The 56395-nt window shown below is 71.2% G+C and carries 52 protein-coding genes and 2 pseudogenes (2 of these 54 only partly in view); 31 read left to right on the top strand and 23 right to left on the bottom strand.

What is annotated here, in order from left to right; translation table 11 throughout:
* Positions 1-1515, top strand: a pseudogene (locus ACIBEI_RS24245) (tetratricopeptide repeat protein) (its annotated part extends 831 nt beyond the left edge of the window); the annotation flags it as partial.
* Between the two features lie 113 nt (positions 1516-1628).
* Here ACIBEI_RS24245 and ACIBEI_RS24240 read toward each other — a convergent pair.
* Together ACIBEI_RS24240 and ACIBEI_RS24235 are read right to left on the bottom strand one after the other, a co-directional pair.
* The gene (locus ACIBEI_RS24240; RefSeq protein WP_398892121.1) at positions 1629-3338 is read right to left on the bottom strand and encodes a bifunctional 3'-5' exonuclease/DNA polymerase; all 1710 of its coding nucleotides are present in this window, start codon (positions 3336-3338) and stop codon (positions 1629-1631) included.
* A 134-nt stretch (positions 3339-3472) separates the two neighbouring features.
* Entirely contained in the window at positions 3473-4204 is a 732-nt protein-coding gene (locus ACIBEI_RS24235) for a Clp protease N-terminal domain-containing protein (protein ID WP_398892119.1), read from the bottom strand.
* Positions 4205-4295: 91 nt separating this feature from the next.
* Between ACIBEI_RS24235 and ACIBEI_RS24230 the strand changes: the two genes are divergently transcribed.
* The gene (locus ACIBEI_RS24230; protein WP_398892117.1) at positions 4296-5495 is read left to right on the top strand and encodes a DUF2786 domain-containing protein; all 1200 of its coding nucleotides are present in this window, start codon (positions 4296-4298) and stop codon (positions 5493-5495) included.
* Positions 5496-5519: 24 nt separating this feature from the next.
* Here ACIBEI_RS24230 and ACIBEI_RS24225 read toward each other — a convergent pair whose 3' ends face one another.
* On the bottom strand, positions 5520-6083 hold the full coding sequence (locus tag ACIBEI_RS24225; RefSeq protein ID WP_398892115.1) for a DUF4232 domain-containing protein: 564 nt from the start codon (positions 6081-6083) through the stop codon (positions 5520-5522).
* A 190-nt stretch (positions 6084-6273) separates the two neighbouring features.
* Between ACIBEI_RS24225 and ACIBEI_RS24220 the strand changes: the two genes are divergently transcribed.
* Complete coding sequence (locus tag ACIBEI_RS24220) at positions 6274-8493, top strand: FUSC family protein (RefSeq protein WP_398892113.1); 2220 nt, start codon at positions 6274-6276, stop codon at positions 8491-8493.
* Between the two features lie 111 nt (positions 8494-8604).
* Here ACIBEI_RS24220 and ACIBEI_RS24215 read toward each other — a convergent pair whose 3' ends face one another.
* The 3 genes from ACIBEI_RS24215 to rpmB all read right to left on the bottom strand — a co-directional run bounded on the left by ACIBEI_RS24215 (position 8605) and on the right by rpmB (position 9857).
* Complete coding sequence (locus ACIBEI_RS24215; RefSeq protein ID WP_398892111.1) at positions 8605-9132, bottom strand: hypothetical protein; 528 nt, start codon at positions 9130-9132, stop codon at positions 8605-8607.
* Positions 9133-9315: 183 nt separating this feature from the next.
* Positions 9316-9621 (bottom strand): 30S ribosomal protein S14, encoded by a 306-nt coding sequence (gene rpsN, locus ACIBEI_RS24210; RefSeq protein WP_398892109.1) that lies wholly within the window; start codon positions 9619-9621, stop codon positions 9316-9318.
* Entirely contained in the window at positions 9621-9857 is a 237-nt protein-coding gene (gene rpmB, locus ACIBEI_RS24205; protein WP_398892107.1) for a 50S ribosomal protein L28, read from the bottom strand. Before rpmB ends, rpsN begins: the two co-directional genes overlap by 1 nt.
* A gap of 65 nt (positions 9858-9922) precedes the next feature.
* On the opposite strand from rpmB, the gene rpmG reads away from it, so the two are divergent.
* The 5 genes from rpmG (at position 9923) to ACIBEI_RS24180 (ending at position 12501) form a co-directional block, all read left to right on the top strand.
* Complete coding sequence (rpmG, locus tag ACIBEI_RS24200) at positions 9923-10087, top strand: 50S ribosomal protein L33 (RefSeq protein ID WP_055610751.1); 165 nt, start codon at positions 9923-9925, stop codon at positions 10085-10087.
* 5 nt (positions 10088-10092) lie between these two features.
* Positions 10093-10416: a type B 50S ribosomal protein L31 gene (locus tag ACIBEI_RS24195; protein ID WP_398892105.1), complete on the top strand. Its 324-nt coding sequence runs from the start codon at positions 10093-10095 to the stop codon at positions 10414-10416.
* Positions 10416-11678, top strand: coding sequence for a GTP-binding protein (locus ACIBEI_RS24190; protein ID WP_398892103.1), 1263 nt, complete (start codon positions 10416-10418; stop codon positions 11676-11678). Before ACIBEI_RS24195 ends, ACIBEI_RS24190 begins: the two co-directional genes overlap by 1 nt.
* 2 nt (positions 11679-11680) lie before the next feature.
* Entirely contained in the window at positions 11681-11911 is a 231-nt protein-coding gene (gene rpsR, locus ACIBEI_RS24185) for a 30S ribosomal protein S18 (RefSeq protein ID WP_189843181.1), read from the top strand.
* A gap of 371 nt (positions 11912-12282) precedes the next feature.
* Complete coding sequence (locus ACIBEI_RS24180; RefSeq protein WP_398892414.1) at positions 12283-12501, top strand: DUF397 domain-containing protein; 219 nt, start codon at positions 12283-12285, stop codon at positions 12499-12501.
* Positions 12502-12633: 132 nt separating this feature from the next.
* On the opposite strand, the gene ACIBEI_RS24175 is transcribed toward ACIBEI_RS24180, so the two are convergent.
* Positions 12634-13110 (bottom strand): ATP-binding protein, encoded by a 477-nt coding sequence (locus tag ACIBEI_RS24175; RefSeq protein ID WP_398892101.1) that lies wholly within the window; start codon positions 13108-13110, stop codon positions 12634-12636.
* A gap of 365 nt (positions 13111-13475) precedes the next feature.
* Here ACIBEI_RS24175 and ACIBEI_RS24170 point away from each other — a divergent pair, with 365 nt between their 5' ends.
* Both ACIBEI_RS24170 and ACIBEI_RS24165 read left to right on the top strand, forming a co-directional pair.
* A complete protein-coding gene (locus ACIBEI_RS24170) occupies positions 13476-14300 on the top strand; it encodes a helix-turn-helix domain-containing protein (RefSeq protein WP_398892412.1) in 825 nt (274 codons plus the stop codon).
* 106 nt (positions 14301-14406) lie between these two features.
* On the top strand, positions 14407-15867 hold the full coding sequence (locus ACIBEI_RS24165) for an aldehyde dehydrogenase family protein (protein ID WP_398892099.1): 1461 nt from the start codon (positions 14407-14409) through the stop codon (positions 15865-15867).
* 100 nt (positions 15868-15967) lie between these two features.
* On the opposite strand, the gene ACIBEI_RS24160 is transcribed toward ACIBEI_RS24165, so the two are convergent.
* The gene (locus ACIBEI_RS24160) at positions 15968-17200 is read right to left on the bottom strand and encodes an FAD-dependent oxidoreductase (protein ID WP_398892097.1); all 1233 of its coding nucleotides are present in this window, start codon (positions 17198-17200) and stop codon (positions 15968-15970) included.
* Between the two features lie 346 nt (positions 17201-17546).
* On the opposite strand from ACIBEI_RS24160, the gene uppS reads away from it, so the two are divergent.
* The 6 genes from uppS to ACIBEI_RS24130 all read left to right on the top strand — a co-directional run bounded on the left by uppS (position 17547) and on the right by ACIBEI_RS24130 (position 24218).
* The gene (gene uppS / locus ACIBEI_RS24155) at positions 17547-19427 is read left to right on the top strand and encodes a polyprenyl diphosphate synthase (protein ID WP_398892095.1); all 1881 of its coding nucleotides are present in this window, start codon (positions 17547-17549) and stop codon (positions 19425-19427) included.
* 163 nt (positions 19428-19590) lie between these two features.
* A complete protein-coding gene (locus ACIBEI_RS24150) occupies positions 19591-20139 on the top strand; it encodes a DinB family protein (RefSeq protein WP_362079887.1) in 549 nt (182 codons plus the stop codon).
* 87 nt (positions 20140-20226) lie between these two features.
* On the top strand, positions 20227-20868 hold the full coding sequence (locus ACIBEI_RS24145) for a PadR family transcriptional regulator (RefSeq protein ID WP_398892092.1): 642 nt from the start codon (positions 20227-20229) through the stop codon (positions 20866-20868).
* Positions 20869-21050: 182 nt separating this feature from the next.
* Positions 21051-21995 carry an ATP-binding cassette domain-containing protein gene (locus ACIBEI_RS24140; protein WP_398892090.1) on the top strand — a complete coding sequence of 315 codons (945 nt, stop codon included), beginning with the start codon at positions 21051-21053 and terminating at the stop codon, positions 21993-21995.
* A 38-nt stretch (positions 21996-22033) separates the two neighbouring features.
* The gene (locus ACIBEI_RS24135; RefSeq protein WP_398892410.1) at positions 22034-22783 is read left to right on the top strand and encodes an ABC transporter permease; all 750 of its coding nucleotides are present in this window, start codon (positions 22034-22036) and stop codon (positions 22781-22783) included.
* A gap of 211 nt (positions 22784-22994) precedes the next feature.
* Positions 22995-24218: a WD40/YVTN/BNR-like repeat-containing protein gene (locus ACIBEI_RS24130; RefSeq protein WP_398892088.1), complete on the top strand. Its 1224-nt coding sequence runs from the start codon at positions 22995-22997 to the stop codon at positions 24216-24218.
* A gap of 80 nt (positions 24219-24298) precedes the next feature.
* On the opposite strand, the gene ACIBEI_RS24125 is transcribed toward ACIBEI_RS24130, so the two are convergent.
* Positions 24299-25705, bottom strand: a complete 1407-nt coding sequence (locus tag ACIBEI_RS24125; protein WP_398892086.1) for a glutamate decarboxylase — start codon at positions 25703-25705, stop codon at positions 24299-24301.
* A gap of 183 nt (positions 25706-25888) precedes the next feature.
* Between ACIBEI_RS24125 and ACIBEI_RS24120 the strand changes: the two genes are divergently transcribed.
* Entirely contained in the window at positions 25889-26650 is a 762-nt protein-coding gene (locus tag ACIBEI_RS24120) for a MerR family transcriptional regulator (RefSeq protein WP_398892084.1), read from the top strand.
* Positions 26651-26737: 87 nt separating this feature from the next.
* On the opposite strand, the gene ACIBEI_RS24115 is transcribed toward ACIBEI_RS24120, so the two are convergent.
* Complete coding sequence (locus tag ACIBEI_RS24115) at positions 26738-27103, bottom strand: YbjQ family protein (RefSeq protein ID WP_269653260.1); 366 nt, start codon at positions 27101-27103, stop codon at positions 26738-26740.
* 139 nt (positions 27104-27242) lie between these two features.
* Here ACIBEI_RS24115 and ACIBEI_RS24110 point away from each other — a divergent pair, with 139 nt between their 5' ends.
* Positions 27243-28235, top strand: a complete 993-nt coding sequence (locus tag ACIBEI_RS24110) for a DedA family protein (RefSeq protein ID WP_398892082.1) — start codon at positions 27243-27245, stop codon at positions 28233-28235.
* A gap of 126 nt (positions 28236-28361) precedes the next feature.
* Here ACIBEI_RS24110 and ACIBEI_RS24105 read toward each other — a convergent pair whose 3' ends face one another.
* Together ACIBEI_RS24105 and ACIBEI_RS24100 are read right to left on the bottom strand one after the other, a co-directional pair.
* Positions 28362-30020, bottom strand: coding sequence for a threonine/serine exporter ThrE family protein (locus ACIBEI_RS24105; RefSeq protein WP_398892080.1), 1659 nt, complete (start codon positions 30018-30020; stop codon positions 28362-28364).
* Positions 30021-30125: 105 nt separating this feature from the next.
* Positions 30126-30617, bottom strand: coding sequence for an inorganic diphosphatase (locus tag ACIBEI_RS24100; protein WP_033321679.1), 492 nt, complete (start codon positions 30615-30617; stop codon positions 30126-30128).
* A gap of 79 nt (positions 30618-30696) precedes the next feature.
* Between ACIBEI_RS24100 and dacB the strand changes: the two genes are divergently transcribed.
* The 6 genes from dacB (at position 30697) to folE (ending at position 38452) form a co-directional block, all read left to right on the top strand.
* Positions 30697-32283 (top strand): D-alanyl-D-alanine carboxypeptidase/D-alanyl-D-alanine-endopeptidase, encoded by a 1587-nt coding sequence (dacB, locus tag ACIBEI_RS24095; RefSeq protein ID WP_398892078.1) that lies wholly within the window; start codon positions 30697-30699, stop codon positions 32281-32283.
* Between the two features lie 138 nt (positions 32284-32421).
* Complete coding sequence (locus ACIBEI_RS24090; RefSeq protein WP_398892076.1) at positions 32422-33546, top strand: zinc-dependent metalloprotease; 1125 nt, start codon at positions 32422-32424, stop codon at positions 33544-33546.
* 172 nt (positions 33547-33718) lie between these two features.
* Positions 33719-34780 (top strand): tRNA lysidine(34) synthetase TilS, encoded by a 1062-nt coding sequence (gene tilS, locus ACIBEI_RS24085; protein ID WP_398892073.1) that lies wholly within the window; start codon positions 33719-33721, stop codon positions 34778-34780.
* Between the two features lie 107 nt (positions 34781-34887).
* The gene (gene hpt, locus ACIBEI_RS24080; RefSeq protein WP_143640508.1) at positions 34888-35448 is read left to right on the top strand and encodes a hypoxanthine phosphoribosyltransferase; all 561 of its coding nucleotides are present in this window, start codon (positions 34888-34890) and stop codon (positions 35446-35448) included.
* Positions 35449-35660: 212 nt separating this feature from the next.
* The gene (ftsH, locus tag ACIBEI_RS24075) at positions 35661-37700 is read left to right on the top strand and encodes an ATP-dependent zinc metalloprotease FtsH (RefSeq protein WP_398892407.1); all 2040 of its coding nucleotides are present in this window, start codon (positions 35661-35663) and stop codon (positions 37698-37700) included.
* 146 nt (positions 37701-37846) lie between these two features.
* Positions 37847-38452 (top strand): GTP cyclohydrolase I FolE, encoded by a 606-nt coding sequence (gene folE / locus ACIBEI_RS24070; protein WP_398892071.1) that lies wholly within the window; start codon positions 37847-37849, stop codon positions 38450-38452.
* 99 nt (positions 38453-38551) lie between these two features.
* Here the strand turns inward: folE and ACIBEI_RS24065 are convergent, their stop codons facing one another.
* From ACIBEI_RS24065 to ACIBEI_RS24040, 6 genes are all read right to left on the bottom strand, one after another.
* Positions 38552-39037: a DUF3180 domain-containing protein gene (locus tag ACIBEI_RS24065; RefSeq protein ID WP_398892069.1), complete on the bottom strand. Its 486-nt coding sequence runs from the start codon at positions 39035-39037 to the stop codon at positions 38552-38554.
* 46 nt (positions 39038-39083) lie between these two features.
* Positions 39084-39692 (bottom strand): 2-amino-4-hydroxy-6-hydroxymethyldihydropteridine diphosphokinase, encoded by a 609-nt coding sequence (gene folK, locus ACIBEI_RS24060; RefSeq protein ID WP_398892067.1) that lies wholly within the window; start codon positions 39690-39692, stop codon positions 39084-39086.
* Entirely contained in the window at positions 39689-40048 is a 360-nt protein-coding gene (folB, locus tag ACIBEI_RS24055) for a dihydroneopterin aldolase (RefSeq protein ID WP_398892065.1), read from the bottom strand. The genes folK and folB overlap by 4 nt, the downstream gene beginning before the upstream one ends.
* Before the next feature lie 248 nt (positions 40049-40296).
* Positions 40297-40800: a nuclear transport factor 2 family protein gene (locus ACIBEI_RS24050; protein WP_398892063.1), complete on the bottom strand. Its 504-nt coding sequence runs from the start codon at positions 40798-40800 to the stop codon at positions 40297-40299.
* Positions 40797-41675, bottom strand: coding sequence for a dihydropteroate synthase (folP, locus tag ACIBEI_RS24045; protein WP_398892061.1), 879 nt, complete (start codon positions 41673-41675; stop codon positions 40797-40799). Before folP ends, ACIBEI_RS24050 begins: the two co-directional genes overlap by 4 nt.
* A 272-nt stretch (positions 41676-41947) precedes the next feature.
* Entirely contained in the window at positions 41948-43753 is a 1806-nt protein-coding gene (locus ACIBEI_RS24040) for a phosphatidylglycerol lysyltransferase domain-containing protein (protein ID WP_398892405.1), read from the bottom strand.
* Between the two features lie 227 nt (positions 43754-43980).
* Here ACIBEI_RS24040 and ACIBEI_RS24035 point away from each other — a divergent pair, with 227 nt between their 5' ends.
* Positions 43981-45105, top strand: coding sequence for an alpha/beta hydrolase (locus tag ACIBEI_RS24035; RefSeq protein ID WP_398892059.1), 1125 nt, complete (start codon positions 43981-43983; stop codon positions 45103-45105).
* A 339-nt stretch (positions 45106-45444) separates the two neighbouring features.
* Positions 45445-47283 (top strand): hypothetical protein, encoded by a 1839-nt coding sequence (locus ACIBEI_RS24030; RefSeq protein ID WP_398892057.1) that lies wholly within the window; start codon positions 45445-45447, stop codon positions 47281-47283.
* A 117-nt stretch (positions 47284-47400) separates the two neighbouring features.
* On the opposite strand, the gene ACIBEI_RS24025 is transcribed toward ACIBEI_RS24030, so the two are convergent.
* Together ACIBEI_RS24025 and ACIBEI_RS24020 are read right to left on the bottom strand one after the other, a co-directional pair.
* Positions 47401-48822: a PH domain-containing protein gene (locus ACIBEI_RS24025; protein ID WP_398892055.1), complete on the bottom strand. Its 1422-nt coding sequence runs from the start codon at positions 48820-48822 to the stop codon at positions 47401-47403.
* Positions 48819-49334 carry a PH domain-containing protein gene (locus tag ACIBEI_RS24020; protein WP_398892053.1) on the bottom strand — a complete coding sequence of 172 codons (516 nt, stop codon included), beginning with the start codon at positions 49332-49334 and terminating at the stop codon, positions 48819-48821. Before ACIBEI_RS24020 ends, ACIBEI_RS24025 begins: the two co-directional genes overlap by 4 nt.
* Before the next feature lie 31 nt (positions 49335-49365).
* Here ACIBEI_RS24020 and ACIBEI_RS24015 point away from each other — a divergent pair, with 31 nt between their 5' ends.
* Positions 49366-50526, top strand: coding sequence for an NADH-quinone oxidoreductase subunit D (locus ACIBEI_RS24015; protein ID WP_398892051.1), 1161 nt, complete (start codon positions 49366-49368; stop codon positions 50524-50526).
* Between the two features lie 12 nt (positions 50527-50538).
* Here the strand turns inward: ACIBEI_RS24015 and ACIBEI_RS24010 are convergent, their stop codons facing one another.
* Positions 50539-51705 carry an SAM-dependent methyltransferase gene (locus ACIBEI_RS24010; protein WP_398892049.1) on the bottom strand — a complete coding sequence of 389 codons (1167 nt, stop codon included), beginning with the start codon at positions 51703-51705 and terminating at the stop codon, positions 50539-50541.
* 140 nt (positions 51706-51845) lie between these two features.
* Here ACIBEI_RS24010 and ACIBEI_RS24005 point away from each other — a divergent pair, with 140 nt between their 5' ends.
* From ACIBEI_RS24005 to ACIBEI_RS23995, 3 genes and pseudogenes are all read left to right on the top strand, one after another.
* Positions 51846-53048, top strand: a complete 1203-nt coding sequence (locus ACIBEI_RS24005) for a sensor histidine kinase (protein WP_398892047.1) — start codon at positions 51846-51848, stop codon at positions 53046-53048.
* A gap of 44 nt (positions 53049-53092) precedes the next feature.
* Positions 53093-53776 (top strand): response regulator, encoded by a 684-nt coding sequence (locus ACIBEI_RS24000; protein WP_398892045.1) that lies wholly within the window; start codon positions 53093-53095, stop codon positions 53774-53776.
* Positions 53777-53862: 86 nt separating this feature from the next.
* Positions 53863-54185 (top strand): annotated as a pseudogene (locus ACIBEI_RS23995) (ATP-binding protein); the annotation flags it as partial.
* A 111-nt stretch (positions 54186-54296) separates the two neighbouring features.
* On the opposite strand, the gene ACIBEI_RS23990 reads toward ACIBEI_RS23995, so the two are convergent.
* Positions 54297-55403 carry a DUF5937 family protein gene (locus ACIBEI_RS23990; RefSeq protein WP_398892043.1) on the bottom strand — a complete coding sequence of 369 codons (1107 nt, stop codon included), beginning with the start codon at positions 55401-55403 and terminating at the stop codon, positions 54297-54299.
* Positions 55404-55569: 166 nt separating this feature from the next.
* On the opposite strand from ACIBEI_RS23990, the gene ACIBEI_RS23985 reads away from it, so the two are divergent.
* A complete protein-coding gene (locus ACIBEI_RS23985) occupies positions 55570-55767 on the top strand; it encodes a hypothetical protein (RefSeq protein WP_398892041.1) in 198 nt (65 codons plus the stop codon).
* Between the two features lie 100 nt (positions 55768-55867).
* Here ACIBEI_RS23985 and ACIBEI_RS23980 read toward each other — a convergent pair whose 3' ends face one another.
* Positions 55868-56395, bottom strand: partial view of a threonine aldolase family protein gene (locus ACIBEI_RS23980; RefSeq protein ID WP_398892039.1) — the 3' end only. Its footprint extends 720 nt past the window's final position; only the last 528 of its 1248 coding nucleotides appear in the window; its start codon lies off the right edge, out of view; it ends in the stop codon at positions 55868-55870.

The following is a 56395-nucleotide window of genomic DNA, read 5'->3' as shown; positions in this document are numbered from 1 at the left end:
CAACTGGCCGCCAGCGACGGACGGTTGCACCACCTCGAATACGACGACCTCAGCGTGCGCCGCTCGCTCGCGGTGGCCCTCGACGCGCTGCGGGCCTCGGACCGCGAGGCCGACCGGGACGCCGCCCTCGCCCTGCGCCGGATCGGTGCGCTCGACCTGCCGACGTACGGGATCCCGCTCCTCGCCCGGCTCCTGGGCACCGGCGAACGCCGCACCGAGGCCGCCCTCGACCGCCTCGTCGACGTGGCCCTCCTCGACGAGACGGCGTACGGCCGCTACACCCCGCACGACCTCGTACGCGACTTCGCCCGCGAGGTCGCCCGGGAGGCGGCGGAGGAGGACCACAGCCCCACCAATCCGGATCCCACCAATCCGGACCCCACCGACCTCGCCCTCCACTGGTACATCGCCTCCGCCCGCCGGTGCGTACCGGCCCTGATCCCCTCCGGTGTCGACCGCGACAACCGGCTGGGTACGACACCGGCAGAGTCGGAGCGTGCGGGCGCCACCAGCAGCGAGACCGTGCCATTCGCGACGGCCGCCGAGGCCGTCGCCTGGGGGGACCGCGAGGTGGCGAACGTCGTCACGCTCGTCGAGGGCCACGCCGCCGCCTCCCCGCTGGTCCCCGTCCTCGTACGCGCCCTCTTCCCGTATCTGCAGCGGCGCGGTCGGCTGCGCGAGCTGTCGGTGCTCGGGCGGCGGGCGCTGAAGGTGGCGCGGCTGCTCGGGGACGACGCCGCCGAGGCGATCGCGCTGTCCGATCTGGCGGGCCTCTACTTCATGCAGGGACAGGCGGGCAAGGCGCTAGTCCTGACCGACCAGGCTCTGGCGCGCTGGCGCGGCCTCGGCGTCGTCTCGCGCATCCAGCGCTGCCTGAACAACCGCGGGCTGCTGCTGGAAAGCCTGGGCCGGTACGTGGAATGCGAACTCGCCCTGCGGGAAAGCCTGGAGCTGGCGCGGGAGCTGGGCGACCTGGACGGCGAGGCCGTCGCCTACAGTAATCTCGGCAACCTCTACGAGCACTCCGACCCGCGCGCCGCCATCGAGTGGCACGAGCGGAGCCTCGCACTCGGCGAGACCATGGGCGACTCCCGGGTCCGCGAGTCGGGGCACTGCAACATCGGGTACGCCCACCTCACGCTCGGCGAACCGGCCCGTGCGCTGGAGCACTTCGACCGTGCCCTGAGCGTCTCGGACGGTGTCGACTGGCAGAGCGGCTCCCAGACCCGCCTCGGTCTCGTCCGTGCGCTGCGCGGCCTCGGCCGCACCGAGCGGGCCGCCCGCGAGTGCGCCCTGCTGCTGGCCCGCGCCGAACTGCGCGCCGACCGTTACACCGCCGGTCTCGCCCGGCACCAGCAGGGCCTGCTGCACCGGTCGGCGGGCCGCACCGACGAGGCGTACGAGCAGTGGGAACTGGCCCTCGACGACCTGGACGGCACCGACAGCACGGTGACCGACGAACTGCGGGAGCTGTTGCTGATCCGGCTCAACGGGCCTTCCGCGCGCGGGAGTTGACCCGGGCTCATCACAAACAAGCCGGGAGCGCTCCCACTTGAACCCCTGTTCCCGCTCGGGCCCACGACCTGGCTCGGGCCCACACCCCGGCTCAAGCCCCCCTCCCCCTCACTTCACTTCGCGTCCGCGTAGCACTCCACCACCGCCGTCGTGAACGGAAACCGCACCGGCGTCTCCCCGAACGTCAGCCGCCCCGCCAGCTCCGCGGCCTCCCGGATGGCCTCGACGACCGTGTCGGCCTCCGCCGCCGGGCAGTGCACCATCACCTCGTCGTGCTGGAAGAAGACCAGCTCGGCCGCCATGTCCCGGCAGGTGCGGCGGAGCGCGGCGAGCACGAGGAGGGTCCAGTCGGCGGCGCTGCCCTGGACGACGAAGTTGCGCGCGAAGCGGCCCCGGGCACGGGAGTTGGTGGAGGCGTACCCCGGCACCCAGTCCTGGGCGTCCCCGGGCTCGGCGCCCTCGCCCGGCACGCCGACCTGCTCGCTCTCCGGAATCCCGGCCTCCTCCCCGGAGGAGTCCGACCCCGCCGCCGGCGGGCACGTCCGCCCGAGCCAGGTCCGCACGAGCCGCCCTTCCTCGCCCTCCCGCGCCGCGTCGTCCACGTACGCCACCGCCCTGGGGAAGCGGCGGCGCAGCAGTGCGAGGTTCTTGAGGCCGTCGCCGGAGGTCTGGCCGTAGACCGCGCCGAGCACGGCGAGCTTGGCCTGTGCGCGGTCGCCGGAGAAGGCGCGGTCGGACACGGACTGGTAGAGGTCGGTCTCCCGCCCGGCGACCTCCATCAGGCCGGGGTCGCGGGAGATCGCGGCCAGCACCCGCGGCTCCATCTGGTCGGCGTCCGCGACGACGAGCCGCCAGCCGGGGTCGGCGACCGCGGCGCGACGGATGACCTTGGGGATCTGCAGCGCGCCCCCGCCGTTGGTCACCCAGCGCCCGGTGACCGTACCGCCCGGCAGGTACTCCGGTCTGAACCGCCCGTCCCGCACCCAGTCCTGGAGCCACGACCAGCCGTGCGCGACCCAGATGCGGTACAGCTTCTTGTACTCGACGAGCGGCTTCACGGCCGGGTGGTCGATCGTCTCGATCTCCCATCGCCGAGTGGATTTGATCTTGATCCCGGCCTGCGCGAAGGCCTTGATGACATCGGCGGGCAGATCGGGCCGCACCCGTCTCCCGAACGCGGCCGACACCTCGTCCGTCAGCTCGGCGAGGCGGCGCGGTTCGCCCCCTCCCGCGTACCGCTCGCCGAGCAGTTCGTGCAGCACGTCACGGTGGACGTCCGCGCTCCACGGCATCCCGCCCGCGTTCATCTCGGTCGCCACGAGCATGCCCGCCGACTCGGCGGCCGTCAGCAGCCGCATCCGCCCGGGGTGCTCGGCCGCGTCGTGTCTTCGCTGCTGGTCCCCGTACACCTCGATGAGCTGTTCCAGCGGTACGTGGACCGGGCGGGGCTCGAAGAGGGAGGACTGCGAGCCGGGCTCGGCGGAGCGCTGCGGGGGATCGGGCGGTACGGGGCCGCCGCGCAGTCTCGCCAGGGCGGCGGCCGCCGAGCGGGGCTCGCCGAGCCGTCCCTCGTGGCCCAGGAGGAGGGTCTCGGCGGCCTCCATGTCGTAACACCGCTCCACGCGGACGCCCGCCTCACGCAGCCGCGGATAGACCTCGGCCGTCGCCCGCCACACCCAGCGGATGACGTCCGGCCGGGACCGTACGGACTCGGCGAGATCCGGTTCCCGCAGGACCGGTCCGGCGGGCAGCCCGCCGGGGCCGAGGGGAGCGAGCTCTGCGCCGCCGTCCTCGGCCGGCGCGAGAGCCCACCGGTCGGTCATGACTGCGAGTCTCGCAGGAGGGTCTGACAACGGCCCTGAACTGGGGGTTCAGGGCCGTGTCCGGCACCGGGCACAAGCTGTGCCCGGTCGTCGCCCGGCCATTCGGCCAGTCGTTCGGCCCGTCGTTCGGCCGGTCAGTCCTCCTGGAGGGACTCCCGCACCTTCTCCAGCGCCTCGGCGATGCTCGCCTCGGCCGCCGCCTTGTCGACGCCGAGCCCGCTGAGGAGGCCCGCGCCTGCCTCGTGCTCCAGCATCGCGAGCAGGATGTGCTCCGTGCCGATGTAGTTGTGGCCGAGCCGGAGCGCCTCGCGGAAGGTGAGTTCGAGGGTTTTCTTGGCGTTGCTGTCGAAGGGGATGAGCGCGGGTACGTCCTCGGCGCTCGGTGGGAGGGCGGCGGTCGCGGCCTCGCGCACGGCGTCCAGGGTGACGCCCTGCGCGGTGATCGCCTTCGCCCCGAGGCCGTCCGGCTCGGCGACCAGGCCGAGGACCAGGTGCTCGGTGCGGATCAGGTCGTTGCCCGCGTTCTTGGCCTCGTTCTGGGAGACGATCACCACGTTCCTGGCCCGTGACGTGTAGCGGCTGAAGCCCTGGCTGGGGTCGAGGTCCGACTCCGCCTTCGGCACGAACCGCTTCTGGGCCGCCTGCCGGGTGACCCCCATGCTCTTGCCGATGTCCGTCCAGGACGCACCCGAACGCCGGGCCTGGTCCACGAAGTGACCGATCAGGTGGTCGGCCACATCGCCGAGGTGGTCCGCCGCGATCACCGCGTCCTGGAGCTGGTCGAGAGCGTCTTCGTGAACCTTCTTGATGGCCTCGATCAGATCGTCGAGGCGTACGGAGGTGGTGGCACGTGGATTCGTGGTCATGTGTCAACCGTAGGTTGACAGTGAGGGAGTGTCAACCCGGAGTTGACAACGGTCGGTCCGCCCCCACCCCGACGCGTGACACGATCGAGGGATGAGCAGTACGCCCAGCACCGTGGAGCGCGCCTTCGAGGCCGCCCTCTACGCCGATTCCGACGCGGCCCTCGACACCGGCGCCTCGCTCCTCGCCTCCGACCCCGCGTCCGACACCGAACTGGCCCGCCGCGGCGAGGAGTTCGTCGAGGGGGCCTGGCGGCGCGGCTGGCAGCCCGCCGATGTCGTACGGATCGTGCGCCGCGAACTGGACGACACGCACGTACGCCTGGTGTCGGCGCTGATCCTCGACGAGAGCCGCCGCAGCGAGCAGCCCCGCGGCCCGCGCTGGACGGCACAGCTCGAAGAGCTGACCGCCGGGGCCGCCGGGGCCGCCGGGGCCGCCGGGGCCGCCGATGCCGCCGGGGCCTCTGGGACGAAGGCCAGGCCCCGCACCGAACCCCGCACCGACCGCTTCTCGTACGCCACCGCCGTACTGGGGCTGTACCGGCTGCTGCTCCGCCTGCCCTCCATCGAGCCGCTGGAGGTGGACGCGCCCAGGGCGGCGGCCGGCGGCCCGAAGGACTTCCGCATGCTCACCCGTATCCGCGCGCTGCTCGCCAAGGCCGAGGCGACCGGGTTCCCCGAGGAGGCGGAGGCCCTCAGCGCCAAGGCGCAGGAGCTGATGGCGCGGCACAGCATCGACGAGGCGCTGCTCGCGGCCCGTACGCACGCCAAGGACGCGCCCGGCGCCTGCCGCATCGGCGTCGACCCGCCCTACGAGACGGCCAAGGCGGTACTCCTCGACGCGGTGTCCGGCGCCAACCGCTGCCGGGCGGTCTGGAACGAGGCCCTCGGCTTCTCGACCGTCGTCGGCTTCGAACCAGACCTGGAGGCCGTCGAACTCCTCTACACCTCGCTCCTCGTGCAGGCCACCGCCGCGATGACGAAGGCGGAGGCGGCACAGCGGGCCGGCGGCAGGAAGCGTACGAAGTCCTTCCGGCAGTCCTTCCTCGCCGCGTACGCCCATCGCATCGGCGATCGGCTGGCGGAGGCGGCGGAGGGGCAGGTGACGGCCGGCGAGGGGGAGTTGCTGCCGGTTCTGGCCGCCCGGGACGTGGCGGTCGCGGACGAGACGGAGCGGATGTTCCCGGCGACCGTCACGACCAGGCTGCGCGGGGTCAACGACGCGGCCGGCTGGGAGGAAGGAGCCGCCGCGGCGGACCGGGCCCAGGTGAGGGCACGGCCGCCGCTGCGGTGACGCCGGCGATCCCGGGTCGGCGGCTCAGTCGCCGGCGCGCTGGAGCGGGCCCACCGAGGCGTCCGGCTCGCTCTCGCTCACCAGCGCGACCTCGCCGTACTTCCAGGGGAAGGAGAGGTCGGTGCCCTCGCCGGGCAGGCCGAACTTCACGGTCGTCACGGCGGCACCCTTCGTCGCGTCGCCCGCGGGCCCCCGTACGTACGTGATCGTGAAGGCGGTGGTCTCGTCCGGCTTGAGGGTCAGCTTCTCCGGCTTCGCGGACTCCTCCGGGGTGAGGGACCAGGTGGTGCCGCCCGCGTCCAGGTCGACGCGGGGGAAGCCCTCCAGGGTGCAGTCGCCGCCGGAACGGTTGGTGAGGGTGACGGAGACGCTCCCGGTGTCGCCGGCGGCCGGGGCCTCACTCGCGGCGACCTCCTGCCCGACCTGGTCCGCCTTGCACGCGGTGGAGCGGGCGGCGGATGCCGAACTGTCGGCCTTCTTGGTCCCCTTGTTCCCCTTGTCACCGCTGCCCTCGTCGTCGCAGGCGGTCAGGGCGAGGGCCGCCACGAGGGCGGTGAGTACGGAGACGGCTATCGGTCGGGCGCGCATGGCTTACCTCTGACTTCCGGGACCTGCTTCTGGGTCCGGCTTGCGGGGACTTCCGGTGCGTGGCGGTGCCCGTAGATCATCCGTCATCGGTCACTGTCACTGTCACTGTCACTGTCACCGTCATCGGTATCGGTCACCGTCACCGGTATCGGTCACCGGTATCAGTCATCCCGCGGCGTACGCTGGCGCGGTGAGCTGGCGACGGGCGCTGAAGGACACCGCGCGCTCCGGCATCGCTGTTGAGAAGAAGCGGCTCGAACCGCTCATCGCGGTGCGCGGAGCGGCAGGACTCGCGATCGTCATCGCGCTCAGCCTGTGGCTCTTCGGCCCGGCGGCCGCCGCGAGTTCGGCCTTCGGCGCGTTCCAGGCGGCGATCGCGACCTTCCAGCGAAGCTGGCGCCCCCGCCCCGAACTGGCCATCGCCTCCGGTACGAGCCTCGCCGTGTCCACGTTCCTCGGCTACCTCACCATCTCCAAGGAGCCGCTCTTCCTCGCGCTGCTCGTGGTGTGGACCTTCGCCGCCGGGATGAGCTGGGCCGCGGGCCCGACCATCGGCCTGATCGCCTCCTCGAACGTGGCGATCATGCTGGTGACGGTCACCCTGCCGACCTCCGTGGCCCAGGCGGCGGGCCACGCCGCGATGATGATCGTGGGCGGCCTGGTGCAGGCCGCGCTGATCATCCTCTTCCCCGTACGACGCTGGGGTGCCCACCGCGACGCGCTCGCCGACGCCCTGGCCGCCGAGGCCGACTACGCGCGCCGGCTGCGCCACGAGCCGGTCGCGTCCTTCGACCCGCAGCCCCTGATGGAGGCGCGCAACGCGGCCGCCGTCACCCCGCGCCAGGCCCGCCGCCGCCCCGCCGAACTCCACGGCGCGCGAGGCATCGCCGAACGCATCCGCCCGGTCCTCGCCTCCCTCGCCGACCCCGCGATGGGCGTCCCGGCCGAGGGCCCCGCCCGCGACCGTGTCCGCGAACTCCTCGCCTCCGCCGCCGCCCTCCTCGACGCCGCCGCCCACGCCATCCGCCACGGCGAGCCCGTCGCCGCCCCACCCGCGGCCCTCGCCACCTTCCGCACCCCGGACACCGGCAGCATCCTCACCGGAGCCCCCTACCGAGCGATGACCCGTCTCAACACCCTCCTCCAGGACGTGGTGGAAACGGCAGGCGGCACCCCACAGGAGGACACCCCACAGGAGGACACCCCGCAGGAAGGCGCCCCAAAGGGGCGCGGGGAACTGCGCGACCAGCCACAACAGACCCGCACCCGCCCGGAAACAGCCCCCCACCACCCCCTGAGGCGCCGCCCCACATTCCTCGCCCTCATCCCCAAAGCCCTCAAAGCCATGCGCACCGAACTCCACCGCGGCTCCCCCATCACCCGCCACGCCACCCGCGTGTCCGCGGTGGCCGCCACCGGCTACATCCTCGGTACCCTGCTCCCCCTCGGCCACGGCTACTGGGCCCCGCTGACCTCGGTCATGGTCATGCGCCCGGACTTCTCCCAGACCTACAGCCGGGCCGTGGCCCGCCTGGCCGGCACGGTCATCGGCGTGGCCGTGGCCACAGGCGTCGTACAGGCGGCGACCCCCGGCACCCTCCAGTCCGGCACACTCGCCGTGGCGAGCGCCGCCCTCATGTACCTCCTCATGCGCACGGGCCAGTTCGCGACCCAGGCCTGCATCGCCGCGTATGTCGTGTTCCTGCTCGGCATGGGCGGCGAGGAGTGGACCCAGACCGTGCCCGAACGCGTCCTGCTCACCCTCCTCGGCGGATTCCTCGCGATGCTGGCGTACGCCGTCTACCCGGCCTGGGAGACCCCGCGCCTGCGCACCCGCCTCGCGGACTGGCTGGCCGCGCAGGGCCCGTACGTGGCAGCCGTCTTCGGCTCCTACGCGGACCCGTCCGCGAGCAACGCCCCGGACGTCCGCGGGTCCCTGCTCACCGCCCGCACCGCCCGCGCGGCCTGGCACGCGGCGGTGGCCCGCGCCACCGCCGAACCGGTCCGCCACCGTGGCCTCTCCCGCACCGCGGCCGACGACGCCGAGGACGCGCTCGCCCAGCTGGGCCGCGTGGCCATGCTCCTGGAGGCCCACCTCCCGGAACGCGGCGCGACCCCCGTACCGCCCGCCGCCCGCTTCGCCGACGCCCTGCGCGAGTCCACCCACAAGGGCGCGAAGGCCATCCGCGAGCGCCGGGTGCCCACCTGGGACGCGGTACGCGAGGCCCTGGACGCCTGGGAGACCGAGGACACCGACCAGGTCGTACGCAACACCGCGACCCTCGTCCTCGACACCCTCACCGAACTCTCCGAGGCCCTCGACACGGCCGTACCACCCATGACGCTTGACGGAACCGCCCCCGAAAACCCGGACGGGCCGCGAAACCCGAAGGATTCCGCGACCCGCTGACGTATGCCGAGGTGACGTGTGCCGACGTGACGTGAACCGTCGTGACGTGAGGCGACGCGAGGTGAACCCGCGCCATGCGAACCGGCCCTCTAGAACCGCGGACCCGGCCCTTCAGGAGCCCAGACTCGCCGTGGGCAGCCCGGTCGGGAGTGTCCCGCCCTCCGCCTTCGTATACGTTTCCTCGCCGAAGCCCTCCCACGTGACCTTCAGGGTCGTGGAGCCGACCGAGTCGACCGTGCCCTCGGCCCGGTCCTTGTTCCCGTCGGAGCACTTCAGCTTGATCATGCGCATGCCCGAGGTCTCACCGGCCGTGCCGCTGCACACGGACCCGCCCGTCGAGAACAGCCCGGCCTCCTCGCCGGTGACCACCAGTGCCACGGCCTTGCCGCCCTTGGTGGCCAGCCAGCTGCCCTCCAGCGCCCCGACCTTGCCCGTGCTCCCGCCGGAACCGCCGGAACCGCCCGTACCGCCGCCGGTGTCGGCCGACGCGGTCGGTGCCGAGCCGGTGGAGGAGGGGGAGTCGTCGCTCCCGCCACCGTCGTCGCTGCTGCAACCGGTCGTCAGGACGAGCGCGGCCGCCAGCCCCGCCGCCGCGGCCGTGATCCGCGCCTGCCCGCGCGAGATGGTCGCCGAAGTCACTGAAGCCCCCAAGGGTCTGGCCGGACGAGTCGCCGGTACCCGCCGGGTACCGCCGGTGGCGCCGATGCAACCGGGAACGACCGCCAGCAAGCTACCAGGCCCCTCTTCCGGCACACCGGGAAGCACGCCCGCCCGACATCGGGGGAGCGCCGACCCCTCCGCCGGAGTCCGCTACCGGGTCCGCTACCAGGAGGACTTCCGGACCCCCGGCAGGAACCCCTTGTGCGCCTGGTCCCGCAGGTTCACCCGCGAGAGCCCGAACGTCCGCAGGTAGCCGCGCGGCCGCCCGTCCACACTGTCCCGGTTGCGTACGCGCGTGGCGCTCGCGTCACGCGGCTGCCGCTCCAACTCGCGCCGGGCGGCGGCCCGTTCGGCGTCCGTCGAGGACGGCCTGCGGACGATCTCCTTCAGCTCGGCCCGCCGCCGGGCGTACCGGGCGACGATCTCCCGCCGCTTCTCGTTCTTCGCGATCTTGCTCTTCTTGGCCATCAGACCCTCACCCCACGGGCCCGGATCCGGGCCACGGCGGCCTCGACACCGATGACGTCGACCGTCCTGATGCCCTTCGTGCTCAGCCTCAGCCGTACGTACCGGCCCTCGCCCGGCAGCCAGTAGCGCTTGCTCTGGATGTTGGGGTCGAAGCGGCGTGACGTGCGCCGGTGCGAGTGGGAGATGGAGTTGCCGAAGCGTGGCTGGGCCCCGGTCAGCATGCAGTGCGCGGACATATGAGTGACGCACCTCTCTGTTTTCTCGTTATCGATAATGGGATCCGTTTTCATATACTAGCCACATGGCACGCAACGAACTCCGTCCGGTCGTCAAGCTCCGGTCCACGGCCGGGACCGGCTACACGTACGTCACCCGCAAGAACCGCCGTAACGACCCCGACCGGATGACCCTGCGCAAGTACGACCCCGTCGCCGGCCGGCACGTCGACTTCCGAGAGGAGCGCTGAGCCTCATGCGCGAGGAGATCCATCCGGCGTACGGTCCCGTCGTCTTCCGGGACCGGGCCGCGAACCACGCCTTCCTGACCCGCTCGACCCTCGTCGCCGGGGGGAGCGGGAAGACGATCGAGTGGGAGGACGGCAACACCTACCCGGTCGTCGACGTCGAGATCTCGAACGTGAGCCACCCCTTCTACACGGGGACGGCCCGCGTCATGGACACGGCCGGCCGTGTGGAGCGCTTCGAGCGCCGGTTCGGCAGCCGCGACGGCCGGCGTACCGGCGAGCGCGACGGCCGGCCCGGCGACCAGCGCGACGACCGGCGCGAGGAGCGGTGATGCTGTCCGTCGCCATCGTGGGCGGGCTGCACGCCGATGCCCGACGGGCGGCCGTGGACCGGCTGCTCGCCGAGGTGCCCGGGTCGGTCGCGCTCCACCACGACCTGGCAACGGCCGTACAGGGCACGGTGGTTCGTACGGTTCGCGACCGCACCGGGATCGTCTCCGCCGGTGAGGCGCCCCTCGTCAACGACTGCGCGTGCTGCGCCCTGCGCGAGGACCTGGTCCCCGAGCTGGAGCGGCTCGCGGCGGACGGGCTGACCCGGCTCGCGGTCGTCGAGCTCTGGGACTCGGTCGAACCGAAGGCGATGGCGGAGGTCGTGGCGAGCGCGGATCTCCGCCTGACCGGCGTCATCACGGCGGTGGACCCCGCCCTGGTGCTGCCCTACCTCGGCAACGGCGACGACCTCGCTGACGTGGGCCTCGCCGCAGCCGCCACCGACCAGCGCACGATCGCCGACACCTTCGCCCGCCAACTGGAGTACGCGCCCGTCCTGGCCCTCGCCACCTCGGAGGACGCCGACGACGAGGACCGCGCCCTCCTGGCCCAGCTCCACCCGACTGCCCGCCAAGTCCCGATAGGTGACGGTGACTTGTCGGGCCGAGGGAGCGGCGACCGGGAGTCGTGGTTCGAGAGGCGACCGGCCGAGGGACCCGGCTCCTCGGACCAGGCGGGACTCGTCTCGGCGGACTCGGCGGACTCGGCGGACCCGGAGCCCGGGCGGCACCCGCTCGCGGAGGCCGCGTTCGGCGGTTTCGACGTGGAGGCGGCCGCCGCAGCCCAACATCCGGCCTGCGCGCTGCTGCCGGCCGAGGCCGACGAGTGCGGGGTCTCCACGCTCGTCTGGCACCGGCGACGGCCGTTCCACCCGGAGCGGCTGTATGCCGCGCTGGAGGATCTGTGCTGCGCGGCGGCGCGCAGCCGGGGGCGGTTCTGGCTCGCGGACCGGCCCGACACGCTGCTGCACTGGGACGCCGCGGGAGGTGCCCTGTGTGTGGAGAACGCCGGGCCCTGGCTGGCCTCCCTGCCCGACGCGGCCTGGGAGCTGGTGCCTCCGGTACGCCGTGCCGCGGCCGCGCTCGACTGGCACCCGGAGCACGGCGACTGCTGCCAGCACCTCGTCTTCACGTCACCGGGCCTGGACCGCGACGGACTCGAACTGCTCCTGGAGTCCTGCCTGTTGACGGACGCGGAGTACGCCGCCGGCCGCACCGCCTGGAAACAGCTCCCGCCCGCCTTCGACTCCCTCCTGGAGGTCTGACCATGCCCCGCAAGCCCGACCGCAAGCCGGCGCCCCGCCCCAATCCGCTGGGCACGGCGAAGATCACGTACATCGACTACAAGGACACGGATCTGCTGCGGAGGTTCATCTCCGACCGGGGCAAGATCCGCAGCCGTCGGGTCACGCGTGTGAGCGCCCAGCAACAGCGGCTGCTGGCCCGGGCGATCAAGAACGCCCGGGAGATGGCTTTGCTTCCGTACTCTTCGCGATAGCGCTCCGCGGGGAGCTGAGTACTTCGACTGCGGGTCGGCTGTGGCTGGTCGCGCAGTTCCTCGCGCCCCTGGCGGGGCGGGGGTTGCGGCCCGTTCCACCCATTCAATCCGTGGGTGGGGCGGGCCGTTTCGGAACACAAAGGGGCCGGTACGCGTCTCTTGTCCATGTGGGGGCAGGCGTTGGAACGATTCGGCCCGCGAGACCGTCAAACGTGTAACCGCAGGACCACCCCCCGTGCACGTGCATCTGCTCATGCAACTGCATGTGAAGAGCGGCTATGATCCGGGCAGTTGACCAACACTGCCTCACTGGCAACAGACGCCAATGCACCACCGGGGAGCGACCTGTGGACCACGACGTGTACAACGGCATGGCTGCCACGGAGCTGCGCGGAGCGGCCTGGCAGAAGAGCAGGCACAGCAACTCGCAGGGCTCGTGCGTGGAGTTCGCCCGGCTGCCGGGCGGCGAGGTGGCGGTGCGCAACTCGCGCTTCCCGGACGGCCCGGCCCTCATCTACACGCCCGCCGAGATCGAGGCCATGCTCCTGGGCATCAAGGACGGCGAGTTCGACCACCTGATCGCGGGCTGACGGCGGGCAGGCAGGTCGGCCGGTCCGGGCAGGCGGCCGGTACGGGCAACTCGCCCTATTCAGGGGTGTTCACGGACCGTAGGCGGTCGGTAACGCGCGTAGAACCGCGGCGCGAAAAAGCGCCGCGGTTCCTCATGCCGGAGGACCCAGCCGGAACAGTGCCCAGACGACCTTGCCGTTGAGCGTGCCGGCGAGCGGGTGCCAGCCCCAGCCGTCGGCGAACGAGTCGACCAGGAACAGCCCGCGGCCCGACTCCGCCGAGAAGTCCTCGGAGTCGCCCGCGACCGGGCTGTCGTGACTGGGGTCGCGCACCGCGCACACGAGTCTCTCGGTCCACCGCATCAGATGCAGCCGCACGGGAGCGCCATGGTCGCCGGGGCGTGGAGTGTCCGCGGGCAGGGCGTGCCGCAGCGCGTTGGTGACGAGTTCCGAGACCACCAGGCAGACGTCGTCGAAGCGGTTGCCGATGTCCCACTGGTCCAGCGTGCGGCGGGTGAACTGCCGCGCGTCGCGCACCGCTTCGTAGCGGGGCGGCAGGGCGCAGGAGGCGGCGTTGGACACGGACGCGGGGTCCAGTGGCGGAAGCCCCTGCCGTAACGGCTCGAGCATGGTCGATCCATTCGTCCCCATGCGAGGCACTCCCGGGGTTCGCGGTCGTTGCGATGCAGCGGTGGCGCGACACCATCGTTCCGAATGCGTTCGGCAGATGCAAGGGCAGATGCACGTGCACGCGCCCGAATTGGACCTTCCCATACCGCTTCTTGGTCATTTTTTCCGTGACCTTCTTGCCTCTTTTTCGTGTCTGGCTTGTCTTCACCTTGCCGATTCCTGTGTGTCCCCGCTGAAACCTTGCCGTTTCTGTAATCGAACGAGTACTGCTTGGAGTGAATTAGTGGCAGACTGCGGCCCTTGAAGACGGGTTGGGGAGGCGGACGAACGTGAGCGCGCAGGAGTCGGGATCGGTGGTACGGCGCATGCTGCTGGGCTCGCATCTGAGGCGGCTGCGCGAGTCGCGCGGCATCACGAGGGAAAAGGCCGGCTACTCGATCCGCGCCTCCGAATCGAAGATCAGCCGTATGGAGTTGGGCCGGGTGAGCTTCAAGACGAGAGACGTCGAGGATCTGCTGACGCTCTACGGGATCGCCGACGAGGCCGAGCGCACCTCCCTGCTCTCCCTCGCCAAGGAGGCCAACGTCGCGGGCTGGTGGCACAGTTACTCGGACGTCCTGCCCAGCTGGTTCCCGACGTACGTCGGTCTGGAGGGCGCCGCCTCCCTGATCCGCTCGTACGAGGTCCAGTTCGTGCACGGTCTGCTGCAGACCGAGGCGTACGCGCACGCGGTCGTGGCGCGGGGCATGAAGGGCGCGAGCGAGGCGGACATCGAGCGGCGCGTGGCGCTGCGCCTGGAGCGCCAGAAGTACCTGGTGTCGGAGAACGCCCCGGACTTCCACGTCGTACTCGACGAGGCCGCCCTGCGACGCCCGTACGGCGACCGGGAGGTGATGCGGGGTCAGCTCCAGCACCTCATCGACATCTCCCAGCGTCCCAACGTGCGGCTGCAGGTCATGCCGTTCAGCTTCGGCGGGCACGCGGGTGAGAGCGGGGCCTTCACGGTGCTCAGCTTCCCCGAGTCCGACCTGTCCGACGTCGTGTACCTGGAGCAGCTCACCAGTGCGCTGTATCTGGACAAGCGCGAGGACGTCACCCAGTACGAGAAGGCGATGAAGGAACTCCAGCAGGACAGCCCCGGTCCCGACGAGAGCCGCGACTTGCTCAGGGGTCTGCTGCAACTCTCCTGAAGTCCGCCCTCCAACTCCCTTGAGACACCAGTACGATGACGTGTGATCAGACCGTGAAGATGATCGATCGGGTGTCTGCTGCGGCAGCAAGGGATTGAGGGATCACATGTCGTCCTACTTCACCGACCTGGCTCAGCAGTACATCGACGGCGAGTGGCGTCCCGGTACCGGCTCCTGGGACATCATCGACTTCAACCCGTACGACGGTGAGAAGCTCGCGTCGATCACGATAGCCACGGTCGAAGAGGTGGATCAGGCCTACCGGGCCGCCGCCCGCGCCCAGAAGGAATGGGCCGCGACGAACCCGTACGCGCGTCGTGCCGTGTTCGAGAAGGCCCTGCGGATCATCGAGGAGCGCGAGCAGGAGATCGCCGAGGTGATCATCGCGGAGCTGGGCGGCACGCATCTGAAGGCCGGCTTCGAACTGCACCTCGCCAAGGAGTTCCTGCGCGAGTCGATCAACCTGGCGCTGCGGCCCGAGGGCAGGATCATCCCCTCGCCGGTCGACGGCAAGGAGAACCGCCTCTACCTCGTCCCGGTCGGCGTCGTCGGTGTGATCAGCCCCTTCAACTTCCCGTTCCTGCTGTCGCTGAAGTCCGTCGCGCCCGCCCTGGCCCTCGGCAACGGCGTGGTCCTCAAGCCGCACCAGAACACCCCGATCGTGGGCGGTTCCCTGGTCGCGAAGATCTTCGAGGACGCGGGCCTGCCGGCCGGTCTGCTGAACGTCGTGATCACCGATATAGCGGAGATAGGCGACGCCTTCATCGAGCACCCCATACCGAAGGTCATCTCCTTCACCGGCTCCGACAAGGTCGGCCGCCACGTCGCCACGGTCTGCGCCGCGAACTTCAAGCGCTCCGTCCTCGAACTCGGCGGCAACAGCGCGCTGGTGGTCCTGGACGACGCGGACATCGACTACGCCGTGGACGCCGCGGTCTTCAGCCGGTACGTGCACCAGGGCCAGGTCTGCATGGCCGCGAACCGCGTCCTCGTGGACCGCTCGATCGAGGCCGAGTTCACCGAGAAGTTCGTCGCCAAGGTGAAGACCCTCAAGGTCGGCGACCCGAGCGACCCGCAGACCGTCATCGGCCCGCTCATCAACTCCTCGCAGGCGGACGCCGTTTCGGGCGTCGTGGACCAGGCGATCGCCGAGGGCGCCACCGCCCTCGTGCACGGCACCGCCACCGACAACCTCGTCGAGCCGTCCGTCCTGACCGGCCTGCCGGCCGACTCGGACATCCTCCGCCAGGAGATCTTCGGCCCCGTGGTGCTCCTCGTCCCGTTCGAGGGCGAGGAGGAGGCCGTGCGGATCGTCAACGACACCCCGTACGGGCTGAGCGGCGCCGTGCACACCGCCGACGTCGAGCGCGGTGTCTCCTTCGCCCGGCAGATCGACACGGGCATGTTCCACGTGAACGACGGCACCGTGCACGACGAGCCGCTGGTCGACTTCGGCGGCGAGAAGTCCTCGGGCGTCGGCCGGCTGAACGGCGAGTCGACGGTCGGCGCCTTCACCACCCAGAAGTGGATCTCGGTGCAGCACGGGCGCAGCTTCTTCCCGTTCTGACCTGCCAACTCCTTTACGGGGCGCCCCTGCCGGCTTCGGCTGGGGCGCCCCGTCCCGCGTTCCGGAGATACGGGGCGTGCAGGGCGCGCGCGGTGTGGCTTCAGCGGCGGCTGAGCAGATACGCGTCCGGCCCGTACGCGGCGGCGATGTCCTGCGCCGGGATGCCGAGCATCGTGGAGAACGCCGTCACGACCGGCAGATGGGCCGCGCCGGGCTCGTCGCCGGTGATGAGGTCCCCGACCGCGTCGCGGAGTACGAGGCTGCGGCGCAGCTGGTCGACGGCCAGCCTGGCCGTCTGCGCGGTGCCCGGCTCCTGACGGCTCAGCAGGCGGTAGAGCGCCATCGCCACCCGCCCGGTCGCCGCTCCCGCTCCCGCGTGCTCCCGGGCGTACGCCTCGGCCGAGCCGTGCGCGGCGAGGCTCAGGGCGTCCTGAATGCCGAGGGTCGTGCCGGCCGCGAGGATCGGGTGGATGTGCCCGACCGCGTCGCCGACCAGCGCGAGCCGGCCCTGGCCGTAGTGCACGCGGGGGCGAAATCCGGTCGCGGACCACGTCAGCCGGCCCGCCGCCAGGGCATCGGCCAGCGGCCGCCGCAGCACCTCCGGCATCAGCGGCACGAAATGACGGTGCAGATACGCGTGCAGCGCGGGCGGTCGCGGATGGGTCGGGGGTACGTCGAGGACCACCCGGATCGCGTCGGGAGCGATGGAGTAGATGGCCACACCGTGCCCGGGCAGCTCGCTCGCGACCTGGAACGACTCGTAGACCGGCAGCCCGGGGCCTTCGAGCACGACACCGGCCGAGTGCGACACGACGGTCTGCGGGGTGTGCCCGAACAGCGCGCGCCGGACGCCGGAGGAGCGGCCGTCCGCCGCCACCACGAGATCGGCGCCAAGCCGCGTCTCCTGCCCGTCGCGGGTCAGTCGGACCGTGCCGTCCGGTGTGGCCGCGGTGACACGGGAGCAGGTCAGCACCTCCACCCCGGGCCGTTCCACGACACTGTCCCGCAGCGCGTCCACCAGCTCCGCGTGGGGCATGGACACGGCCCGCATGCCCCGCCGGTACGGCACCACGACCGGCCCGTGCCCCTCGTCGGCCAGGTGCATGCTGACGCCCGTACCCCGGACGTGGCCGCCCTCCGGAAGCACCAGGCCCCAGCGCAGCAGCACGTCCGCCGCGGTCGGATGCAGCCATTCCACGGCGAACGGCGAGGCGGGCCCCCGCTCCATGCGCTCGACCACCACGACCCGGGCACCGCGGTCGGCCAACGCGTGCGCGGCGGCGCAGCCGACCGGGCCGGCCCCCACGACGATCGCGTCCACGGAATCGCTCATGCCTGGCTCACATCCCGGGCTGGCGCCCTGTGTTGACGGTGCGTCACTGTTCGTGACCGATCGCCTACGGAACCTAACCCATGTCCGTTCTCCGCCCCGGCGGCGTACCACGATCGGGCGAGAAGGTCGCCGTGCCCGCGCGGCGCGTCGACGGGACCGGTAGGAAGGGGGCACCGTCGGGTGGCGCACCAGGCCGTTCCGAGGGCCGTGCGGGGTCGTTGAGAGAGTGCCGCACCAGGCCGGTCCGTGGGCCGTTCCGGGGCCGACGGCGACCGCTTTTCCGACCTATCGCCAGGCGTGACGTGCGACGTGATGTGCGACGTGACGGCTGTGAAAGAAGGGCTCCTTGTCCCCCGTTCTCCCTCAGCCAGCCGCCCCCGACCCCGCCTCGACCCCCGCCCTTGCCTCCGCCCCCGACATCGCCGCCGCCTACGCGTCCTGCCGACGGCTGGTGAGGTCCTCCCGCTCCGTCGAGTACTCCGTCATGCAGCTGATGCCTGCCGCGCTGCGCCCCGCGTGCTGGGCCATGTACGCGGCCGCCGTGACGACCGACGCCCTCGTCGACGACGAGGAGGGCAGCCCGGCCGAGCGCGCCGCGAGACTGCAGGCCTGGGTGGACGCCCTGCGCGCGGAGCTCTCGGATCTCTCGGAGACGGGGTTCTCGCCCGTAGGACCGTCGGCCGACGGGTCCTCGCGCGCGGGGCGGTCCCACGGACCCGGGGGTGACGGCCCGGACCGCGGGGATCCGGTCCGCCGCGCGCTCGCGGACACCATCCGAACGTGGCAACTCGACGTCGAGACGTTGACGCCCGTCTTCACCGCCCTGCGCGAGGACGCCTCGGGCCGCCGCCCCCAGACCTGGCGCGAATGGAGCCTGCGCACCCAGGCGGAGAACACCCCGTGGGCGATGTGGTGTCTGACTCTCCTGACCCGGGCGGGAGTTCCCACCACGGTCCGCCAGGAACACCTGGAGGCCATGCCGGCCTTCCTCGACGGCCTCTACCTCACCGACACCCTCACCGATCTGGCGTCCGACCTCGGCCGCGGCATCCTGACGCTCCCGGAGGAGGCCCTCGCGGCCCACGGGGTGCCCGAGGCCGATCTCCTCGCCCGCCGCTGGACACCGCCCGTCGAGGCACTGATCGCCAGCCTGACGGAACAGGCCGACGACTGGCTGGAACAGCCCGCGCTGCAGCGGGGTGTGCACCCGGGGATGGCCGTCCTGCTCCGCACGTCCACCGACCTCTTCCGGGCCCGCGTCCGCACCGCCCGCCGGCTCGGCCCCGCGCTGCTCCACCGCACCGCCGAACTGTCCCCGGCCGTACGGCTGCGGCTGCTCGCCCCTGCCCGCGTCCGTGCCGTACGCGCCTGGCGCCGGGCAGCGCTCGTGCAGCCGGCCGAACCCGTGTTGGTCCTGCCCGAGCCCAGGCGCGAGGCCGACCCGGCGTTCCTCCCGCCGGTTCCGCCCCGCCCCCACCCGAGCGGGGAGTGCGCGCCGGACATCCCCGCGGAGCGGCTGCCCCGGCACGTGGGCATCATCATGGACGGCAACGGCCGCTGGGCCGCCCAGCAGGGGCTGCCCCGCAGCGAGGGCCACCGCGTCGGCTCGGACGCCACCCGTGACGTCGTCCACGGCGCGCTGGAGCTCGGTCTGAGCCATCTGACGCTCTACGCGTTCTCCACCGAGAACTGGCGGCGCGACGCGAGCGAGGTCGCCCGGCTGTTCCGCACCATGCACGACACCCTGCGCGACTCGGACCTGCGCTCCCTCGACGTCCGTCTGCGCTGGGCGGGCAGCCCCGAGGGGCTCCCGGTCGACCTGGCCGACGCGCTGCGGCAGAGCGCGCGCGACAGCCGCCACCGGACCGGGCTGACGCTCACGCTGTGCGTCAACTACGGGGGCCGCGCCGAACTCGTCCAGGCCGCGGCGGGACTGGCCCGCGCGGCCGCCGCGGGTGAGGTGGACCCGGACCACATCGACGAACGCCTCCTCGCCGCCCATCTGCCGCACCCCCACCTCCCGGAGGTCGACCTGCTGTGGCGCACCGGCGGTGAACACCGGATCTCCAACTTCCTGCCCTGGCACCTCAGTTACAGCGAACTCCACTTCACCGACACGCTGTGGCCCGAGGTGGACCGCCGGGATCTGTGGCGGGCGGTGAGCACGTACACGCAGCGCAGACGACGGCACGGGGCCGCGCCGGTCGTGGAGGGCACGAGGGTCTGAAGTCCCGGCGTTCCGCCCGGAGTCCGGAGTCCGGAGTCCCGGAGTCCCGGAGTCCCTGAATTCCGCCCGGAGTCGGCTCTTATTGAGGACAGAAGCTGTCCGCAAGGGTCCGTAACTTGGTTGATGTCAGCAGGCAAGAGGACCCGATGAGAGGCGGCCACCCATGGTCATGCACGTGCACGCGGAGGCCCACGGCGACGAGCGCGGGGCGCTGCTCGCCTTCCTGGACGAGCAGCGCGGGGGCATCCGCCGGACGCTGCTCGGCCTGACCGACGAGCAGGCCGCGACCCGGCCGAGCGCCAGCGAACTCTCGCTCTCCGGGCTGCTCAAGCACGTCGCCGAGACAGAGCAGGGCTGGCTGTCGCGGGCCCGGCAGGTGGCGCCCGACATCCAGCGCTCCGAGGAGAACTGGGGCGACAGCTTCCGGCTCGTCGGCGACGAGACCGTCGAGTCGATGCTCGCCCACTGGGACAAGATCGCCCGGCAGACCGAGGACTTCATCCGGACCGTGCCCAGCCTGAACGACACCTTCCCGCTGCCCGACGAGCCCTGGTTCCCGGACGACGAGGCCGTGTCCATGCGCTGGGTGATGCTCCGCCTGATCGCGGAGATGGCCCGGCACGCCGGCCACGCCGACGTCATCCGCGAGTCCCTGGACGGGAAGACCGCCTTCGAACTGGTCGCGCAGGAGCAGGGAGCCTCCTGGGGGTGAGCCCTGGGGGCCTGGGGTGGGCCCGGAGGCAGCCCCTGGGGGTGAGGCGCCACCCGGCACCGGGGAGACGGGCCATACGCTGGCTCCATGTCAGCGATCCGTCTCCTCGTGCTCGGCGCCGTGCGCCAGCACGGCCGGGCCCACGGCTACCAGGTGCGCAACGACCTGGAGTTCTGGGGCGCGCACGAGTGGTCCAACGCCAAGCCGGGCTCGATCTACCACGCCCTCAAGCAGATGGCGAAGCAGGAACTGCTCCTCGCCCACGAGGTCGCGCCCTCCACGGCCGGCGGCCCGCCGCGCACCGAGTACGAGATCACGGAGGCGGGCACCGAGGAGTACCTCACGCTGCTGCGCCACTACCTCACGGCGTACGACCAGAAGCCGGACGTGCTCACGGCCGCACTCGGATTCATGGTCGACCTGGACCGTGAGGAGGTCCTCGAACTGCTCGAGGAGCGGGTGCGCGCCATAGAGGAGTGGCGCAAGGGAGTCACCGAGTACTACACGCCCGAGGAAGGCCCCGGACAGCTGGGCCACATCGGCGAGATCATGAACTTCTGGGTCACCTCCGCGGACACCGGCGCCCAGTGGACCCGCGGCCTCATCGAGCGGATCAGGGGCGGCGCGTACGTCTTCTCCGGCGAGGGGGATCCGTTCGTGGGGGTACTGGCGGACGACGACGAGAACCCGTTCGCGACGGGGGAGCCCCATCCGGGGGACGCGCGCTGAGCGGAAGGGCGCGTGTGCGTGGGGTGCGTGTGCGTGGGGCGCGTGTGCGCGGGGTGGGCTCGTCGGGTTTGGCGGGCTCGGAGAATCTTCGCTAATCAAGTTTGACTAACTGCTCGGACGGGCATACGGTTCACCGGCGCATTACTAGTCAAGTTTGATTACCTGGAAGTGAAGGGAGCCCGATGACCGACGTGATCGTCGTCGAGGGCGTACGAAAGAGGTACGGAGACAAGCACGCGCTGGACGGGCTCGACCTGAGCGTCGGGCGCGGCACGGTGCACGGAGTGCTCGGGCCGAACGGCGCGGGCAAGACGACCCTGGTCCGCGTCCTGGCCACCCTGCTGCGGCCCGACGAGGGCCGCGTCGAGGTGGCGGGGCACGACGTGAGGACGGACGCGCACGAGGTGCGCTTCCGCATCGGACTGCTCGGCCAGCACGCGGCGCTCGACGAGGAGCTCGGCGGACGGCAGAACCTGGAGATGTTCGGCCGCCTCTACCACCTGGGCGCCCGCCGCGCGCGCGTGCGTGCCGACGAGCTCCTGGAGCGGTTCGGCCTGGCGGACACGGGCCGCAAGGCGGTCAAGCAGTACAGCGGCGGCATGCGGCGCCGGCTGGACCTCGCCGCCTCGCTCATCACCGAACCGGAGGTGCTCTTCCTGGACGAGCCGACGACGGGGCTCGACCCACGAGGCCGCGCGGAGGTGTGGGGCGCGGTGCGTTCCCTGGTCGGCGGCGGCACGACCGTGCTGCTCACCACCCAGTACCTGGAGGAGGCGGACCAGCTCGCCGACCGCATCTCGGTCGTCGACAGGGGCCAGGTCATCGCGGACGGCACGGCGGACGAGCTGAAGGCGAAGACGGGCGGCGACCGGATCGACGTCGTCCTGCACGACGCGGGCCAACTGGGCGCGGCCGTGGCCCTGTTGCCGTTCGACAAGTCCACCCTCTCCGTGGACACCGACCGGCGCCTTCTCAGCGCCCCGGTCACCGACCGCATGACGGCGCTCGCCGGGGCCGTACGCGCCCTGGAGGACGCCGGGATAGAGGCCGAGGACATCGCACTGCGCCGGCCCACCCTGGACGAGGTCTTCCTGCACCTGACCGGCAAGACCGAGGAGGCCGCGTGAGTACGTCGCTGAGCTGGGCCGTCACCGACTCCTGGACCATGACCCGGCGCGAACTCGCCCACTGGGCACGGCAACCGGTACAGATCTTCGTGGGGCTGGCGTTCCCCGTGATGCTCCTGCTGATGTTCGGCTACCTGATGGGCGGCGGCACCGGAATCTCGGGCGACTACCGCGAGTACCTGGTGCCGGGCATGTTCGCGCTGACCATGGCATTCGGCCTGGACGCCACCATGGTCGCGGTCACTCAGGACCTCAACAAGGGGGTGATCGACCGGTTCCGGTCGATGCCGATGGCCGTCGGCGCCGTGCTCGTGGGCCGTTCGGCCGCGGACATGCTGCAGTCGGCCCTCTCCCTGATCGTCCTCGTCGGCGTCGGGCTCGCGGTCGGCTGGACCTGGCACGGCTCGTTCGCGGCCTTCCTGGGCGCGCTCGGCCTGCTGCTCCTGCTGCGGTTCGCCATGCTGTGGATGGGCATCCACCTGGCCATGGTCGCGGGCAAGCCGGAGTTGGTGGTCACCGTGCAGATCCTGGTCTGGCCGGTGAGCTTCCTGTCCAACGCCTTCGCCACCCCCGAGTCCATGCCGGGCTGGCTGGGGGCGACCGTCGAGTGGAACCCCATGTCCGCGACGGCCACGGCGGTACGTGACCTGTTCGGCAACGAAGGCGGCGCGGTGAGCACCTCCTGGGCAGCGGAACACGCCCAACTCCTCGCGGTGCTCTGGCCACTGGCCCTGATCGCGGTGTTCTTCCCGCTGGCGGTACGGAGGTTCGGGGCGTTGAGCAAGTAGGGGCTCCGGGCGGGGGCCGATACGGGGTGGCCGCCCCGCGGTGAAGTCGCCTGGACCGGGCGGCCACCCCACAGCGAAGTCGCCGGGGCGAAGTGGGAACCCGATCGCGGCGAGCGGTGTACCAGAAGCAGATGCCGCGCGAGGAGCGCGTCGGTGCATCGGTGCGTCGGTTTCGTCGGTTCGTCGCTGATCGGGGGATTCCATGGGGTGGTTGGGGCTGAGGAGGAGGGCCGCCGCGGTTCTGGCCGCGGTGCTCGGGGTCTCGGCGCTGCTGGGGGCGTGCGCCGAGGCGGAGCCGGGAGGGGGTGGTGCGGCGGGGTCCGCGAGGTCTTCGCCCGCCGGGGCCTCGGGTGCCGCGGCCGATCCGGCGGTGGCGGACGGGGTGACACCTCCCCGGATCCCGTCGGCGTCCGGGCTGCCCGGCGGCCCGTCCGGCGTCGACTTCGCGGCGGACGGCAGCGGCTTCGCGCTCTTCGCGGAGTGCGGGGAGAAGCGCTGCCGGCAGAGCGTGGCCGTGCTGGACAGGGGAGCCGACGCCTGGCGCCCCGTGCGCTCACCGCTGCCGGACGTGACGGGCGATCTCGGTATCACGGTGGGGCTCATGGGGCTGGGCCCCGGCCGCGCGCTGATCACCGAGGGCACGTGGCCGCCGACGTACCGGACCTGGTTCACGGATGACGGCGGCCGCACCTGGCGGATCGGCTCGGAGAAACCCTCGGGTACGACCCCCGAGGTGCCCGAGGGAGCCGCTCTGGTCCAGGAGTGCGTGCGGCCTGCGGACGACGGAAACGCGTGCGCGCGGTCCCGCCTGCTGGCCGTCCTGCCCGCCACGGGCGACTTCCGGGTTCTGGCCGAACAGCCGCCCCTGGAGGGAGTGGTGAGTCCTGCGGGGGAGCCCGGCGGACAACTGCTCCTCGCCTCGGGAGCCGACCCGGAGTCCGGCCTGCCCGCGCTCGCCGTCAGCGAGGACCGGGGGCGCACCTGGCGGACGGCCCGGCTGCCGGGGACCGAGAAACACGGCTGGGGCTTGAGGGTGGTCGCGAACGGCAGCGTGCTCTACGCGACCCAGCCGGGCCAACTGCCCGACGAGGACGACGTGAAGAACGGCCTGCTGGCCATCCACCGCAGCACCGACGCCGGCCACACCTGGCAGCGCGTCTGGGGGCACCGCAAGGGTATGGAGCCCCGCTCCAGCCTCGGCGACCTGGTGGCCGCCGCCGACGGCAGCCTCACCGTCCACGGCGAGGACGGCGTCTGGCGCAGTACCGACGGCGGCCGCACTTTCCAGCGGGGCTCCGGCTCGCGAGGCATCTCGGGCTCCGTCACCGCGACTCCGCTCGGGTATCTGTGGACCGACAGCTTCGGCGCCGGAGCCTTCCGGATATCCACCGACGGCATCCACTGGCACAGGTTCGAACTGGGGGACGGCGACTGACCGGACGCGACGGAAGCGGCGGGGGACGGGGCGAGGGAGGGGCCGGTGCCGGAAGCGACGACCGTGCCGGAAAGGCCGGCTCAGTGGTGGAAGCCGGTCGCCGCCCCCTTGTCCCGGGACAGCGGATGCTGCTGCTGACGCAGTTCGGGCAGCAGACTGCCCAGGTCCTCCACGAACAGCTCGGCGAGGTCGGAGGAGAATCCGTTGCGGCACACCACCCGCAGCACGGACAGGTCCTCACGGTTCTCGGGGAAGGTGTACGCCGGCAGCAGCCAGCCACGCTCCCGCATACGCCGGGACACGTCGAAGACGTCGTAGGAGGTGATGTCCGGAGCCGTCGTGAAGGCGAACACCGGCAACTGATCGCCCCGGGTGAGGAGACGGAAGTCGCCGAGCGCCTCGACCCGCTCGGCGAGCCCCATGGCGACGTCCCGCGTCGTCTGCTGAACGGCCCGGTAGCCCTCGCGGCCCAGTCGCAGAAAGGTGTAGTACTGCGCCACGACCTGCGCCCCCGGCCGGGAGAAGTTGAGTGCGAAGGTCGGCATGTCACCGCCCAGGTAGTTGACCCGGAAGACCAGTTCCTCGGGCAGCTCGACGGCCGAGCGCCACAGTGCCCAGCCGACCCCCGGGTAGACGAGGCCGTACTTGTGCCCCGAGGTGTTGATGGAGGAGACGCGCGGCAGCCGGAAGTCCCAGGCCAGGTCCTCGTCGAGGAAGGGGGCGACCATCGCGCCGGACGCGCCGTCGACGTGGACGGGGATGTCCAGACCCGTGCGCGACTGCAACTCGTCCAGGGCGGCGCAGAGTTCGGCGATCGGCTCGTACGACCCGTCGAAGGTGGAACCGAGGATGCCGACGACGCCGATGGTGTTCTCGTCGCAGAGTTCGGCGGCGGCCCGCGGGTCGAGGTGGAAGCGGTCGCCCTCCATGGGCACCAGGCGCGGCTCGACCTCCCAGAAGTTGCAGAACTTGTCCCAGCAGACCTGGACGTTGACGCCCATGACGAGATTGGGGCGGGCGCCCGGATACCGGTCCGCGTTCCGTTTGGCCCAGCGGCGCTTGAGCGCCATGCCCGCGAGCATGCAGGCCTCGCTGGACCCCGTCGTCGAACAGCCCACGGCGGCGGACGGATCCGGTGCGTTCCACAGATCGGCGAGCATCGCCACACACCGCCGCTCCAGCTCGGCCGTGCGCGGGTACTCGTCCTTGTCGATCATGTTCTTGTCGCTGCACTCGGCCATCAGCACACCGGCCTGGGGTTCCATCCAGGTGGTGACGAAGGTGGCGAGGTTGAGGCGGGAGTTGCCGTCCAGCATCAGCTCGTCGTGCACCAGCTGATACGCGGTGGAGGGCGGCAGCGGCCCGTCCGGCAGCCGGTGCTGGGGCGGGGCCTCGGTCATGCCGCTGACCGGATTCGCCTCCCCGTAGAAGGGGTTGACGGTCGCGGGACGCTTGTCGGGCTGCTCGGGGCCTTTGTGCAGCGGCATGGTGCCTCCGGTCGGTGAGGTCGGGCCTCCATGGTGAGCCAGGATGCCGTCATAAGCGGGTAAAACCGGCACGGCACCCGGTGGATTCGGGTCGGTGGATCCGGCGTGCGGATTCCGGCTTGCACCTCACGTGACGTGAGGCCCCAGCCTGAGGTGCGTACCGAAAAGGAGGGAGCGGAGACGATGAGCTACTCCGTGGGACAGGTCGCCGGTTTCGCCGGGGTGACGGTGCGGACGCTGCACCACTACGACGAGATCGGACTGCTCGTACCGAGCGAGCGCAGCCACGCGGGCCACCGGCGCTACGGCGACGAGGACCTCGACCGGCTGCAGCAGATCCTGTTCTACCGGGAGCTGGGCTTTCCGCTCGACGAGGTCGCCGCCCTGCTCGACGACCCGGAGACGGACCCGCGCGCGCATCTGCGCCGCCAGCACGAGCTGCTGACCGCCCGGATCGAGAAGCTGCAGAAGATGGCCGCGGCCGTGGAGCACGCCATGGAGGCACGCACGATGGGCATCAACCTCACACCCGAGGAGAAGTTCGAGGTCTTCGGCGACAAGGACCCCGAGGAACACGCGGAGGAGGCCGAGCGCCGCTGGGGCGGCACCGAGGCGTACGCGGAGTCGCAGCGCCGCGCGGCGCGCTACACCAAGGACGACTGGAAGCGCATGCAGGCCGAGGCCGCCTCCTGGGGCGAGCGCTACGACGCCCTCATGGAGGCCGGCGAGCCCGCCACGGGGGAGCGGGCCATGGACATGGCCGAGGAACACCGGCAGCACATCAGCCAGTGGTTCTACGACTGCTCGTACGAGATCCACCGGGGACTCGGCGAGATGTACATGTCGGACGAGCGGTTCAAGGAGTTCTACGACTCCATGCGCCCGGGGCTCGCCGAGCACCTGAGGGACGCGATCACGGCGAACGCGGCACGGCACGAAGCCTGACGGCGGACGGCGGTACGGGGGTACGGGGGTAAGGGGCGTTCGCCAGGGCGGGCGCCCCTTACTTCCGACTCCCGTACCGCCGTCGCTCTACTCCTTGACCATCACCACGGCCGTGCCGTACGCGCACACCTCCGTCCCGATGTCCGCCGCCTCGGTCACGTCGAAGCGGAACATCAGCACACCGTTGGCACCCCGCGCGCGTGCCTGCTCGACGAGCCGTTCCATCGCCTGGTTGCGGGTCTCCACCAGCGTCTTGGTGAGGCCCTTGAGCTCACCGCCGATCATCGACTTCAGACCTGCCCCGATCTGGCTGCCCAGATGCCTGGAGCGCACGGTCAGTCCGAAGACCTCTCCGATGACCTGCTCGACCCGGTAGCCGGGCACGTCGTTCGTCGTCACGACCAGTACGTCGGCCTGGGGTCCCTGACCACCGCCGTATTCTTCGATTCCCATGGCTCACAGCTTTGTCCCAGTCGGGGCACAGTGCATCCTGTAGGAGTCGGTGGAACCTGGGCCCTTCATGCTGCGTTGATAACTTTGGTCGGCCACACCCTCGCCTGCCGCATCCACCACCCTTCAGGAGTCCGGAATCGTGACGACGACGCTTGCCATCGGCCCAAGCTGGTTGGATCCGGACTACCTGCTCGACTCGTTCGGCATCTGGGGCCTGCTCCTGATCGTCTTCGCCGAGTCCGGACTGCTCATCGGCTTCTTCCTGCCGGGCGACTCCCTGCTGTTCACGGCGGGTCTGCTGATCACGTCGAACCAGCTGGACTTCCCGCTGTGGGCCGCCATCGTGCTGATCTGCATCGCCGCGATCGTCGGCGACCAGGTGGGCTACATGTTCGGCAAGAAGGTGGGGCCGTCGCTCTTCACCCGGCCGGACTCCCGCCTCTTCAAACAGGAGAACGTGGTCAAGGCCCACGAGTTCTTCGAGAAGTACGGCCCCAAGTCCCTGGTCCTGGCCCGCTTCGTGCCCATCGTTCGTACGTTCACGCCGATCATCGCCGGTGTCAGCGGCATGAAGTACCGCTCGTTCCTGATCTTCAACGTGGTCGGCGGCATCCTCTGGGGTGCGGGCGTCACGCTGCTCGGCTCCTGGCTCGGCCAGATCGACTTCGTGAAGACGAACATCGAGCCGATCCTGCTCCTGATCGTCTTCATCTCGGTGGTCCCGATCATCATCGAGTTCATGCGGGCCCGCAGTAAGTCCAAGAAGAACCCGCAGCAGCAGCCCCCGGCGGCCCACATGCCCCCGGCGCCCCACGTCATGGACGACCAGACGACCCAGCTCCGCCGAGTCCCCCCGGCCCACGAGAACGGCCAGAACGGCCAGAACGGCCACGACGACTACTACGGCAACAACGGCAGCGGCGGCCAGAACCAGCAGTACCAGCAGCAGCCCTACGCCCCGGACCAGGGCTACGACCAGAACTACGGCGGCTACCCCCAGGGCCAGGACCAGTACGCCCAGCAGTACCCCCAGAACTACCCGCCCCAGAACCAGCAGCAGTACCCCCAGCCCCCGTACCCCCAGGACCAGAACCAGGGCTACCCGTACGGCCAGAACTACCCCCAGAACTGACTGAGGCCACCAGAAACGCGCCCCATAAGGGGCGCGGGGAACTGCGCGACCAGCCACAACGGACGCGCACCCGGCTACGGGACCTCAGCCACCCAAGGTCAAAGCCGCCCCAAGAGGACCCGCACCTCAGAACCCACGGGTCCTCTTCGCAGCCCTCCGCGCCCCCGCAGACGCCCCGGGCAACCGCATGAACAACCGAGAGATCTCAGACCCCAGATTCACCCCGATAGCAATGGCCATCGCAAGGGCAGCCGCCTTCGTCAGCGACACCAGCCCCTCATCCACATCGTTCTGAGCGATCGCCAGCAGCCCGAAATACGTGGCCGAACCTGGCAACAGGGGCCCGATCGCCGCGGTGGTGTAGGGCAACGCCGAAGCGAACCGGTACCGCGACAGCAACTGCCCGAACAGCCCCACGAGCCCGGCCGCCGCGGCCGTGGAGGCGACGGGCGAGATCTCGCCCACGTAGTGCATGGCCCCGTACACACTCCATGCCACGCCCCCGTTGAGCGTCACGATCAGCACAGTGGAACGTTCCTGCTGGAGCAGCACCGCGAAGCAGAGTGTCAGGAGCATCGACGCGGCGATCTGCCACCCCGGCCGGTTGGAGGACTGCAGGGCCGCGTCCGGATTGAGCTCGGCGCCCAGCTTCACGCCGAAGTACAGGATCACGAGGACGCCGATGACGATGCCGACGTAGAAGTACATGACTTCCAGAAGCCGGGCCGCCGCGGTGATGTAGTAGCCGGTCAGCCCGTCCTGCACGCCCGCCACCAGCGCCCGCCCGGGCAGCAGCGCGAACAGCCCACCGGTGATGACCGCGGACGCGCGCACGTCGACGTGCGCGATCGTGAGCGCGGCCCCCATCGCGGCGGCCGGCATCGCGGCCACCGTGAACTGGTAGAACTCCGGCAGCCCGCGCCCCGCGCACAGCCACGCCAGCCGGTCGCCGAGCATCGCGCCCACAGCCGCCGCGACGAACACGATGAGGTCACCGCCGACGAGCACGGAGGCCGCGCCCGCGAGGCCGCCGGTGGCCAGGGTCAGCAGCCAGCCGCTGTACGGGTGCCGGTTGCGTCGGATCTCCGCGAGCCGCCGGTAGGACTCCTCCAGGGAGACCTCGGTCTGGTCGTCGCTGATGTCGTCGACGAGCTGGTAGACGGCCGCCAGACGCGTGTAGTCGGTGCCCCGGCGCCGTACGGTCCGCGACGCGGTCACCGGATCCTCGACCAGCGACGGCTGGTACGAGATGGACAGCAGCGTGAAGGTGACCCCCGGCTCACAGCGGTCGAGGCCGTACGAACGGCAGACGGCGAACATCGCCGCCTCCACGTCCTCGGCGCCCTCGCCGCCCGCGAGCAGCAACTCGCCGATACGCAGGGTCAGGTCGAGCACGCGCGGGACGGCCGGGCCCTCGTCCTCCGTCTTCTGCACGGTCTCGGGGACGGGCCGTTCGGCGACGGGCATGCGCAGCATCGTGCGCATCCGGTCCTGCCAGGGGACGTCCTTGGTGAGATCGACGCGCGGTATGCCGGCGGGCGGGGTGAAGGCGGGCGGCGCGTGCTTCGCGCTGTACGTCCGCGGCGTGCTGAACGCCGACCCCTCCGAGTCGGTGGCGGCGGGCACCTGCGGAACGTCGAGCCCCTTGGGGAGCGCGAACTCCGACGTCGTCGAGGACTCCTCCTCGACCGGCGCCGGCTGCGCCACCACACCGGCGGGCGGGACGAACGCGCTCCTCGCCTCGTCCGACTGCGGCTTACGGTCTTCCGCCTCCGGCTCGGTCACCCACGACTCCTGCAATCGCACATCCAGTACGCCTCAGTATGCGCACTGACAGACAAAGGGGCCGCGCGACCCCGCGGGGGTCACGCGGCCCTCAGGCCACAGGGGTCAGTGACCGCCCGTCTCCTTGAACCGCTTGTAGGACCGCTCGATCTCGGCCTCGGCGTCCGTACGGCCCACCCAGTTGGCGCCCTCGACGGACTTGCCCGGCTCCAGGTCCTTGTAGACCTCGAAGAAGTGCTGGATCTCCAGACGGTCGAACTCCGACACGTGGTGGATGTCCCGCAGGTGCTCCACGCGAGGGTCGTGCGCGGGCACGCACAGCAGCTTGTCGTCGCCGCCGGCCTCGTCCGTCATACGGAACATGCCGATCGTGCGGCACTGGATGAGACAGCCGGGGAAGGTCGGCTCGTCCAGGATGACCAGCGCGTCCAGCGGGTCGCCGTCCTCGCCGAGGGTGTTCTCGACGAAGCCGTAGTCGGCCGGGTAACTGGTCGAGGTGAAGAGGCGACGGTCCAGACGGATCCGACCGGTCTCGTGGTCCACCTCGTACTTGTTCCGTGAACCCTTCGGAATCTCGATCGTGACGTCGAACTCCACCGGTGGCTCCTCCATGATCAGCACATAGTTCTGGTGGTTAAGTGTCCCTCACGCAGGTGTGTGATCGCGAAAGGGGCTGGTGGTCGTGCCAGAGCTGAAGGCTTGGCGGGCCGCGAGACCGCATGTGGTGCGGGTCGCGCGGTCCGTGAGGCCGCAACTCGTACGGGCCGTGGGAGTGGTGAAGCCACCGCTCGTACGGGCCGCAGGAGCCGTGAAGCCGCTGGTCACAAGGCCGTCGACCGTGCAGTTCACGGCGGGCTCCGCCACCCTCGGACTCGTCGTGGCGGCCACCGTGGTCACTGCGGCCGGGCCCTGGGACTCCACCGGTCAGCGTACGGCGGAGCGCGAGTGGGCCGCATCGCAGGGGCGCGCAGGTGGCGCAGATCACGGTCATGTGTCCGGTACGTCCGGAAAGGCACCGGCGCCCGCCCCCAGCGCCGCGTCCGTGCTCACCGGACTCGGCGGCTCCGTCGGCGCCGGGCCGTCCCCCACGGAGAAGGCCCTGGCCGACGTCCTCGGCCCGCTCCTCGGCGACTCCGCGCTCGGCACCGAACGTACGGCCGCCGTCGTCGACCTGGCCACCGGGAAGCGCCTGTACGGCAAGGGCGCGGACGACGCGCTGACCCCGGCGTCCACCACGAAGATCGCCACGGCCGTCGCGGCCCTCACCGCGGCGGGCGCCGACCACCGCATCGAGACCCGTACGGTCTTCGAACCCGACACCAAAGAGGTCGTCCTCGTCGGCGGCGGCGACCCCACGCTGACCGCCCGCAAGGACGCGGAGGGCAACGCGAGCCTGCGCACCCTCGCCGACGACACCGCCCGCGCCCTCAAGGACCGCAAGACCGACGAGGTGACCCTCTCGTACGACACCTCGCTGTACGAGGGCCCCGACGTGCACCCGATCGGGCTCGACAACACCAACGTCGCCCGGGTGACCGCCCTGATGGCCGACGAGGGCCGTCTCGACGACACCTCCAGCGGCACCGCGAAGCGCACCGAGGACCCGGCGGCCGACGCGGCGAGGAAGTTCGCGGACCTGCTGAAGGACCGCGGCATCAGGACCACGGTCCCCGGCCCCTCCAAGGCGACCGACCGCGCCAAGGCCCTCGCCGCGGTGAAGTCCCCGCCCCTTTCCGCCCTCGTCGAACGCATGCTGACCAACAGCGACAACGACATCGCCGAGGCCCTGGCCCGCCAGACGGCCGTCGCCGCGGACGAACCGGCGAGCTTCAAGGGCGGCGGCGCCGCCATCCGCAAGCAGCTGAAGAAGCTCGGACTGCCCCTCAAGGGCGCGCAGTTCGCCGACGGCAGCGGCCTGGACCGCGCCGACAAGCTCACCGCGGACCTGCTCACCGCCCTGCTCGCCAAGGCCGCCGACCCCGCCCACCCGGAGCTGCGCGCCGCCCTCACGGGCCTCCCAGTGGCCGGTTTCACCGGCACCCTCAGCACGCGCTACGCCGGCCAGCCCGGCACCGGCCTCGTACGCGCCAAGACGGGCACCCTGACCGGCGTACACACACTGGCGGGCACCGTCGTGGACACCGACGGCCACCTCCTGGCCTTCGCCTTCCTGACCGCCTCCGACCCACCCACAGAGCCCACGGCAACCCAGAAGGCCCTGGACGCCCTGGCTTCGACACTGGCGACCTGCGGCTGTAAGTGAGTCTGCGGGGGGCCGCCCCGTAAGGGGCGCGGGGAACTGCGCGCTCAGCCACGGACGGCCCGCAGTCGAGGTACTGCCATACAGCCCCACCGTCCCACTCCCTGCCCCAAGCGGCAGCGCTCACGTACGGTTGACTGCATGACGAGCATCGGTGGTGCGGAGATGGTCGACTGGAATCTCGCGGTGGCGACCGCGACCCGGCTCGTAAGGCCGGGCCCAGAAGTGAGCCGCGACGAGGCCCGGGCCGTCGTCGCGGAGCTGCGCCGGCACGCAAAGGCCTCGGAGGAGCACGTCCGCGGCTTCACGCGGATGGGCGGCGACGACCTCCACGACACTCCCATCCTCGTCGTCGACCGGCCGGGCTGGGTCCGGGCGAACGTCGCCGGGTTCCGGGAACTGCTCAAACCGCTGCTCGACAAGATGCAGGAACGTCGCGGCAGCACCCCCGGCGGAGCCGTCCTGGGCGCCGTCGGCGGCAAGGTCACCGGCGTCGAGCTGGGCATGCTGCTGTCCTTCCTCGCCTCCCGGGTCCTCGGCCAGTACGAGACCTTCGCCCCGGCCACCCGCGAACTCCCGGCCGGCGAGAACGGAGGGGGCAGGCTCCTCCTGGTCGCGCCGAACATCGTGCACGTGGAGCGCGAACTCGACGTACAGCCCCACGACTTCCGGCTCTGGGTCTGCCTCCACGAGGAGACCCACCGCACGCAGTTCACGGCCGTGCCCTGGCTGCGTGACCACCTGGAGGGCGAAATCCAGTCTTTCTTGGGAGAGACCGAGGTCGACCCCATGACCGTCCTGGAGCGCATCCGCGAGGCCGCCCAGTCCCTCGCGGGCGGCCGCCCCGAGGGCGAGGAGGGCGACGACCAGCGCTCCATCGTCGAGATCGTGCAGACCCCCGCCCAGCGCGAGATCCTCGGCCGGCTGACCGCCGTGATGTCCCTCCTGGAGGGACACGCCGACTTCGTGATGGACGGCGTCGGCCCCGCCGTCGTCCCGTCCGTCGCCGAGATCCGCGAGAAGTTCCAGCAGCGACGCGCCCGCGGCGCCTCCCGCCTCGACCTGGCCCTGCGCAAGCTGCTCGGCCTCGACGCCAAACTGCGCCAGTACCGCGACGGGGAGCGATTCGTACGCGCGGTCGTGGACGAGGTCGGCATGGACGGCTTCAACCGGGTGTGGACCTCACCGAACACGCTCCCCACCAAGTCGGAGATCGCCAAACCGGCGGACTGGGTCGCGCGGGTGCACCGTAAGGCAGAGTCGTGAATTGAATCCGGCCGACGGCAGGTGAACGCCCCTCCAATCACCCGTCCGAGGGACCGTGAGCGATGGGTAGGCGTGCAATGCTCGGGGAACGGCCCGGTTCTGTCACCATCTACACACTCTGAGTGACCGACCTCGGGCTCACCCCCCGACAATTTCATGAAGGGAACCGGACATGGGTCCCCATCCTGCGGTCGCGGCGATACGCCTGGCGGTCCGCCGCGTGCTCCATGACGTCCTCACCGATCACACGCCCTCCCTCGACGCCACGTCTGCCACCTCCGCCTCCCCGGGCACTTCGCACGAGCCGCCGCCCCCGCCGCTCGTGCTCGTCGCGTGCTCCGGCGGCGCCGACTCCATGGCGCTCGCCTCCGCCCTCGCGTTCGAAGCACCCAAACTCGGCATCCGCGCCGGCGGTGTCACCGTGGACCACGGTCTGCAGCCCGGCTCCGACCTGCGCGCCGCGGAGGTGGTGCTGCGCCTGAACGAACTCGGCCTGGACCCGGTCGAGTCCGTGGCCGTCACCGTCGGCCGGGACGGCGGGCCCGAGGCCGCCGCCCGCGACGCCCGCTACGGCGCCCTGGACGCCGCCGCCGAGCGCCACGGCGCCGCCGCGGTCCTGCTCGGCCACACCCGCGACGACCAAGCCGAAACCGTCCTGCTCGGCCTGGCCCGCGGCTCCGGCATCCGTTCCCTGTCCGGAATGGCGGCCGTCTCCGGAGGGCCGGGAGCCGCCCGCCGCTACCGCCGCCCCTTCCTGCACCTCGACCGGCAGACCGCCCGCAAGGCCTGCATGGTCCAATCCCTGCCCGTCTGGGACGACCCCCACAACGCGGATCCGGCGTACACCCGTTCCCGGCTGCGCCACGAGGGACTGCCCGCCCTGGAGAAGGCGCTCGGCAAGGGCGTCGTCGAGGCGCTCGCCCGTACGGCCCAGTTGTCCCGTGACGACGCCGACGCGCTCGACGCGTGGGCGGGCCAGGCCGAGGCCTCCGTGCGCGACGCCACGGGCCTCCTGGAGTGCGCCAAGCTGTACGCCCTGCCGCCCGCAGTGCGCCGCCGCATCCTGCGCCGCGCCGCCATCGAGGCCGGGGCGCCCGCCGGTTCGCTGTTCGCCCGGCACATCGAAGAGGTCGACCGGCTGATCACCGGCTGGCGCGGCCAAGGAGCCATCAACCTCCCGGGCAAAGTCGTCGCCCAGCGGCAGGGTGGCAGACTGGTGATTCGGCAAGGCTGAAAAAGGGTTCCCCTTCGGGGAGCGACCCGCCCCGGAGGGCAACCCCTTCGGGGAGCGGCTCCTCTTCGGGGAGGGCCGGGAAGCAGCCGGTGGGACGACCGAAAGTGATGCGGGTGGACGCGAAAGACCTGGGCACCGACCTCAAGTCGGTGCTCATCACCAAGGAAGAGATCGACGCGAAGCTGGGCGAGCTGGCCGCGAAGATCGACGCGGAGTACGCGGGCAAGGACCTGCTGATCGTCGGTGTCCTCAAGGGCGCCGTGATGGTCATGGCGGACCTGGCCCGGGCCCTGTCCACCCCCGTCACGATGGACTGGATGGCGGTGTCCTCGTACGGGGCGGGCACCCAGTCCTCCGGAGTGGTGCGGATCCTCAAGGACCTCGACACCGACATCAAGGGCAAGCACGTCCTGATCGTCGAGGACATCATCGACTCCGGGCTCACACTCTCCTGGCTCATCTCCAACCTCGGCTCCCGCGAGCCCGCGTCCCTCAAGGTGTGCACGCTGCTGCGCAAGCCGGAGGCCGCGAAGGTCGCGATCGACGTGGAGTGGGTCGGCTTCGACATTCCCAACGAGTTCGTCATCGGGTACGGCCTCGACTACGCGGAGAAGTACCGGAACCTGCCGTTCGTCGGTACGCTCGCGCCTCACGTCTACGGCGGTTGAGGCACCCTGGTGGGACGGCGTCCCACTGACAGGGGTCCAACCCCTGTAGGACGTCCGGGAACCCCAGCGGGTTTCGCGCCGTTGGAGCATGCGTAGACGGGTTTGTCAGCCGGACCGCGCAGCTTCGGGTGACAATGCTGAGGTACCGTCCGAAGAACAGTCTTATCAAACTCACTATGGCAGGAGGGACGGGGCGGCACCGCTCCGTATGGATGGACGTGAAGCGATACTTCCGTGGGCCGGTCATGTGGATCGTGCTGGCCGTCCTTGCCGTGGTCGTGTTGATGCAGGTCGTCGGCTCGTCCGGCGGCTACAAGACGGTGGACACCGGCCAGGTCGTCCAGGCGATCAATGACAACAAGGTCCAGCAGGCCAAGCTCACCACCGGCGACGAGCAGGTCGTAAAGATCGAGCTCAAGGACGGTGAAAAGGTCGAGGGCAGCTCGAAGATCCAGGCGAGCTACATCGGCGACCAGGGCGTTTCCCTGGCCACCACCCTCCAGGACAAGTACCAGAACAAGCAGATTCCGGACGGCTACACGGTCTCGCCGACCAAGCAGAACGCTTTCGTCGGCATCCTGCTGTCCCTGCTCCCCTTCGTCCTCATCGTCGTTGTCTTCCTGTTCCTGATGAATCAGATGCAGGGCGGCGGCTCCCGGGTCATGAACTTCGGGAAGTCCAAGGCGAAGCTCATCACCAAGGACACCCCGAAGACGACGTTCGCCGACGTGGCGGGCTCGGACGAGGCCGTCGAGGAGCTCCACGAGATCAAGGAGTTCCTCCAGGAGCCGGCGAAGTTCCAGGCCGTCGGGGCGAAGATCCCCAAGGGCGTGCTCCTGTACGGGCCTCCCGGTACGGGCAAGACGCTGCTCGCGCGTGCTGTCGCGGGTGAGGCGGGCGTCCCGTTCTACTCGATCTCCGGTTCCGACTTCGTCGAGATGTTCGTCGGTGTCGGTGCCTCCCGGGTCCGTGACCTGTTCGAGCAGGCCAAGGCGAACGCCCCGGCGATCGTCTTCGTCGACGAGATCGACGCGGTCGGCCGCCATCGCGGCGCCGGCCTCGGCGGCGGTCACGACGAGCGCGAGCAGACGCTGAACCAGCTGCTCGTCGAGATGGACGGCTTCGACGTCAAGGGCGGTGTGATTCTCATCGCCGCCACGAACCGTCCGGACATCCTCGACCCGGCCCTCCTGCGCCCCGGCCGGTTCGACCGCCAGATCGCGGTCGACCGCCCGGACATGCAGGGCCGTCTGGAGATCCTCAAGGTCCACCAGAAGGGCAAGCCGGTCGCTCCGGACGTCGACCTGGGCGCGGTTGCCCGGCGTACGCCCGGCTTCACGGGCGCGGACCTGTCGAACGTGCTGAACGAAGCCGCGCTGCTCACCGCACGCAGCAACCTGAAGCTCATCGACAACAACATGCTCGACGAGGCGATCGACCGTGTGGTCGCGGGCCCGCAGAAGCGGACCCGGATCATGTCGGACAAGGAGAAGAAGATCACCGCGTACCACGAGGGCGGACATGCCCTGGTCGCGGCGGCGTCTCCGAACTCCGATCCGGTCCACAAGATCACGATCCTCTCCAGAGGCCGTGCTCTCGGCTACACGATGGTCCTGCCGGACGAGGACAAGTACTCCACGACCCGCAACGAGATGCTCGACCAGCTGGCATACATGCTGGGCGGGCGCGCGGCCGAGGAGCTCGTCTTCCACGACCCGACCACGGGTGCCGCGAACGACATCGAGAAGGCCACCGCCACGGCCCGCGCGATGGTCACGCAGTACGGCATGACCGAGCGTCTCGGCGCGATCAAGTTCGGCGGCGACAACACCGAGCCCTTCCTGGGCCGGGAGATGTCGCACCCGCGCGACTACTCGGAAGAGGTCGCCGCGCTCGTCGACGAAGAGGTCAAGAAGCTCATCGAGAACGCGCACAACGAGGCCTGGGAGATCCTGGTCGAGAACCGCGACGTCCTCGATGCGCTGGTCCTTCAGCTGCTGGAGAAGGAGACGCTGAGCAAGGAGCAGATCGCCGAGGTCTTCGCTCCCCTCGTGAAGCGTCCGGCCCGCCCCGCGTGGACCGGTTCCTCCCGGCGCACGCCGTCCACCCGCCCGCCGGTGCTCTCCCCCAGGGAGCTGTCACTGACGAACGGGACGAACGGCGCCAGCCCCGCGATCACCGCGAGCACCAGTGCCTCCACCGAGGCGCTCCCGGTGACCGAGTCGGCCCCCGAGGACCGTTCCGAGAGCTGATCCCGGCTCGGGTGCGATACACCTCACCAGGTCCGGAATGAATGCCGCGCCCCCCAGGTCTTAGCCTGGGGGGCGCGGCATCGTTGTATGCCCGAACATGAGACGCGTGATCCGTATGCGTCACAGGCTCAGGAACGAGGCACGAGATGACCGATCCCGTGACGCTGGACGGCGAGGGCACGATCGGTGAATTCGACGAGAAGCGCGCCGAGAACGCCGTACGAGAGCTGCTGATCGCGGTCGGTGAGGACCCGGACCGTGAGGGACTGCGGGAGACGCCGGGGCGGGTCGCCCGGGCGTACAGGGAGATCTTCGCGGGGTTGTGGCAGACGCCCGAGGACGTCCTGACGACGACGTTCGATCTCGGCCACGACGAGATGATCCTGGTGAAGGACATCGAGGTGTTCTCGACCTGCGAGCACCATCTGGTGCCGTTCAGGGGCGTCGCGCACGTCGGGTACATCCCGAGCACGAACGGCAAGATCACGGGGCTGTCCAAGCTGGCGCGGCTCGTGGACGTCTACGCCCGGCGGCCGCAGGTGCAGGAACGGCTCACGACGCAGATCGCCGACTCGCTGATGGAGATCCTGGAGCCGCGTGGCGTGATCGTGGTGGTCGAGTGCGAGCACATGTGCATGTCGATGCGGGGGATTCGCAAGCCGGGGGCGAAGACCATAACGTCGGCGGTTCGGGGGCAGCTGCGGGACGCTGCCACCCGGAATGAGGCGATGAGCCTCATCATGGCTCGCTGAGTGGCTCGCTGCGCGGGAACGCTTCGCGGTCCGTGCGGGTTCGCTGTGGCTGGGCGCGCAGTTCCCCGCGCCCCTGGACGACGACGGGGCTGCGCCCCGCTACGTCGTCCGGGCCGCGCCGCCCGTCGTGTCGTCGTCCTCCGGGAGTTTGCACACGCGCTCCAGGAAGAAGGCGGCCGCTATGACGGCGATGCCCGCGAGGACGGAGAAGCCGGCGTAGATGGCCTGGTCGCGGCGGGCGGGGATGTCGAGGGACTCCAGGAGGAAGACGCCCGTGCCGCCGTACATACCGGCGACGAGGGCGGCCACGAGGGCGCTGGCCTGGCCGAAAACGACCGCTCGGGCCGCCATCATGGGGTCGACGCCCTTCGCGTCCGGGCGGCGCTCGCGCTGGGCCTTGAGACGGGCCCGTAGGGAGAGCGCCGTGGCCAGGAGCACGACGGCGATCAGAGCGAGGACGATGGGGGCGGCCAGCGGGACCCGGGGGAGTGTCCCGACCGAGTTCCACAGGCGGGCACCCGCCCAGGACAGCAACCCGGCGACGACGAACACCGCGGCCAGCGTCCTGATGCGCAGCTCTTTCACATTGCCCCTTCGATCGACCCGCCTGTGTGCGTCTCGACCTTAACGACTACTCGGGCAGCTGGAGTTCCAGGTCGGCGCGGGGCGCGACACCTTCCTTGGGGACGTCGGCGAGCAGGTGCGCCACGGGGCCGCGGCCGGGGAGCTGGGCCTCGGGCTCCACGTCGTACCAGGGGGCCAGGACGAAGGCGCGCTCGTGGGCCCGGGGGTGCGGGAGGGTCAGCACCGGGTCGTCCGAGACCACGTCCGCGTACGCCACGATGTCCACGTCGATCGTGCGGGGGCCCCAGCGCTCGTCCCGGACGCGGTGGAACGCCTCCTCGACCGCGTGGGCGCGCTCCAGGAGCGAGGAGGGCGGGAGGGTCGTCTTCAGCACGATCACCGCGTTGAAGTACGTCGGCTGGCTGCCGGGATCCACGCCCCACGGCTCCGTCTCGTACACCGGAGAGACCGCCTTGACGCGGACGCCCGGGGTGTCCTCCAGGGCGTCGATGGCGCCCTGGAGGGTCTCCAGTCGGTTGCCGAGGTTCGAGCCGAGGGAGAGCACGGCGCGCCTGGGGTTCTGCAGGGTCGTGTCGGCGGCGTCCACGCGCTCCACCACGGAGGCGGGCACCGGCTGTACGGTCGGGTCGCTCTGGCCCTCGGTGAACGCGGTCATACTCGGCTCCGGATGATGGTGACGGTCACGTCGTCGAAGGGGACCGTGATCGGGGCGTCCGGCTTGTGGACGCACACCTCGACCTCCTGGACCCCCTCGTGCTTGAGGCACGTCCGCGCGATGCGCTCGGCGAGCGTCTCGATGAGGTTCACCGGCTCGCCCTCGACCACGGCCACGACCTCCTCCGCCACGATGCCGTAGTGGACGGTTTTCGTGAGGTCGTCGCCGGCCGCGGCAGGCCGGGTGTCCAGGCCCAGCGTGAGGTCCACGATGAAGGTCTGGCCCTCTTCGCGTTCCTTGGGAAAGACACCGTGGTGCCCGCGGGCCCTGAGGCCGCGCAGCGCGACACGATCCACGCGAATCACTCCTGCAATCGTCGGTAACGGCCGGCTCTCCCGAGTGCGGTCGGCAACACCAGCCTCATTCGAATCTACCTGCGAGCACTGACAGCGCTCGCCCGCAGGGGGCTCGCCCCGCGCGGGGGCAAGGAGGGTTCATCGAGTGTTTTCCTGGGGGAACGCGACGGCTCACGGGCTGGTAGCCGCCCCTACCCCGGGGCCGGTGATCTCAACCTCTGCTTGGGCCTCTCTGAGCCCCTACCCACTCAAGCGGGCGACTCGTCGTCTTCTTCCTCGCCGGATTCGGCCAGTACGGGAGAGGCGTGGTGCGACCAGAGTTTCCAGCCCTCGGGTGTGCGACGGAACACATTCGTGGCGACGACGAGCTGGCCCACGAGCGGGCCGAGTTCGTCGCTGTCCTCGGGCGCCGGGCCGCCGCTGAGGATGTTCTCCGTACAGGTCACCAGGGCGGTGTCGCCGGTGACCGAAACGTGCACGTCGGTCAGGAAGAACTGGATGTACTCGGTGTTCGCCATGATCAGCGCGTACGACCTCAGGACCTCGCCCCGGCCGTTGAGAACCGGCCAGCCGGGGTGGACGCAGGAGATCTCGCCGGCCTGGGCGGGGTCGTGGTACTCCTCGTCGTGGCCCAGGTCGGACGGGGTCAGCCAGATCGAGGACAGCGCCTCGAAGTCCCCCCGCTCCATCGCCTCGTAGAAGGCGGTGTTGGCGAGTTCGACCTGCTCGACATCCGTGTGGGGGGCGCTCACCGGTCTCCCTCTGCGGTCCGGGCACCCTCCACGGCCCGGGCGACCCGGACGGCGTCGGCGGTGGCCCGGACCTCGTGGACACGGACGGCCCACGCGCCCTGGTGCGCGGCGAGCGCGGAGACCGCCGCGGTGGCGGCGTCCCGCTCCCGGGCGGGCGGCGGGGCGCCCTCGGAGCCGGCCAGTACGCGGCCCAGGAACCGCTTGCGGGAGGCGGCCACCAGCACGGGGTGTCCGAGTTCCCGGAGACGGTCGAGGTGGGCGAGCAGGATCAGGTCGTGCTCGGCCTCCTTCGAGAAGCCGAGGCCCGGGTCGACGACTATGCGGTCCGCGTCGACACCGCCCGCCAGAACGGCCTCCACGCGCGCGTGGAGCTCGGCGACGACTTCGGAGACGACGTCCACGTACGACCCCCGTACGGTGCTGCCCTGGAGGAAGCCGCGCCAGTGCATGACCACGAAGGGGGCGCCCGCGGCCGCGACGGCCGGGACCATCGCCGGGTCGGCGAGGCCGCCGCTGACGTCGTTGACAAGTGCGGCTCCTGCCGCGAGCGAGCGCTCGGCCACGGAGGCACGCATCGTGTCGACCGAGACGGTGACGCCCTCCGAGGCGAGGCCCCGGACCACCGGGATGACGCGCTTGAGCTCCTCCGCCTCGTCCACGCGGGCGGCGCCCGGGCGGGTGGACTCGCCGCCCACGTCGACCAGGTCCGCGCCCTCCGCGACCAGGTCGAGGCCGTGCTTGACGGCGGCGGTCGTGTCGAACCAGTGGCCGCCGTCCGAGAAGGAATCGGGGGTCACGTTCACGACGCCCATGACCGCGCAGCGGTCCCACTCCGGGAGGCCCGCGACTTGGCTGCGCCCGCTCCTTTTGCTCATGTCCCCAGCCTAGGCCCCCGGCGGTGAGCGGTTGGTCGCCCTTGGTGGTGGGGGGCTCGTCTTGTTCGGCGGCTGGTCGTTGTCCGTGGCTGGGGCCCATTGCCGCTTCGCGGCTGGTTTCCCGCCCACCCACCCGTGGATCGGGCTTCAAGGTTCGGGTCCAAGGCCTCGGCCCCTGACGAGCCCCGAAAGCAACCGACCGCCGCGCGGCGCGGGGGTGGGCGTCGCGTGGCGGTCGGGGTTGTGGGGTGGGGGCGGGGGTGCGGAGGCGGTTACGCCGCTCGTACGTCTCGTTCCGGCACGGCGTGGGCGCAGGGGCGCGGGGCCGGGGCGCGGCGGCGCAGGAGGCGGGGGAGGGCGAGGTTCACGAAGCCCTCGGCCTGCATGGCGGCGAAGCCGATGCGCGGCAGGTCGCGGGAGGAGCGGTAGACGACGAAACGGGGCTCCCAGTAGGGGCGGAACTTCGCGTTGAACTTGTACAGCGACTCGATCTGGAACCAGCGGGAGAGGAACACCAGCAGCCCGCGCCAGGCCCGCAGGACGGGGCCCGCGCCGATCTTCTCGCCGCGGGCCAGGGCCGAGCGGAACATCGCGAAGTTCAGGGAGACACGGGCGACGCCCAGCCGGGGGGCCGCCTGGAGGGCCGCCACGATGAGGAGCTCGTTCATGCCGGGGTCCGCCGAGCGGTCGCGCCGCATGAGGTCCAGGGAGACCCCGTCCGAGCCCCAGGGGACGAAGTGGAGTACGGCCTTCAGGTCGCCGTACGGGCCCGGATCGGTGTCTTCCTTGTGGGCCGTCGCGATGAGACAGTCGCCGTCCTCCGGGTCGCCGATGCGGCCCAGCGCCATGGAGAAGCCGCGCTCGGTGTCCGTGCCGCGCCAGTCCTCCGCGGCGCGCCGGATCCGGTCCAGCTCGCCCTCGCTCAGGTCACGGATGCGCCGTACGCGGGTCTCGTAACCGGCTCGCTCGATGCGCTTCACCATCTGGCGTACGTTCCGCATCGCGCGTCCGGCCAAGGAGAAATCCGCGACGTTCACCACCGCCTCGTCGCCCAGTTCGAGGGCGTCGAGGCCGGTCTCGCGGGTCCAGACCTCGCCGCCCGTCTCGGAGCAGCCCATGACGGCGGGCGTCCAGGAGTGGGCCTTCGCCTCGTCCATGAAGCGTTCGATCGCGCCGGGCCAGGCCTCGACGTCGCCGATCGGGTCGCCGCTGGCGAGCATCACCCCGGAGACGACGCGGTACGTCACCGCCGCCTTGCCGCTCGGCGAGAAGACGACCGCCTTGTCGCGGCGGAGCGCGAAGTGGCCGAGGGAGTCGCGGCCGCCGTGCTTCTCCAGGAGGGCGCGCAGCCGTGTCTCGTCGTCCTCCGTCAGCCGTGCGGCCGGGTGTTCGGGGCGGAAGGCCAGGTAGATGGTGGTCACCGCGGTCAGCAGGCCGAGCGCGCCGAGGGAGAAGGCCACCGTCCAGGACGTGTTGCCCTGGTAGTCGACCGGCCCCTCGAAGCCGAACAGGCCGTACAGCACATGGCTGATGCGGTCCGCGAGGCTCGGGTCGCCGACCAGCCGGTTGGGGTGGACGCTGACGATGACCAGGCCGAGCAGGAGCGAACCCGCGCCCATGAGCACGAAGTTGGCGAGGGCTCGCCAGCGGCTGCGCGGGTCGGGCAGCGCCTTGAACTCACTTCGGTGGCGCAGCAGCGGGGCGAGCAGCGCCAGCGAGATGAGCACCCCGATGAGCGAGTGCCGGTAGGTGAACTGGGCGAGGGCGCCCAGCGGGAGCAGTACCACGGCGGCCCGCCACGCCCGCCGCTTGCGCCGGCGCAGACCGTGCGCGAGGAGCAGCAGCAGGACGCCCGCGCTGAGGGACAGGGCGGCCGCGAACGGACCGAACGCGCCCGGCAGCACCTCGGCGAGCGTGTGCATACGGCTGTTGCGGAAGCGCGGGAAGACACCCGCCGCGATGTCCAGCAGCCCAACGAGCGTGCAGGCCCTGGCGACCAGGGCGGGAACGGCCTCGGGGCGCGGACCGCGGAGTACGCCCCGCAGTCGGCCCGTTCGAGCCGGAACCTCACCCGATATTTCCCCATCTATCCTGACAGACATCGCATCCCGTAGTTCCGCGAGAGACCTTGAATCCGGTGCCAATCCGGCATCCGGCGACATTGCGCCCTCTAGGACGGTGTCTTGGGGAGACAGGTTCACTCCCCATCGGAAAACCGTTTCAAAGGGCAAGGAAAGACCGGGGCAAGGGGCCGTGAAGGAAGCGGCGCCCGTCACCGGCCGGAAAGCGCAGGCAGGAACAGCCCATGGGTCTCACGAGCAACAAGGTGCTGGCATTCGCGGTCCTCTTCGCGGTGCTGCTGTTCGTCGGCACGGTGTGGTGGTGGCCGCGGCTCGCGCGCCGCAACTGGCGTGCCGTGTCCGGGCGGATCGGCCTCCTGCTGGCCACCCAGGTCGCGATCTTCGCGTCGATCGGCCTCGGCGCCAACCAGGCTTTCGGGTTCTACGCCAGCTGGGCCGACCTGTTCGGCCAGGAGTCGGGCCAGGGCATCGTCGTCGACCATGACGCCGCGGGCACGAACGGTCCTCTCCAAGTGGTCGACACACGACAGGTGAACGTCTCCGGAGGGACCCGGCCACAGATCGGCGGCCAGATCCAGAAGGTCGACATCGTGGGCCGGCGGACCCATATCGCGTCTCCCGCGTACGTCTATCTGCCGCCGGAGTACTTCCAACCGCAGTACCGCACCCGTACGTTCCCGGCGACTGTCGTACTGACCGGCTATCCGGGTACCGCCGAGGCGCTCATCAAGGGCCTGCACTATCCGCAGACCGCCCACCGGCTGGCGAAGAACGGCACGATGCAGCCGATGATCCTGGTCATGATGCGGCCGACCGTCGCGCCGCCGCGCGACACGGAATGCGTGGACGTTCCCGGCGGCCCGAAGACCGAGTCGTTCTTCGCCAAGGACCTGCCCGACGCGGTATCGCACCACTACAGGGTGGGCAAAAAGCCCGGGAGCTGGGGAATCGTCGGCGATTCGACGGGCGGTTACTGCGCGTTGAAGCTCGCGATCCACCACCCGGAGACATACGCCGCCGGGGCGGGCCTTTCCCCCTACTACAGGGCACCGAGCGACCCCACGACGGGCGATCTCTTCCATGGGAACGAGGAGTTGAAGAACCGCGCCGACCTGATGTGGTACCTGAAGCACAGGCCCGCGCCCGACACCTCACTGCTCGTCAGCAGCAGCAGGAACGGCGAGAGCAACTACCAGGAGACACTGCGGTTCATCGACCTGGTGCAGGCGAAGAAGCCGACCCGGATCTCGTCGATCATCCTCGACACCGGGGGGCACAACTTCAACACCTGGCGGCGCGAGATCCCGGCGACCCTGCAATGGATCAGTGGACGGCTGAGCGACCGGTGAGCGACCGGTGAGCGACCGATGAGCGATCGATGAGCGACCGCCGACGGTCTTTCCCGGACGCCGGGAGAAAGACGCAAGAACCCCACTGAGAACCCCACTGAGAACCCCACTCGGAATTCCGCGATCCGCCGGAGAAGGGTCGATTCGGGAGAAGGGGCGATCAAGAAACAGCGGCCCGCGCAGTGGCAGTTGGGGCGGCCGATGAGGGAACGAAGTCGTGGTCGTCGAGTGGCCGGTGCGGAGATTGCCCGGTGATGTTGCGGTGAGAAGGTCTCGGTGTGGCTGTGTTTTTGCCCCGCGGGGCACCACGATTCGCCTACGCGCGGTAAGTTTCTGGCCATGCCACGAGGACGTCACCGCCATTCCCCACCTCTGCACCGGCTGTTGCCCCCCTCGGCGATCGCAGGCGTCTCCGCCGTCTGCGCCGCGGGGCCATGGCTGTTCTCCGAAACGTTGGTGCTCCGAGGGCTTGCCGCGGGTGCCGCGGCGACGGCTGTCGCGGGCGCGGTCGTCATGCGCCGCTGGGACGCGGCGGCGGGCAAACGGGTAGCGGACCTCACACGCGCGCGGGCGAGCGACGAGTGGCGTCACGAGGAGCGGGCCGCCGAACTGGAGGCCGACCTCGACGAGTCGCGCGAGCTGCGCACCAAGCTGGAGCAGCGGCTCCGCTCGAAGCGCGCCGAGTTGCAGGGACTGCGCAACGAACACGCAGCGCTGCTGCGGCGGTACGCCACGGCGGAGACCGAGCGTGCCACCGCGCTGGAGGGCCGCCGGCTCCTTGAGATAGAGGCGACGGCTCCCGCCCGGGTGGCGTTGCCCGCCGCGGCCTCGATACCGCCGCAGGGCGAGGAGACGGCATCCGCCTCCGCCCAGGACGCGGTTCCGGAGGCGACCGCGGCGACGGTCCAGGCCGCCCTCGCGGCATCCGCGGCGGCCTCGGTCCTCTACGTGAAGGCCAACGCGGCGCTGGACCGGCTCGCGAAGGCCGCAGTCGTCGGTACGGCCGATGCGGCTGATGTGGCCGATGCCACCGGGGCGACCGAGGGCGCGGATTCGGCGGGCGACTCCGCGGACGGCGTGTCCGGGGACGGCACACCCGCTGAGGACGTGACGGCGGAGGGCGGTTCGGTGACGGCCGACTCCACGACGGCCGACTCCACGACGGATTCGGCGACGGACGACTCCTCTGCGGCCGGGACCAAGCCCGAGGCCAAGCCCGAGACCCAGCCCGAGACCATGCCCGAGGCCGAGGAGGCCGCTCCCGAGGCGGCCGATTCAGCCTCGGATTCCGCCCTCGCCGAGGACGGTTCGGCTCAGGACGACGCGGCCACGGGCGGCTCCGCCCCGAGCGCCTCCGCGAAGGGCGGTCCGGTCAAGCGGGCCACCACGAAGGGCGGTGGCCCCAAGGGTTCGCCCTCGCCGGGAGGACCCGGCAAGCGGGCGCCCCGTCCGAACGGTTCCCCGAACGGCTCCGCCAAGGGCGCGTCCGCGGCCGGCAGCACCGTGACGGGCGCACCCGTCAAGGGCGACGCCGGGCAGGAGGGCGAGGCCCGGGGGAAGTCCGAGGCGGTCGGCGGTCATGAGCGCACGGCCGCCGCGACCGCACCGAGATCCGCGAGGCCCGCGCGAGCCACGCGACCCGCGGAGACCGCACGGCCGCACGCGCAGGCCACCGCGATCGACGTGACGCCCCTGCAGTCCACGGCGACCCGCACCGCGCCCGCCCCCGAGCCGTCGACGGGCACCGCTCTCGCGCGGCCCACCCCGTCCGAAGTGGCCCGTGTGCGGCGGCGTCCCGAGACCGGGGCGACGACCCAGTCCCCGACGAGCGCGGCCGCTCTCACCCCCGCCGCGCGGCCCTCGAAGCCCTCCGGACACTTCACCGTGCCCACGGCCGTCGCGGTCGCGCCCACCTCGCCCGCGCGACGCCCCTCCGTGGAGGGCGGGTTCGACTTCTTCGGTACGCAGAAGGGCGAGGAGGCGCTGGAGGCCGTACAGAACGAGGACCTCGCCGACGTGGTCGGCCAGGAGGCGCTCGCGCTCCACAAGGCCGAGTCCGAGTCCGAGTTCAAGCCCGCGAGCGAGGAGTCCCGCGGAGTCGGCCAGGTCATCGACCTGACCGCGCACGACGAGACGGAACAGATCGACCTGGCGGAACTGCGCAGCGCGGTTTCGTAGCACCCGAAGGGCCGGCAGGCCGATCGCGTACGTGATGAGGGCAGTGGCAACCCGCCACTGCCCTCACGTCGTTCGCTCCTGACAAGCCGCTCGCTTCGTCCGAGTCGGTCGAAGGCCTCAGGCCATCCACCGGTCCGGCCTGGCCTCCCGTCGTCCCGTGCGTGACCGGTCCGCCTGGCCGTACAGCAGTTCCGCCGCCTCGGAGGCGTCCCGCAGCCGGGCCGTCACGGTCTTGTTGGCGCCGGTGTCCACGCGGACGTCGGCCAGCCCCTTGCGGCGCTGCCACGGCCCCTGCTCCAGGCGCACGCTCTGCACCTTGGCGTGCGGCACGAGCGCGATGCTGCGGCGCAGCAGCCCGTGCCGGGCCACGAAGACGGTGTCGGTCACGGTGAGCCCGTAGCCCCGCCACCAGAACGGCACGCACCAGCCCGCCCGGCGCGGCGGCCGTGCCAGTGAGGTGGGCACGGTCACGCCCGGCAACACCCGCCCGATGACCGCGTCGGCGACCTCGCGCGGAGCGACCGGTACGAGCACGGAGTTGGACGACCCCGCCACGTCCAGCTCGACCCGGACCCACCCGCGCCGCCGCCAGAGCAGCGGCTCGACGATGCGTACGGTCTGGACGCGCCCGGGCGGCACCGTCTCGTGCGTACGGTCGAGGAGCCCGTGGTCGATGCGGAGCCCGTCCGGGGACTCGCCCACGGTCCAGTCGTACTCGCCGACGAACCGCCCCACGCTGCTCGCGCCCGCCGCGCCGAGCAGCGGAAGCGCCGTCGCGAGGACCGTCCACACGCTGTGGGTGGCGAACCACAGGAGTGGCGGTACGACGAGCGCGGCGGCCAGCGTTCCCCAGGTGGCCCCGGTCAGGACGAGCGACACGGCGAGGACACCCGCGGGCACGTGGAGCAGCCGCCGCACCGGCGCCTCGCCCACCTCGTGCGCGGTCTCGGGCGCGAAACCGGCGGCCCGCGCGAGCAGTTCGGCCCGCAGTATCCGGGCCTCCTCCTGGCCCAGATAGGCCAGCTCGTCCTTCTTGTCGGTCCCGACGACGTCGAGTTTGAGTTTGGCGACCCCGGCCACGCGGGCCAGCAGCGGCTGGGTGACGTCGACGGCCTGTAGCCGTTCGAGCCGGATGTGCGCGGTGCGCCGGAACACCAGGCCCGTACGGATGCGCAGTTCGGTGTCGGTCACCGCGAAGTGCGTGAACCACCAGCTCAGAAAGCCGTAGAGGGCTGCCCCCACGACGGCCGCGACCAGGACGGCCAGCAGCGTCATCGTCGTGAGCCGCGTCAGCTGCCGCTGCGCCTGGTCGGGGTCGTGCACGGCCCAGCCGGCGATCACGGCGACGGGCGCCCACGCGCGCCGCAGCGGCGTCACGGGGTGCAGCCGCCGCTCGGGCGGCCCGGCCGCGTCCTCCCGCCCGCCCTCGGCCGCCTCCTCCGGTACGGGCGTCGCCTCCGGCACGGCTGCCTCCTCGGGTACGCGCCGGGGCTCGTCCCGTACATCCTCTACGTCCTTGGAGGCGCCCGGCGTCGTCACAGCCCCGCCGATCGGGCCTCGCCCAGCTCCGTGAGCCGGTCGCGCAGCCGTTCCGCCTCGGCCGGGTCCAGCCCCGGAATGCGGGCGTCCGTCGCCGCGGCGGCCGTGTGCAGTTGCACGCTCGACAGCCCGAAGTGCCGCTCGACGGGGCCGGAGGTGACCTCGACCAACTGCATGCGCCCGTACGGCACGACGGTCTCCTCCTGCCACAGCACACCCCGGCTGATCAGCAGGTCGTCGGCGCGCTCGGCGTACCGCCAGGACCGCCAGTTGCGGCCCAGCATCGGCCAGCCCCAGAGCAGCACCGCGAGCGGCAGCAGGGCGAAGGCCGCCCAGCCGGGCCCGGCGAGCAGGCCGAGCAGCAGGCCCGTACCGACGGTCAGCAGCCCCAGCCACACCACCAGCAACAGCCGTCGCATTCTCAGCAGCCCCGGCGGGAGGCCGATCCACACCGGCTCGCCCGCCGCCTGCCCCGCTGTCCGCCCCGCGTTTTCCGAGGTCCCCGTCTCCATGCCGCAAGCGTACGTACGCGACACTGTTCCCATGACTCCTACGACGGGTCCCACGGAGACCATGGTCGGCATCGGCGGCGCCGCCGAGAGCACGGACATGGTGCTCAACATCGGGCCCCAGCACCCGTCCACACACGGTGTGCTGCGGCTGCGGCTCGTCCTCGACGGCGAGCGGATCCAGCACGCGGAGCCGGTGATCGGCTATATGCACCGCGGCGCGGAGAAGCTCTTCGAGGCCCGCGACTACCGCCAGATCATCATGCTGGCCAACCGCCACGACTGGCTCTCCGCCTTCTCGAACGAGCTGGGCGTGGTCCTCGGCGTGGAGCGGATGCTCGGCATGGAGGTCCCCGAGCGCGCGGTGTGGACGCGCACGCTGCTCGCGGAGCTGAACCGGGTCCTGAACCACCTGATGTTCCTGGGGTCGTACCCCCTGGAGCTGGGCGGGATCACGCCGATCTTCTACGCCTTCACCGAGCGCGAGGAACTCCAGCACGTCATGGAGGAGATCTCCGGCGGGCGCATGCACTACATGTTCAACCGGGTCGGCGGCCTCAAGGAGGACATGCCCGCCGGATGGACCACGCGCGCGCGGGCGTCCGTTGCCGGAGTGCGCTCCCGCATGGACCGCTTCGACGACCTGGTGCTCGGCAACGAGATCTTCCGCGGTCGTACGAGGGATGTGGGCGTCCTCTCCCCGGAGGCCGTGCACGCCTACGGAGTGAGCGGTCCCATCGCCCGCGCCTCCGGAGTCGACTTCGATCTGCGCCGGGACGAGCCGTATCTCGCGTACGGGGAGCTCCAGGACACCCTGAAGGTCGTCACGCGCCAGGAGGGCGACTGTCTGGCCCGCTTCGAGTGCCTGCTGGAGCAGACGCACGTCGCGCTCGACCTCGCCGACGCCTGCCTGGACCGGCTCGCCGAGCTGCCCCCTGGGCCCATCAATCAGCGGCTCCCGAAGGTCCTGAAGGCCCCTGAGGGCCACACGTACGCCTGGACCGAGAACCCGCTCGGCATCAACGGCTACTACCTCGTCAGCAAGGGCGAGAAGACCCCGTACCGGCTGAAGCTGCGCTCGGCCTCGTACAACAACATCCAGGCGCTGGTGGAGCTGCTGCCGGGGACGCTGGTCGCGGACATGGTGGCGATCCTGGGGTCGCTGTTCTTTGTCGTCGGGGACATCGACAAGTAGGAAAACCGCGCTCTACGTAGAGGGCTGTTCACCGCCGGCGAGCGGGTTCGGAATTCCAACCGGCTGGAGCAGCCACCCGAAGTCGCCGAGTCCGCCCCGGGCGGTCAGCTCGGCGGCCTCGCCCGCGCCCGCGAGGGCCCGTACGTACGCCGTCGGGTCCGTGGAGGCCAGGGCGAGGGACGGCCGCTCCCCGCTCACCCCGAGCGCGCCCAGTGCCTCCCGCTGGCTCAGCAGCCGCGCCCCGGGCAGGGCGCACGCGTCCAGCGCCACATGCGCGGTGATGTCACAGGAGCCGTCGGGGACGGGTGCGGTCTCCCTGCCGTCCCTGAACCCGGTCAGCGTTCCGAAGGGTGGCCGCGCGCCGGCGAAGTGCGCGTAGTCCACGGCCACGGCGAGACCTCGGCCCAGGGAGGCCACGGCAGCGGCCCAGGCGGCATCCCTGGGGAGCCCGATCTCGGCCCGGAGGCCCTCGGCAGCCTGGCCGTGAGGGCCGTGAGGGCCGTGAGGGGCTTGGGCAGGGCCCTGGAGGCCCGCTGCGGACGCGTGGACGTCCTCGGGCGGCTCCTCGGGCGGAGGCGGGCCGTTTGGGGCTTCAGGGGGCGGCAGCGGGCTGCCCGGAGTCCCCGTGAGCGGCCACCACCTGGCCAGCCACTCCGCCTCCGCCCCGGCCGGCGGCTCCCCGAGGGCCTCCGTCCCGTCCTCCCGTACGAGAACGAGCCGTACCGTCCCCTCCGCGTCCACCTCGGCCACGTCCAGGGGGACGTTGTCGAGCCACTCGTTGGCGAACAGGAGGCCCGTGACGCCCGGCGGGGGCTCCGGGAGCCACTCGATCCGGTGATCGAGTCCGGGGGGACGGGCGGCCCGTTCCACGGCGTGCCCACGCGCGCGGGAGGCCACTTCGGCGGGGAGGGCCTTCAGGACGCCGGTCACCAGCTCGCCGCGGCCCGCGCCGATGTCGACGAAGGCGAGGTCGGCGGGGTGGGCCAGCGCCTCGTCGACGCGGCACAGAAGCCGGGCCACGGCCCCCGCGAACAGCGGTGACGCGTGCACCGAGGTGCGGAAATGACCCGCGGGGCCCTCCGGACGGCGATAGAAACCGGAGGGCCCGTACAGCGCCTCCTCGGTCGCCGGACGCCACCCGCGCGCCCCGTCCGCCCTGTCACACCTCACTGCGCTCACCACTGCTCCCGGCCGCTTCCACCGCGTCAGGTTAAGCGCCGAGTCGAGTGGGGCCTCCACCTTGGGGAGTACGAGCACCGGTTACGGATCGACCCTCCGGTTGACCCCTGCACACACCACGCTTCCCTACGCTGGGTTACGTGCAGCGCCTCTATGACTTTCTCCGCAGGCACCCGACGTGGGTCGACGGCTTCTGGGCCGTCTTCCTCCTCGGGATCTCTGTCGTGGGCGGAACCGCGAACCAGGAGGCCACCGGGACCGACCTCCCGGTCGTCGTCATCCCGGTCACCCTGCTCCTCTGCCTGGTGATCGCGCTGCGCAGGCGCATGCCCGAGAAGATGCTGCTGCTGGCCGTCGCCGTGGGTGTGGCACAGCTGGCGCTTGACATGGCGGTGGTGGCGGCCGACTTCGCGCTGCTGGTGATCAGCTACACCGTGGCGTCGAACGGCACGCGCTGGGCCTCCCGGCTCGCCCTGACCGCCGGTCTGTTCGCGGCGCCCCTCTCGCAGCTGCGCTGGCCGGACGAGAACACGAGCGGCGCGGGCCACCTGGCGATAGTCGTCTTCCAGATGGTCCCGTTCGCCCTCGCCTGGGTGCTCGGCGACTCCCTGCGCACCCGCCGCGCCTACTTCGCGCAGCTGGAGGAGCGGGCCGCCCGTCTGGAGAAGGAGCGCGAGGCGCAGGCCAAGGTCGCCGTCGCCGCCGAGCGCGCCCGGATCGCCCGCGAGCTGCACGACGTGGTCGCGCACAACGTCTCGGTGATGGTGGTCCAGGCCGACGGCGCGGCGTACGTCCTCGACTCGGCTCCCGAGCAGGCCAAGAAGGCCCTGGAGACCATCTCCGGGACGGGGCGGCAGGCCCTCGCCGAGATGCGCCGCCTCCTCGGCGTACTGCGCACCGGCGAACACCAGGAGTCCGGCGAGTACGTGCCGCAGCCCGATGTGGAGCAGCTCGACGACCTCGTCGAGCAGTGCCGCACCTCCGGCCTGCCCGTCGACTTCAAGATCGAGGGGACCCCGCGCCCCCTGCCCAGCGGCGTGGAGCTCACGGCGTACCGCATCGTGCAGGAGGCCCTCACCAACACCCGCAAGCACGGGGGGCCGAACGCGGGTGCGAGCGTGCGCCTGGTCTACTTCGACGACGGCCTCGGCCTGCTCGTCGAGGACGACGGCAAGGGCGCCCCGCACGAGCTGTACGAGGAGGGCGGCGCCGACGGCCGGGGCCACGGCCTGATCGGGATGCGCGAGCGCGTCGGTATGGTCGGCGGCACCCTGGACGCCGGGCCGCGGCCGGGCGGCGGTTTTCGCATCAGCGCCCTGCTTCCGCTCAAGCCGGCCCACTGACACGTGCACGCTTCAGCTCCACGAACCGACCGGAGGACCTTCCCATGCCGATCCGCGTGATGCTCGTCGACGACCAGGTGCTGCTGCGCACCGGGTTCCGGATGGTGCTCGCCGCACAGCCGGACATGGAGGTCGTGGCGGAGGCGGGCGACGGCGTCGAGGCCCTCCAGGTGCTGCGCGCGACCGCGGTCGACGTGGTGCTCATGGACGTACGTATGCCGAAGCTGGACGGCGTGGAGACCACCCGCCGCATCTGTCAGGACGAGAACCCGCCGAAGGTGCTGATCCTGACCACCTTCGACCTCGACGAGTACGCCTTCTCGGGGCTCAAGGCCGGCGCCTCCGGCTTCATGCTCAAGGACGTGCCGCCCGGCGAACTCCTCGCCGCGATCCGCTCCGTGCACAGCGGGGACGCGGTGGTCGCGCCCTCCACCACCCGGCGTCTGCTCGACCGGTTCGCGCCGATGCTGCCCAGCGCCGGCAAGGAGCCCCAGCACAAGGAGCTGGAGCGGCTCACCGGGCGCGAGCGCGAGGTGATGATCCTGGTCGCGCAGGGCCTGTCGAACGGCGAGATCGCGGCCCGGCTCGTCCTCTCCGAGGCGACGGTCAAGACCCATGTGGGCCGCATACTCACGAAGCTGGGCCTGCGCGACCGCGTCCAGGTCGTCGTCCTCGCGTACGAGACGGGTCTGGTGCGGGCCGGTGGCGGGAGCGGGGGACAGGGCTGACCACGGCCCAGGGACCGGACCGACCACCGTCCGGGTGCCGGGGCGCGCGTGACCGGGGTGTGACCGGCGGCCACTAGGGTCCGCGCATGCTTGTGTGGATCAACGGCTCTTTCGGGGGCGGTAGGACGCAAACCGCGTACGAGCTCCAGCGGCGGCTGACTTGGTGTCCTGGCGGCAGGGCGTGGTCGAGGTGCTCGACCTCGCCCTCACCAAGCACGACGGAGTCGTCATCGCGCCCATGACGGTCACCGACTTCGGCTACTTCGACGAGACCGTCGGGCTGCTGCGCGAAAAGGGCCACGACGTACGCCACTTCACACTGCTCGCGGAGCGCGAGACCGTCCTGAAGCGGCTGCGCGAACCGGAGTTCGCCGAGCACCTGTGGACCGACCACACGACAGTCGCAAGGCACATCCGCTTCGACTGACCTGACCTGCGGCCGCGGATGCGGCTGATCCGGTGCGCCGAGCGCGCCTCTGGGGGCGTACGGCGGCTGCGGGGCCCCGGCCCAACGTGGCGCTCAGCGCAGGATGCCCTCCAGGAAGTCGCTGCCCAGGCGGGCCACCATCGTGACGTCCAGCTGGTGCAGGACGTACCGTCCGCGTCGGCGGGTGGTGAGCAGGCCCGCCTTCTTCAGGACGCTCAGGTGCCGGGATATCTCGGGCGGCGTCATGCCGTGCGTCTGGGCCAGCTCGCTCGTGGTGAACGCGCTGCGGGCCAGACTGCGGCACAGACGCATCCGCACCGGGTGGGACAGGGCCGTCATCCGCAGGGTCAGCTGCTCGACGGAGGGCGGGGCCGCCAACTCGGGGGAGCCGACCGGGTAGTGCAGCACCGGCTGCCAGCCGTACCGGTGCAGCACCATGAGGTGGGGCCAGCCGAGGCTTGTCGGCACCAGCAACAGGCCGCTGTCCCGGACCATGGTGTGGCCGCTGCCCAGCTTGTCGACGGTGACGCGGCCGGCCGCCTCGTCCAGTGTCACCGCGGGCGACACCGAGGCCAGCGCCTCGGCCAGGCCCTTGCGTCTGAGCAGGTCCGTCTTGTGGCGGGCGTCCGCGGCGAGCGGGTGGCGCAGCCGGGACCAGGTCTCGGCGAAGAAGGCCTCGTCGCAGTCCTCCAGGAACTGCCGCAGCCAGGCGCGGATCCTGGGCGGGTCCTCCAGCAGCCGCGCGGTGAACTCCGCCGGCCGGGGTCCGCGCGCGGCGGCCAGCTCCAGCGCGCGCCGACGGGCCCCGGCATTGGTGAGCGCGCCCGCGCCCTGCGCGTCGTACGGCAGCGCGCAGGTGAATTCGAGGGCCGCGTCCACGAACTGGTCGTCCGTCAGTTTGTCGAGCAGGTCCAGGTCCTCGGCCAGCGTGGCGCCGGGGAGCGTGGTGCCGCCCCCCACTCCCGCATACGGCAGGAACAGGTCCGAGAACGTCGTCCGCCACAGGAAGTCGGCCTCGCACATCCGGTCCGCGAGATGCGGGTCGAGCCGTGCGGTCACCCCGGTCGCCCAGCCCTGCAGCCCGGGATGGTGTCCCGGCTCGGCCAGTGCGTGCAGCGCCATGCAGAGCTCGGCGAGGGGCGAGGGCACGACGGCCACCCGCTCCCCGCGGAGCCCGGAAATGTCGATGGTCACGCTCATGACCTCATGGTGCACCCCGCCACTGACAACGCGGCCGTCGATTGACGACCGCGGTCAATCGACGCGACGCCCCGGCAGGGCGCGCGCAAGCTGGGATCGCAGACCGGGGCAACCGCGGGGCCCACGGCGTTCACGTCCGTACCCAGTCCCGAAGAGGCGATCCGCCATGAGCATCACCCAGCAGTACCTCCTGGACACCTACCGCGCCCGGCAGCACGGCGACCCGACCCCGCCGGCCCCCGGCAGCCACGACTGGCAGGCCATGCGCGAACTGGCCGACCACCGCCGGTTCCGCGCCGCCCTGACCGGCCGTCCGGTCCGGGGGCGGATGCGGGTGGCACTGGCCCGGCTGCTCGGACACTGAGGCGCGCCGAGGCCCACTGAGCCGGTCTCTTGGGCCGGCCCGGCTGCTCGGTCGCCGACCGGCACCGGCACCGGCACCGGCACCGGCACTGGCCCGGCCCTCAGCGCGGCAGGCGCCCCACGAAGTCGGCGACCGCCTCGCGGACGTCCTGCGCGGTCCACTCCAGCCCCGGTGCGGCCACAGTGACCTCGGTGAACGCCAGGCCAGGGCCACCCCGCTCCCAGACCTGCGGGAACAGGCCGGTCTTCGTCTCCTCGGCCTGCAACGTCCCCGCGTGGGTGAGGGCGTCGGCGTCGTACGGCAGCCAGAGCTGGAACTGGTGGGTGTGCGGCTCCTCGGGGTGGACCCGGGCCCAGGGCACCCCGGCCCCGGCGAACCCCTCGCGCAGCGCCGCGGCGACCACGCGCGCGTGGGCCACGTACTCCGGGAGCCGCGGCAGCTCCTTCTCCAGGCCGATCAGCGCGGCCAGGACGGTGGGGAACTGCTGGAGGATCTGCCCTCCGTAGCGGTGGCGCCAGGCCTTCGCCTCGTCGACGAGCGTCTTCGGGCCCGCGAGGGCGGCGCCGCCGATTCCGTCGAGCGACTTGTAGAACGACACGTAGACGCTGTCCGCGAGGTCCGCGATCTC

Source organism: Streptomyces sp. NPDC050988 (assembly GCF_044456225.1).
Taxonomy (GTDB): domain Bacteria; phylum Actinomycetota; class Actinomycetes; order Streptomycetales; family Streptomycetaceae; genus Streptomyces.
This window is presented reverse-complemented; position numbering and strand designations above follow the sequence as displayed.

Excerpts from the sequence above, each read along its gene's own strand:
- ACIBEI_RS24240 (WP_398892121.1), bottom strand. The coding sequence starts at position 3,338 with ATGACCGACCGGTGGGCTCTCGCGCCGGCCGAGGACGGCGGCGCAGAG.
- ACIBEI_RS24235 (WP_398892119.1), bottom strand. The coding sequence starts at position 4,204 with ATGACCACGAATCCACGTGCCACCACCTCCGTACGCCTCGACGATCTG.
- ACIBEI_RS24230 (WP_398892117.1), top strand. The coding sequence starts at position 4,296 with ATGAGCAGTACGCCCAGCACCGTGGAGCGCGCCTTCGAGGCCGCCCTC.
- ACIBEI_RS24225 (WP_398892115.1), bottom strand. The coding sequence starts at position 6,083 with ATGCGCGCCCGACCGATAGCCGTCTCCGTACTCACCGCCCTCGTGGCG.
- rpsN (WP_398892109.1), bottom strand. The coding sequence starts at position 9,621 with ATGGCCAAGAAGAGCAAGATCGCGAAGAACGAGAAGCGGCGGGAGATC.
- rpmB (WP_398892107.1), bottom strand. The coding sequence starts at position 9,857 with ATGTCCGCGCACTGCATGCTGACCGGGGCCCAGCCACGCTTCGGCAAC.
- rpmG (WP_055610751.1), top strand. The coding sequence starts at position 9,923 with ATGGCACGCAACGAACTCCGTCCGGTCGTCAAGCTCCGGTCCACGGCC.
- ACIBEI_RS24195 (WP_398892105.1), top strand. The coding sequence starts at position 10,093 with ATGCGCGAGGAGATCCATCCGGCGTACGGTCCCGTCGTCTTCCGGGAC.
- ACIBEI_RS24190 (WP_398892103.1), top strand. The coding sequence starts at position 10,416 with ATGCTGTCCGTCGCCATCGTGGGCGGGCTGCACGCCGATGCCCGACGG.
- rpsR (WP_189843181.1), top strand. The coding sequence starts at position 11,681 with ATGCCCCGCAAGCCCGACCGCAAGCCGGCGCCCCGCCCCAATCCGCTG.
- ACIBEI_RS24180 (WP_398892414.1), top strand. The coding sequence starts at position 12,283 with ATGGCTGCCACGGAGCTGCGCGGAGCGGCCTGGCAGAAGAGCAGGCAC.
- ACIBEI_RS24175 (WP_398892101.1), bottom strand. The coding sequence starts at position 13,110 with ATGCTCGAGCCGTTACGGCAGGGGCTTCCGCCACTGGACCCCGCGTCC.
- ACIBEI_RS24170 (WP_398892412.1), top strand. The coding sequence starts at position 13,476 with ATGCTGCTGGGCTCGCATCTGAGGCGGCTGCGCGAGTCGCGCGGCATC.
- ACIBEI_RS24165 (WP_398892099.1), top strand. The coding sequence starts at position 14,407 with ATGTCGTCCTACTTCACCGACCTGGCTCAGCAGTACATCGACGGCGAG.
- ACIBEI_RS24160 (WP_398892097.1), bottom strand. The coding sequence starts at position 17,200 with ATGAGCGATTCCGTGGACGCGATCGTCGTGGGGGCCGGCCCGGTCGGC.
- ACIBEI_RS24150 (WP_362079887.1), top strand. The coding sequence starts at position 19,591 with ATGGTCATGCACGTGCACGCGGAGGCCCACGGCGACGAGCGCGGGGCG.
- ACIBEI_RS24145 (WP_398892092.1), top strand. The coding sequence starts at position 20,227 with ATGTCAGCGATCCGTCTCCTCGTGCTCGGCGCCGTGCGCCAGCACGGC.
- ACIBEI_RS24140 (WP_398892090.1), top strand. The coding sequence starts at position 21,051 with ATGACCGACGTGATCGTCGTCGAGGGCGTACGAAAGAGGTACGGAGAC.
- ACIBEI_RS24135 (WP_398892410.1), top strand. The coding sequence starts at position 22,034 with ATGACCCGGCGCGAACTCGCCCACTGGGCACGGCAACCGGTACAGATC.
- ACIBEI_RS24125 (WP_398892086.1), bottom strand. The coding sequence starts at position 25,705 with ATGCCGCTGCACAAAGGCCCCGAGCAGCCCGACAAGCGTCCCGCGACC.
- ACIBEI_RS24120 (WP_398892084.1), top strand. The coding sequence starts at position 25,889 with ATGAGCTACTCCGTGGGACAGGTCGCCGGTTTCGCCGGGGTGACGGTG.
- ACIBEI_RS24115 (WP_269653260.1), bottom strand. The coding sequence starts at position 27,103 with ATGGGAATCGAAGAATACGGCGGTGGTCAGGGACCCCAGGCCGACGTA.
- ACIBEI_RS24090 (WP_398892076.1), top strand. The coding sequence starts at position 32,422 with ATGACGAGCATCGGTGGTGCGGAGATGGTCGACTGGAATCTCGCGGTG.
- tilS (WP_398892073.1), top strand. The coding sequence starts at position 33,719 with ATGGGTCCCCATCCTGCGGTCGCGGCGATACGCCTGGCGGTCCGCCGC.
- hpt (WP_143640508.1), top strand. The coding sequence starts at position 34,888 with ATGCGGGTGGACGCGAAAGACCTGGGCACCGACCTCAAGTCGGTGCTC.
- ftsH (WP_398892407.1), top strand. The coding sequence starts at position 35,661 with ATGGACGTGAAGCGATACTTCCGTGGGCCGGTCATGTGGATCGTGCTG.
- folE (WP_398892071.1), top strand. The coding sequence starts at position 37,847 with ATGACCGATCCCGTGACGCTGGACGGCGAGGGCACGATCGGTGAATTC.
- folK (WP_398892067.1), bottom strand. The coding sequence starts at position 39,692 with ATGACCGCGTTCACCGAGGGCCAGAGCGACCCGACCGTACAGCCGGTG.
- folP (WP_398892061.1), bottom strand. The coding sequence starts at position 41,675 with ATGAGCAAAAGGAGCGGGCGCAGCCAAGTCGCGGGCCTCCCGGAGTGG.
- ACIBEI_RS24035 (WP_398892059.1), top strand. The coding sequence starts at position 43,981 with ATGGGTCTCACGAGCAACAAGGTGCTGGCATTCGCGGTCCTCTTCGCG.
- ACIBEI_RS24030 (WP_398892057.1), top strand. The coding sequence starts at position 45,445 with ATGCCACGAGGACGTCACCGCCATTCCCCACCTCTGCACCGGCTGTTG.
- ACIBEI_RS24020 (WP_398892053.1), bottom strand. The coding sequence starts at position 49,334 with ATGGAGACGGGGACCTCGGAAAACGCGGGGCGGACAGCGGGGCAGGCG.
- ACIBEI_RS24015 (WP_398892051.1), top strand. The coding sequence starts at position 49,366 with ATGACTCCTACGACGGGTCCCACGGAGACCATGGTCGGCATCGGCGGC.
- ACIBEI_RS24000 (WP_398892045.1), top strand. The coding sequence starts at position 53,093 with ATGCCGATCCGCGTGATGCTCGTCGACGACCAGGTGCTGCTGCGCACC.
- ACIBEI_RS23990 (WP_398892043.1), bottom strand. The coding sequence starts at position 55,403 with ATGAGCGTGACCATCGACATTTCCGGGCTCCGCGGGGAGCGGGTGGCC.
- ACIBEI_RS23985 (WP_398892041.1), top strand. The coding sequence starts at position 55,570 with ATGAGCATCACCCAGCAGTACCTCCTGGACACCTACCGCGCCCGGCAG.